Origin of the sequence: Citromicrobium bathyomarinum, from assembly GCF_038594605.1 — a bacterium.
In the GTDB taxonomy this organism is placed as follows: Bacteria; Pseudomonadota; Alphaproteobacteria; order Sphingomonadales; family Sphingomonadaceae; genus Alteriqipengyuania; species Alteriqipengyuania bathyomarina_B.
The window spans coordinates 1-57,083 of the sequence record NZ_JBCFZM010000003.1 but is presented as its reverse complement, the minus strand read 5'-3'; the positions used below and the strand labels follow the sequence as shown (position 1 = coordinate 57,083).

50 protein-coding genes and 1 pseudogene (1 of these 51 running past the window's edge) are annotated in these 57,083 nt (G+C 61.8%); 31 read left to right on the top strand and 20 right to left on the bottom strand.

Features of this window, described 5'->3' with window-relative positions:
* A protein-coding gene (locus tag AAG612_RS11690) for a helix-turn-helix transcriptional regulator (protein WP_006834205.1) crosses the window boundary here: on the bottom strand, window positions 1–186 show its 5' portion. Its footprint begins 30 nt before the window's first position; the window shows 186 of its 216 coding nt (coding positions 1–186); its start codon is at window positions 184–186; its stop codon lies off the left edge, out of view.
* Window positions 179–670 (bottom strand): hypothetical protein, encoded by a 492-nt coding sequence (locus AAG612_RS11685; protein WP_006834206.1) that lies wholly within the window; start codon window positions 668–670, stop codon window positions 179–181. Before AAG612_RS11685 ends, AAG612_RS11690 begins: the two co-directional genes overlap by 8 nt.
* Before the next feature lie 364 nt (window positions 671–1,034).
* Between AAG612_RS11685 and AAG612_RS11680 the strand changes: the two genes are divergently transcribed.
* The 18 genes and pseudogenes from AAG612_RS11680 to AAG612_RS11595 all read left to right on the top strand — a co-directional run bounded on the left by AAG612_RS11680 (window position 1,035) and on the right by AAG612_RS11595 (window position 18,777).
* Window positions 1,035–1,367: a hypothetical protein gene (locus AAG612_RS11680; RefSeq protein WP_006834207.1), complete on the top strand. Its 333-nt coding sequence runs from the start codon at window positions 1,035–1,037 to the stop codon at window positions 1,365–1,367.
* Between the two features lie 31 nt (window positions 1,368–1,398).
* Window positions 1,399–1,686 carry a type IV conjugative transfer system protein TraL gene (gene traL, locus AAG612_RS11675; RefSeq protein ID WP_006834208.1) on the top strand — a complete coding sequence of 96 codons (288 nt, stop codon included), beginning with the start codon at window positions 1,399–1,401 and terminating at the stop codon, window positions 1,684–1,686.
* 12 nt (window positions 1,687–1,698) lie between these two features.
* Window positions 1,699–2,268 carry a type IV conjugative transfer system protein TraE gene (locus AAG612_RS11670; RefSeq protein WP_006834209.1) on the top strand — a complete coding sequence of 190 codons (570 nt, stop codon included), beginning with the start codon at window positions 1,699–1,701 and terminating at the stop codon, window positions 2,266–2,268.
* Window positions 2,265–3,080 (top strand): type-F conjugative transfer system secretin TraK, encoded by an 816-nt coding sequence (locus tag AAG612_RS11665; protein ID WP_006834210.1) that lies wholly within the window; start codon window positions 2,265–2,267, stop codon window positions 3,078–3,080. Before AAG612_RS11670 ends, AAG612_RS11665 begins: the two co-directional genes overlap by 4 nt.
* Window positions 3,080–4,409: pseudogene (locus tag AAG612_RS11660) on the top strand (TraB/VirB10 family protein). The gene AAG612_RS11665 and the pseudogene AAG612_RS11660 overlap by 1 nt, the downstream one beginning before the upstream one ends.
* Entirely contained in the window at window positions 4,406–5,278 is an 873-nt protein-coding gene (locus AAG612_RS11655) for a DsbC family protein (protein WP_050599561.1), read from the top strand. The pseudogene AAG612_RS11660 and the gene AAG612_RS11655 overlap by 4 nt, the downstream one beginning before the upstream one ends.
* Window positions 5,275–5,862 (top strand): hypothetical protein, encoded by a 588-nt coding sequence (locus AAG612_RS11650; RefSeq protein WP_050599560.1) that lies wholly within the window; start codon window positions 5,275–5,277, stop codon window positions 5,860–5,862. The genes AAG612_RS11655 and AAG612_RS11650 overlap by 4 nt, the downstream gene beginning before the upstream one ends.
* A complete protein-coding gene (traC, locus tag AAG612_RS11645) occupies window positions 5,859–8,402 on the top strand; it encodes a type IV secretion system protein TraC (RefSeq protein WP_066284723.1) in 2,544 nt (847 codons plus the stop codon). Before AAG612_RS11650 ends, traC begins: the two co-directional genes overlap by 4 nt.
* Window positions 8,399–8,779 carry a hypothetical protein gene (locus AAG612_RS11640; RefSeq protein WP_050599558.1) on the top strand — a complete coding sequence of 127 codons (381 nt, stop codon included), beginning with the start codon at window positions 8,399–8,401 and terminating at the stop codon, window positions 8,777–8,779. The genes traC and AAG612_RS11640 overlap by 4 nt, the downstream gene beginning before the upstream one ends.
* The gene (locus AAG612_RS11635) at window positions 8,772–9,158 is read left to right on the top strand and encodes a type-F conjugative transfer system protein TrbI (protein ID WP_228135197.1); all 387 of its coding nucleotides are present in this window, start codon (window positions 8,772–8,774) and stop codon (window positions 9,156–9,158) included. The genes AAG612_RS11640 and AAG612_RS11635 overlap by 8 nt, the downstream gene beginning before the upstream one ends.
* The gene (locus AAG612_RS11630) at window positions 9,155–9,676 is read left to right on the top strand and encodes a S26 family signal peptidase (RefSeq protein WP_050599556.1); all 522 of its coding nucleotides are present in this window, start codon (window positions 9,155–9,157) and stop codon (window positions 9,674–9,676) included. The genes AAG612_RS11635 and AAG612_RS11630 overlap by 4 nt, the downstream gene beginning before the upstream one ends.
* The gene (gene traW, locus AAG612_RS11625; RefSeq protein WP_082835680.1) at window positions 9,673–10,311 is read left to right on the top strand and encodes a type-F conjugative transfer system protein TraW; all 639 of its coding nucleotides are present in this window, start codon (window positions 9,673–9,675) and stop codon (window positions 10,309–10,311) included. Before AAG612_RS11630 ends, traW begins: the two co-directional genes overlap by 4 nt.
* A complete protein-coding gene (gene traU, locus AAG612_RS11620) occupies window positions 10,308–11,321 on the top strand; it encodes a conjugal transfer pilus assembly protein TraU (protein ID WP_050599555.1) in 1,014 nt (337 codons plus the stop codon). Before traW ends, traU begins: the two co-directional genes overlap by 4 nt.
* The gene (gene trbC / locus AAG612_RS11615) at window positions 11,318–12,070 is read left to right on the top strand and encodes a type-F conjugative transfer system pilin assembly protein TrbC (RefSeq protein ID WP_050599554.1); all 753 of its coding nucleotides are present in this window, start codon (window positions 11,318–11,320) and stop codon (window positions 12,068–12,070) included. The genes traU and trbC overlap by 4 nt, the downstream gene beginning before the upstream one ends.
* Window positions 12,067–13,800: a conjugal transfer protein TraN gene (locus AAG612_RS11610; RefSeq protein ID WP_067695815.1), complete on the top strand. Its 1,734-nt coding sequence runs from the start codon at window positions 12,067–12,069 to the stop codon at window positions 13,798–13,800. Before trbC ends, AAG612_RS11610 begins: the two co-directional genes overlap by 4 nt.
* On the top strand, window positions 13,797–14,627 hold the full coding sequence (locus AAG612_RS11605; RefSeq protein ID WP_230833605.1) for a conjugal transfer protein TraF: 831 nt from the start codon (window positions 13,797–13,799) through the stop codon (window positions 14,625–14,627). The genes AAG612_RS11610 and AAG612_RS11605 overlap by 4 nt, the downstream gene beginning before the upstream one ends.
* On the top strand, window positions 14,617–16,053 hold the full coding sequence (locus AAG612_RS11600) for a conjugal transfer protein TraH (protein WP_160726843.1): 1,437 nt from the start codon (window positions 14,617–14,619) through the stop codon (window positions 16,051–16,053). Before AAG612_RS11605 ends, AAG612_RS11600 begins: the two co-directional genes overlap by 11 nt.
* 12 nt (window positions 16,054–16,065) lie before the next feature.
* On the top strand, window positions 16,066–18,777 hold the full coding sequence (locus tag AAG612_RS11595) for a conjugal transfer protein TraG N-terminal domain-containing protein (RefSeq protein WP_342510353.1): 2,712 nt from the start codon (window positions 16,066–16,068) through the stop codon (window positions 18,775–18,777).
* On the opposite strand, the gene AAG612_RS11590 is transcribed toward AAG612_RS11595, so the two are convergent.
* On the bottom strand, window positions 18,778–18,981 hold the full coding sequence (locus AAG612_RS11590) for a hypothetical protein (RefSeq protein ID WP_320181559.1): 204 nt from the start codon (window positions 18,979–18,981) through the stop codon (window positions 18,778–18,780).
* 149 nt (window positions 18,982–19,130) lie between these two features.
* Here AAG612_RS11590 and AAG612_RS11585 point away from each other — a divergent pair, with 149 nt between their 5' ends.
* The 4 genes from AAG612_RS11585 (at window position 19,131) to AAG612_RS11570 (ending at window position 22,574) form a co-directional block, all read left to right on the top strand.
* A complete protein-coding gene (locus AAG612_RS11585) occupies window positions 19,131–19,490 on the top strand; it encodes a helix-turn-helix domain-containing protein (protein ID WP_067695826.1) in 360 nt (119 codons plus the stop codon).
* The gene (locus tag AAG612_RS11580) at window positions 19,487–20,785 is read left to right on the top strand and encodes a type II toxin-antitoxin system HipA family toxin (RefSeq protein WP_221601624.1); all 1,299 of its coding nucleotides are present in this window, start codon (window positions 19,487–19,489) and stop codon (window positions 20,783–20,785) included. Before AAG612_RS11585 ends, AAG612_RS11580 begins: the two co-directional genes overlap by 4 nt.
* Window positions 20,786–20,899: 114 nt before the next feature.
* Window positions 20,900–22,132, top strand: a complete 1,233-nt coding sequence (gene dcm / locus AAG612_RS11575; RefSeq protein WP_221601626.1) for a DNA (cytosine-5-)-methyltransferase — start codon at window positions 20,900–20,902, stop codon at window positions 22,130–22,132.
* Window positions 22,104–22,574 (top strand): very short patch repair endonuclease, encoded by a 471-nt coding sequence (locus AAG612_RS11570; RefSeq protein WP_335733110.1) that lies wholly within the window; start codon window positions 22,104–22,106, stop codon window positions 22,572–22,574. The genes dcm and AAG612_RS11570 overlap by 29 nt, the downstream gene beginning before the upstream one ends.
* A gap of 24 nt (window positions 22,575–22,598) precedes the next feature.
* On the opposite strand, the gene AAG612_RS11565 is transcribed toward AAG612_RS11570, so the two are convergent.
* Genes AAG612_RS11565 through AAG612_RS11545 form a run of 5 tightly spaced genes read right to left on the bottom strand, consistent with a single transcriptional unit; the run spans window position 22,599 to window position 28,942 of the window.
* Window positions 22,599–24,236: a hypothetical protein gene (locus AAG612_RS11565; RefSeq protein ID WP_322295781.1), complete on the bottom strand. Its 1,638-nt coding sequence runs from the start codon at window positions 24,234–24,236 to the stop codon at window positions 22,599–22,601.
* Window positions 24,226–24,660: an EcoRII N-terminal effector-binding domain-containing protein gene (locus AAG612_RS11560; RefSeq protein WP_221601630.1), complete on the bottom strand. Its 435-nt coding sequence runs from the start codon at window positions 24,658–24,660 to the stop codon at window positions 24,226–24,228. The genes AAG612_RS11565 and AAG612_RS11560 overlap by 11 nt, the downstream gene beginning before the upstream one ends.
* Window positions 24,660–26,486, bottom strand: coding sequence for a DEAD/DEAH box helicase (locus AAG612_RS11555; RefSeq protein WP_342510352.1), 1,827 nt, complete (start codon window positions 26,484–26,486; stop codon window positions 24,660–24,662). The genes AAG612_RS11560 and AAG612_RS11555 overlap by 1 nt, the downstream gene beginning before the upstream one ends.
* Complete coding sequence (locus AAG612_RS11550; protein ID WP_221601632.1) at window positions 26,479–27,303, bottom strand: HNH endonuclease; 825 nt, start codon at window positions 27,301–27,303, stop codon at window positions 26,479–26,481. Before AAG612_RS11550 ends, AAG612_RS11555 begins: the two co-directional genes overlap by 8 nt.
* Window position 27,304: 1 nt before the next feature.
* Window positions 27,305–28,942 carry an ATP-binding protein gene (locus AAG612_RS11545; RefSeq protein ID WP_221601634.1) on the bottom strand — a complete coding sequence of 546 codons (1,638 nt, stop codon included), beginning with the start codon at window positions 28,940–28,942 and terminating at the stop codon, window positions 27,305–27,307.
* Between the two features lie 425 nt (window positions 28,943–29,367).
* On the opposite strand from AAG612_RS11545, the gene AAG612_RS11540 reads away from it, so the two are divergent.
* A complete protein-coding gene (locus AAG612_RS11540) occupies window positions 29,368–30,003 on the top strand; it encodes a S24 family peptidase (protein WP_221601636.1) in 636 nt (211 codons plus the stop codon).
* A 14-nt stretch (window positions 30,004–30,017) separates the two neighbouring features.
* Here the strand turns inward: AAG612_RS11540 and mobF are convergent, their stop codons facing one another.
* From mobF to AAG612_RS11520, 4 genes are all read right to left on the bottom strand, one after another.
* Window positions 30,018–32,942 (bottom strand): MobF family relaxase, encoded by a 2,925-nt coding sequence (gene mobF, locus AAG612_RS11535; protein WP_253521899.1) that lies wholly within the window; start codon window positions 32,940–32,942, stop codon window positions 30,018–30,020.
* Window positions 32,943–33,001: 59 nt separating this feature from the next.
* On the bottom strand, window positions 33,002–35,314 hold the full coding sequence (locus tag AAG612_RS11530; protein ID WP_342510351.1) for a type IV secretion system DNA-binding domain-containing protein: 2,313 nt from the start codon (window positions 35,312–35,314) through the stop codon (window positions 33,002–33,004).
* Complete coding sequence (locus AAG612_RS11525; RefSeq protein WP_253521897.1) at window positions 35,304–35,636, bottom strand: hypothetical protein; 333 nt, start codon at window positions 35,634–35,636, stop codon at window positions 35,304–35,306. The genes AAG612_RS11530 and AAG612_RS11525 overlap by 11 nt, the downstream gene beginning before the upstream one ends.
* 730 nt (window positions 35,637–36,366) lie before the next feature.
* Window positions 36,367–36,588: a hypothetical protein gene (locus AAG612_RS11520; protein WP_050599527.1), complete on the bottom strand. Its 222-nt coding sequence runs from the start codon at window positions 36,586–36,588 to the stop codon at window positions 36,367–36,369.
* Between the two features lie 344 nt (window positions 36,589–36,932).
* Between AAG612_RS11520 and AAG612_RS11515 the strand changes: the two genes are divergently transcribed.
* Window positions 36,933–37,199, top strand: coding sequence for a DUF6437 family protein (locus AAG612_RS11515; RefSeq protein ID WP_253521894.1), 267 nt, complete (start codon window positions 36,933–36,935; stop codon window positions 37,197–37,199).
* Window positions 37,200–37,265: 66 nt separating this feature from the next.
* On the opposite strand, the gene AAG612_RS11510 is transcribed toward AAG612_RS11515, so the two are convergent.
* From AAG612_RS11510 to AAG612_RS11490, 5 genes are all read right to left on the bottom strand, one after another.
* Window positions 37,266–37,664, bottom strand: a complete 399-nt coding sequence (locus AAG612_RS11510) for a single-stranded DNA-binding protein (RefSeq protein ID WP_253521892.1) — start codon at window positions 37,662–37,664, stop codon at window positions 37,266–37,268.
* A gap of 368 nt (window positions 37,665–38,032) precedes the next feature.
* The gene (locus AAG612_RS11505) at window positions 38,033–38,302 is read right to left on the bottom strand and encodes a hypothetical protein (RefSeq protein ID WP_253521890.1); all 270 of its coding nucleotides are present in this window, start codon (window positions 38,300–38,302) and stop codon (window positions 38,033–38,035) included.
* 70 nt (window positions 38,303–38,372) lie between these two features.
* On the bottom strand, window positions 38,373–39,308 hold the full coding sequence (locus AAG612_RS11500; protein WP_253521887.1) for a DUF2493 domain-containing protein: 936 nt from the start codon (window positions 39,306–39,308) through the stop codon (window positions 38,373–38,375).
* Between the two features lie 218 nt (window positions 39,309–39,526).
* Window positions 39,527–39,967 carry a hypothetical protein gene (locus tag AAG612_RS11495; protein WP_253521885.1) on the bottom strand — a complete coding sequence of 147 codons (441 nt, stop codon included), beginning with the start codon at window positions 39,965–39,967 and terminating at the stop codon, window positions 39,527–39,529.
* An 11-nt stretch (window positions 39,968–39,978) separates the two neighbouring features.
* The gene (locus AAG612_RS11490; protein WP_253521883.1) at window positions 39,979–40,908 is read right to left on the bottom strand and encodes an ArdC family protein; all 930 of its coding nucleotides are present in this window, start codon (window positions 40,906–40,908) and stop codon (window positions 39,979–39,981) included.
* A gap of 396 nt (window positions 40,909–41,304) precedes the next feature.
* Here AAG612_RS11490 and AAG612_RS11485 point away from each other — a divergent pair, with 396 nt between their 5' ends.
* A complete protein-coding gene (locus AAG612_RS11485; RefSeq protein ID WP_253521881.1) occupies window positions 41,305–41,808 on the top strand; it encodes a Pycsar system effector family protein in 504 nt (167 codons plus the stop codon).
* Window positions 41,809–41,812: 4 nt separating this feature from the next.
* Entirely contained in the window at window positions 41,813–42,520 is a 708-nt protein-coding gene (locus AAG612_RS11480) for an adenylate/guanylate cyclase domain-containing protein (RefSeq protein WP_253521879.1), read from the top strand.
* A gap of 57 nt (window positions 42,521–42,577) precedes the next feature.
* On the opposite strand, the gene AAG612_RS11475 is transcribed toward AAG612_RS11480, so the two are convergent.
* Window positions 42,578–45,679, bottom strand: coding sequence for a tetratricopeptide repeat protein (locus AAG612_RS11475; protein ID WP_253521877.1), 3,102 nt, complete (start codon window positions 45,677–45,679; stop codon window positions 42,578–42,580).
* 125 nt (window positions 45,680–45,804) lie between these two features.
* Between AAG612_RS11475 and AAG612_RS11470 the strand changes: the two genes are divergently transcribed.
* The 5 genes from AAG612_RS11470 to AAG612_RS11450 all read left to right on the top strand — a co-directional run bounded on the left by AAG612_RS11470 (window position 45,805) and on the right by AAG612_RS11450 (window position 51,769).
* Window positions 45,805–47,406: an adenylate/guanylate cyclase domain-containing protein gene (locus AAG612_RS11470; RefSeq protein ID WP_253521875.1), complete on the top strand. Its 1,602-nt coding sequence runs from the start codon at window positions 45,805–45,807 to the stop codon at window positions 47,404–47,406.
* Complete coding sequence (locus AAG612_RS11465; protein ID WP_322295778.1) at window positions 47,406–49,109, top strand: ThiF family adenylyltransferase; 1,704 nt, start codon at window positions 47,406–47,408, stop codon at window positions 49,107–49,109. The genes AAG612_RS11470 and AAG612_RS11465 overlap by 1 nt, the downstream gene beginning before the upstream one ends.
* Complete coding sequence (locus AAG612_RS11460) at window positions 49,087–49,650, top strand: Mov34/MPN/PAD-1 family protein (RefSeq protein WP_253521870.1); 564 nt, start codon at window positions 49,087–49,089, stop codon at window positions 49,648–49,650. The genes AAG612_RS11465 and AAG612_RS11460 overlap by 23 nt, the downstream gene beginning before the upstream one ends.
* Window positions 49,647–50,576, top strand: a complete 930-nt coding sequence (locus AAG612_RS11455) for a TIR domain-containing protein (RefSeq protein ID WP_253521868.1) — start codon at window positions 49,647–49,649, stop codon at window positions 50,574–50,576. Before AAG612_RS11460 ends, AAG612_RS11455 begins: the two co-directional genes overlap by 4 nt.
* Window positions 50,577–50,779: 203 nt before the next feature.
* Window positions 50,780–51,769: a DUF4238 domain-containing protein gene (locus tag AAG612_RS11450; protein WP_253521864.1), complete on the top strand. Its 990-nt coding sequence runs from the start codon at window positions 50,780–50,782 to the stop codon at window positions 51,767–51,769.
* A 395-nt stretch (window positions 51,770–52,164) separates the two neighbouring features.
* Here AAG612_RS11450 and AAG612_RS11445 read toward each other — a convergent pair whose 3' ends face one another.
* Together AAG612_RS11445 and AAG612_RS11440 are read right to left on the bottom strand one after the other, a co-directional pair.
* Window positions 52,165–54,138, bottom strand: coding sequence for a ParB/RepB/Spo0J family partition protein (locus tag AAG612_RS11445; protein WP_253521862.1), 1,974 nt, complete (start codon window positions 54,136–54,138; stop codon window positions 52,165–52,167).
* Between the two features lie 104 nt (window positions 54,139–54,242).
* Window positions 54,243–57,083: strawberry notch family protein (locus AAG612_RS11440; RefSeq protein ID WP_342510350.1), on the bottom strand; the 2,841-nt coding region annotated here is incomplete at its 5' end.

Genomic DNA, 57,083 nt, shown 5'->3' with positions numbered 1-57,083 from the left:
CACTTCGTCTTCTGCCCATGCGACCGCATATCCACCCAGCTGCACGGGCTTCGGAAACTTGCCCTCGGCCATCCAGCGATAGATTGTCGAACGGCCAAGCCCGACGCGATGCTGAACTTCGGGCAGGCGAATGAGCCGCGTCACCCGCCGGGTTTCGGTCGCTCCTTTGTCTATCTCTTCACCCACGATGGCCTCCCTCGGCACCGGCAAAGACATCGCCAAGCAGCGCATCCTTGCGTTCGAGCTCGTCGATGTGGTCGGAGAGCAAGCGGGCGACGCGGTGCGCGGTCCCCTTGGCCCAGCGCGGCTTCACATCGTGAACCTGGTTGCCCAAGACACGCTCGAGCGCTGAAGGCAGTTCGCCGGAAAAGTCCTCGAAGAATTGCGCGAGGTCCGATTGCAGCCACGCAATCGCGTGATCGCCGCCGCTGACGAGGAACAGGAGCAGGTGTGCGTGCGGCGCGACGCCGCTCGCGGCAAGAATGCGCAAGGCTTCGCCGAGGCTGGCCGAGCGTTCGCCCGCAAGAACACGGCGCAGGGCATCCTTATGGATCTGCGCGTCGCGAGCGATGTCGCAGCGGGCACGGCCGCTGGCTTCGACGGCGGCCAAAAGCAGCCGGGCGAGGTCGGCGCGAACCTGTTGTTCGGCAAAGAGCGCCATGTTGGTCATCGACGAATCCTTATCTCCAGAGTGATCGACTCTCCGGCTAACCGCGAAGGAAGCCTGTAGGAAAACAAAAAGAACATTTAGAGAACATAGAGGAAGGAACGATCAGCTTCCTCCGACGATTCGCGCGAATTTCGGTCGCCTGCGCGCATATCGCGGCTCTCTTCGCTCAGATGCCGGCACAGTCAGCGCTGTTGCGCGATCAGCCTGCGCGAATCCCGTGCATCGCACCTCCCGATGTCGCTTTTTGCTTGGTCGAAAGCCCCAAAATCCAATTCCCGATTTCCTACAGCCCGGCTCCGGGGAGAGGAAAGAACATACAGCGAACGCATCGCTGGCTGATGTTCAATCCTCGGAGTTTCCATCCATGACCACCAAGACTGCCCTTCCGGTCCAGCAGCGCTCGCCCAACGGGGCTCGCGGCCGCGACTACATTCTTCCCGCCTGCGTGGCGCTGGCCTGCGCCGGTGCCGCCTTTGCCGGGGCCGATACCACCTTCGATCCCGCGTTGACCAAGTTCACCGACTTCCTCGAAGGTTCGGGCGGCAAGATCATCACTGTGCTCAGCCTTGCGGGCGGCCTGATCGGTCTCGCCTCCGGGCGTTTCTCGCTCGGCCAGGTCGCGGTGCCGGTCGGCGTCGGCATCGGTGTCGGCACCGGCGTTCCGATCGTCACCTCGGTCGTGACCGCGGTCATCTGATCAGCGGATCCGGTCACGACAGGAGGGCGGCATGGCCGACAGGTACCTCGTTCCACGGCGGCTCGACGACCCGGAGCTCATCGGCTTCTGGACCATCGACGAGTTTGCAGGGATCCTTATTCCCTTCGCCTGGGGCATTCTCTCGCAGCATATCTTCATCGGTATCGGCCTGGCCGCCGGGGCCTGGCTTGCCTTGCGGAAGGCAAAGGCACGCGGCGCCGGTTCGGCACTGGTGCATGCTGCGTACTGGTACCTACCCGGGAGCTTTCTCGGGTTGAAGGCCACGCCGCCCTCCCACTGCCGCCTGTTGGCGGGCTGAGGGAGGCGAACCATGCGAGCAGAATTCGCGCACGAACAGGCGCAGACCTACCTGCGGCAACGCAACCGCTTTGCCGTGCTGGCAGGTGTCCTGGGCCTGACCACGCTGGTCAGCCTCGGCGCCGCGGTCACCCGCGACGAGCAGGTTGTGTTGGTGCCGATCACCTCAGAGCGGATCACCGTCTCGAGCGGCGGGATCGACGCGCCCTATCTCGAACTTGTCACCCGCGACACGGCACTGATGCTCCTCAACCGGGCGCCCGAAAGCCTCGATTACTGGATGACGAACATCCTGAAGCTCGCCGATCCCGCCGCGCACGGCCGCCTCAAGGCCGAGCTCGTCCAAATCGTCGAGGAACAGCGCGGCTCGGACATCAGCCAGGCCTTCGTGATCGCGGAAATGCACGTCGACCCCAAGGCCCTGACCTCGACCGTCACCGGCACGCTCAAGACCTTTGTCGGCACGCAGGTGATCGCGAGCCAGCGCCGCTCCTTCCGTTTCCGCTGGTCGAAGCGTGGCCTCAGCCTTGCGCTCGCCGGCTTTGAGCAACTTCCCACCGACAAGGAGGAACCCGGCCAATGAGCCTTCTCCCATCTCCCCTCGCTGCTGCGCTTGCCGGAACCGGCCTTGCCTGTTTCGCGATCGGCGCGACAAGGCGCCCCGATCCCGGGCTCAAGCTGACCGGCCTCGCCGTGCTTGCCTTCGCGCTCGCGCCGGTCCCGGCGTATGCCGACCAATTCGTCGAAGCGGCCGACAACGCGACCATCGACTGCGAGCTCGCTCGCGGCGAACTCACCCGGATCGCGCTTATCGATGACGGCTTTGCCAATGTCTCGAAGATCGCGAGCGGTTTTCCCTACAATGATTTCCAGGTGACGCACGAGCCAGTGCGCGGAGACATCTATATCTCCGTGCCCCCGCAATTTGCCGCTGCCCGGGTCAGCTTCTTTGCGACCAGCAAGGCGGGCTACGTCTACAAGTTCGCCTGCCGTCTCGGCGGCGAGGAAGCGACCCAGCTCTTCATCACCAATCCCGCGCTCGCTAAAGCCGCGGCCACCGAATGGGAGACCGAGACCGGTCCCGAGGACGCCGCGATCCGCCTGATCGAGGCGATGGCGAGCGATGCCGTCCTGCCCGGATTCACTGCCCGCGCCGAACTGTCGGCTCCGCGCCGTACCGGCGGGATCGAGGTCCAGCTGGTCGCCGAATACCAGGGCGATGAACTTACCGGACAGCGCTTCCTCGTGCGCAACCTCGGCCAGGAAAGCCTTGCGCTTGGCTCCGAGCGCGAAGGTGCCGCAGGCGCGCTCGCTTTTGCCTATGGCCGCGATGCACTCGCTCCCGGTGAAGCGACCAGTGCCTTCCTAGTCTTTGCCAAGGGAGGACTCGACTGATGGCCGAGGCACCACAGAAGGACGCCGGAAAGAGGCCTCTGCCGGGCTCGCCGGAAGCGCGAGAAAGCGGACGGCGCAACCTCAATTCGCAGATCGCACAGCGCCAGAAGATGCTGCTCGCCGGGATCGGGGCCATCGCGCTCATCGGCGGCGGCATGTTCATTTTCGGCGGCGACGGCGACGAGGCTGGCACCGATGCCAATGGTGCGGCGACAATCGACACCGGCGGCCTCGTCAATCGTAACCTCTCGCAGCGCGAGTTCGTCGCGAGCTACGGTAACCGGCTCGATGCACAGGGCCGCGCGATCAAGGATCTCCAGCAGGCCCAGCTGCCGCGCCCCGAGATCGAACAGGAGCTCGAAGCCCTGCGCAGCGAGAACGCGCAGATGCGCTCCGACGGCCAGGCGGCGATCGACGCGATCTCGGCCGAGAATGCCAATCTGCGATCACAGCTGAGCGAAGCTGCGAAGGCACCTGCCGCCGCGCCGCCACTGCCACCGCCACCTGCCTATGGACCCGGCGTCGGCACCGGCGGAGCTGTCCAGCCACCGCAAGGAGCGCCGGAAACGCAAGGCGGACAGCTCAGCCTGATGAGCTTCAGCGCGGAGACGGGCAAGGACGGCAAGCCGCGTGCGGCAGAGACTGCGCCAGCCTTGTTGCTCGAAGCGAGCCGCGATTACCTTCCGCCCAACAGCTACGCACCGGCAACGGTCATCGTGGGTGTCGATGCCTCGACCGGCGTTGCCAGCCAGAGCGATCCGCTTCCCGTGGTGCTCCGGATCACCGGTCCGGCCCGCTCGGTGATGCGCGGCAACAAACTGCTCACCACCGATATCACCGGCTGCCTCGTCAATGGCGCGGCGCGCGGCGATCTCTCGGCGGAGAAGGTCTACGTCAAGCTGGTGCGCATGACCTGCGCGCAACCCGGTGGGCGCTTCGCGGTGAGCGAGGTCAAGGGGTTCATCTCCTTCGCCGGAAAGTCGGGCGTGCGCGGCCGCGTGGTCAGCCGCGAAGGCAGCCTTGTCAGCCAGGCGCTGCTCGCCGGGATTGTGGGCGGCTTCGGCCGCGGATTTTCCGCCAACGCCAACGGCATTTTTACCGGCCAGGTCGGCGCCAACGGTCAGCGCGAGGCGCTGTCGCCGACCGACATCCTCGCCGGTGGCTTTGGCCAGGGTGCCGGCGAAGCCGCCGACACCGTCAGCCGATACCGTCAGCCGATACCTCATCGAACGCGCCGAACAATACCAACCCGTCGTCGAGATGCCGACCGGCATCGAGGTCGAGATCGTCTTTCTCGACGGCGTCCACGTCAGGAGCCCCTCCAAATGAACTACAATGACTCGCCGCCAAGCCTGAAGGCGCGCGCCGCCCACCTTGCCCTTGCCCTCTCGAGCGCCGCCGCCGTGCTGACGCTCGGCGTCTCTGCCGTCACTGCGATGCCTGCGAGCGCCGCGGGCATGGCGAGCGATGTCGCGCAGGCGCTGAAACTGCGGCTGCCCAAGACCCCGATCGATGCGATCAGCTGCGACACGCTCGGGCCCTGGTGCGAAGTCGTCTCGGGTGACACGCTGTTCTACATCGACGAGACCGCCCGCTACCTGTTCGTAGGCCGTCTCTACGACATGGAAGAACGGCGCGACGTCACTGCCGCCCGCCTGCTCGAACTCAATCCCGATCTGCTCGCGGCCGGTGCGGCGCGCGTAGCCAGTGACGCGCCGGCGGGACGCGACGAAACGCCTGTCCAGGCGGCCGCCAACCATGTCGACCTCTCGTCGCTTCCGGCTGCCGGCGCGATCCACTGGGGCAACCTCAAGGGCGAACGCCTGGTCGTCTTCTCGGATTTCCAGTGCGGGTATTGCCAGCGCCTGACCGCCGAACTCGCCAAGGCCAAGGTTCATGTCGAAGAGCGACCGATCTCGATCTTCGGCGCGGCAAGCCGCAAGATTTCCGAGGCGGTGCTGTGCGCTAAGGATCCGGCAAAGGCACTCCATGCGGCCTATTCCGGCCAGGCTCTGGCGACTGATAAGACCTGCAAGGAGGCCAAGGCACTCGATGCCAACGAAGCCTTCGCGAAGGCCAACGGGTTTGCCGGAACTCCGGTCATCGTGCGCGCCCGCGATGGGGCGGTGCTTCATGGCTACCGCGATGCCGCGGCGATCCGCCGCTTCGTCGCCGAAGGCAAGGGAGTGGCGCAATGAGCCGGCTTCCAATCCTTCGCGCCATGGTGCTCGCTGCGCCGCTCCTCCTGGCCAGTGGCTGCGCCAGCCTCGGCGGCAACGTCAAAGGCAGCTTTGCCTGCCGGGCTCCGGAAGGGACCTGCGCGCCGACTTCCGCGATCGATGCCGGGGCGACCGGCATTGAAAAGGCTGACACGGTTGACGCGCATCGGACGGTGACCCCGACCGGCGAAGCGGTTCGTCGCCTGCTGGTCGTGCTGACAGGCTACCGTGACGCGGCGGGCCGCGACCATGAGGCGCGCGTCGTTCACCTGACGCTGCCCGAACAGGCAGGGACAGGCTGGCGCACGCCGCAGGGCCGCCGCGAAGTCCTGCGCTCGCTGGCATCGACTATTGCCGCGACGCGCGAGAGCAACCCCGCAACCGATTTCCAACCGCCAAAAATCCAAGAGGCAGACACATTGCCGGAACAGCTGTTCATCCCCTCGCAGCCCGTTCCGGCGATGCCCGGCGCTGACGCGCCGGAACCCGGGGGACCTGGCTCGTTTTCCCCTCCCCGCGAGCCGGTCCCCCAACCTGACATGACCGAAGGAGAGAGCCAGTGACGCTATCCCTTGCTGCCGCGCGCGACGCACTCTCGCGGGGCCTGTTTGCCGACACGGCTCGGCCCGAAAAGCCGCGGGCGCATTTCGGGCTCGATATGCTCTCGGACTGGCTGCCCTACCGGGTCTATGACGAGGGGGCGAAGCTCTACCGCAACGCCCGCTCCAAAGGCTTCGTGCTCGAAGTCACCCCGCTGATCGGGGCCGACGAACGGACCGGCGAGATCCTCGGTCAGTTCTTCTCCGAAGGCCTGCCGCAGGGCGCCTGCCTCCAGGTCCTGAACTTCGCATCTCCGCGGATCGGCAGCGTGGTCGGCCCCTGGTTCGCTCCGCGCTACGAGCAGGGCGGGATCTACGAGGCCATCGCCAGAGCGCGCACCAGGCGCCTTTACGATCTCGTCTGGAGCTCGGGCTCGGCGCATGCGCCGTTCCATGCTCGCAACGTCCGGCTGATCGTCTCGCTCGGCGTGCCGGTGCCCGGAAGCGTGACCGACGCGGAACTTTCGGAATGCCGCGAAGGGCTGATGGGCATGCTCCACTCGCTCGGACTGCACGCGCAGGAGCTGCGTCCGGGCGGCCTCTTGGCGCTGATCGACGAGCTCACCTCGCCGACTACCGCGCACGAGACCGATATCCATGCGTGGAACCCGCACGATACGCTTCAGTCCCAAGCGATCCGCCGCGACATCGAGCTCGAGGTCGGCGACGATCGCCTGATCCTCAGGACCGAGCGCTTTCGCGAGACGGGCCGCGACGAGGAGGGCAATCCTGAAGTCGGCGAATGCTATCCCGACCATTTCGATGTGCGGCACTATGCCGTGCGCTCTACCCCTGAGCGCTGGGCACCTTGGGAATGCGCGCGGCTCATCGGCGACATGTTCACCGACAAGCTGCGTTTCCCCTGTCCGACGGCAACCATGCTGTGCCTGGTCTACCCCGACCAGGAAGCTGCTTCGGCGCGCGCGGGCTTCAAGTTCATGCGCACGACCAGTCTCAGCCAGACCAAGAGCGCGCGTTTCTTGCCCAAGCTTGCCGAACAGTCGGCCGAGTGGCGCCACGTCCAGGCCGAACTCCAGGCTGGCAAGAAGCTCGTGAAGCTGTTCTACGGGCTCACCAGCATCTCGCCGCTCGGCCAGGGCGACGCGCATGAACGCATCATCAAGGCGATCTACAAGGCGGCGGGCTGGGACCTTGCCGACGAGCGCTTCCTCCAGCTCCAAGGCCTCGTCGCTGCCTTTCCCCTGTGCCTCGCCGATGGCCTCGCCGACGACATGGCGCGGTTGAAGCGTCTCAAGACCATGCTCTCGACGACAGCGGCACATATCGCGCCGATGCAGGGCGAATATCTCGGCGGCGTAATCCCGCACCTCCTGCTCGTTGGCCGCCGCGGCCAGCCCTTCTGGTGGTCGCCATTCGAGAACGGTGCCGGCAACCACAATATCGCGATCTGCGGCAAGTCGGGTTCGGGCAAGTCGGTGCTGCTGCAGGAACTCTGCGCCGCCCTGCGCGGCGCCGGTGCCAAGGTCGTGGTGATCGACGACGGCCGCAGCTTCGAGCATTCGGTCAAACTGCAGGGCGGACGCTTCGTTGAGTTCACGCTCGCCTCGGGCTTTTCCCTGAACCCCTTCTCGATGGTCGACGATGCCCGCGCACACGAAGACGAGGACTACCGCCTCGACTGCTTCGCCATGATCAAGGCAATCATTGGCCAGATGGCGCGTCCCGGCACCGCGCCGAGCGATACCGAGCGCGGGCTCATCGATCGGGCCGTGACCGCGACCTGGGAGGCACTCGGCAGCGGCGCATCGGTCGACGATGTCGCGCATGCGCTCCATGGATCGGAAAGCGAGGCGGGCCGCGATCTCGCCACCGCGATCGCGCCCTTCTGCCGCGGCGGCAGCTACGGCGGGTTCTTTGCAGGCAAGGCGAGCTTCGCGCTCGACGATGATTTTACCGTCTTCGAGATGAGCGATCTCGCAAGCCGCGAGGAACTGCGCAGCGTCGTCCTTTCGGCGATCATGTTCATGACCAGCCAGGCGATGACCCGCTCGTCGCGAGCAACCAAGAAGCTGCTGCTGATCGACGAGGCCTGGGCCATGCTCAAGGGCGGGTCGATGGGCGAGTTCGTCGAAACCTATGCCCGCACTGCCCGCAAGTACGGCGGCGCGCTCGCCACCGCGACCCAGTCCCTCAATGATTATTACAAGTCCGACGGCGCGCGCGCCGCGCTCGAGAATAGCGACTGGATGCTGGTACTTCAGCAGAAGGCCGAGACGATCGCCGATTTCAGGGCGAACGCGCGGCTCGACATGGACGACCGCACCGAGACGCTGATCCGCAGCCTCAAGCGTTCGGGGACCGAGTACAGCGAGGTCTTCATCAAAGGCCCCGAGACCGAGGCGGTCGGTCGGCTCGTGCTCGATCCCTTCTCGGCGACGATCTACTCCTCCGATCCCGACACCTATGCGGCGATCCAGGACTGCGAGCGGCGCGGGCACAGCCTCGCCGATGCCATCCGGATCGTGGCGGGAGGCGGACAATGATGGTCTCGCATCTCGTCGACCGGACCCCTCCGGCCAATCTCCGCAGCCTGCTGCCGTTCCTGCAAGGGAGCTGTTTCGTCCTCATCGAGACCGCGCGCTTTGCCGCGACTTCACTGCTGATCGTGCTGGGATTGCCGCTCGCGCTGTTCCTGTTCGTTGCGGGCTGGGACCTTGGCGGCCTCTTCACCCAGCTCGCCAATCTGTCGGACCGATATCTCGAAGCCGACGGGCTGCGCCGCAGCCTGTTCAGCCAGGACCTCAAGGGCTGCTTCCTCGCCCTCGCTGGCGCTGTGACGCTGTTTCGCATGCCCCGCTTCCTGAGGCGGCTTGCGGCCGATCTCGACAACCATCCGGCCCGGGAGGCTAAACGTGACTGAGACGCGCAGACTACCATCCTTCAATCGCCCGCTGTTGCTGAGAATTCTCGGCGTGCTCGCGCTCGTGGTCGCATTACTCTGGGCAGCCTGGGTCAGCCGCGAACTGTCCGAGCCGCGCCAGCAGATCGTCACCGTCCGGCTTGCCGAGACCATCGCCGCATTCGTCGATGCCGAAGCGCGCGCAGAGCAGGATCCCGAAGCCAGCCAGGCGCGCGTGCTCGCCTTCCTTCAGGCGTCCGAGCGCGCTGTTGCGGAAATGGGGGCCGATGGCCGCGTGGTGCTGGTCGGCGAAGCAGTGCTCGCGGGCGATGCCCCCGATGCTACCGATGAACTGCGCGTGCGGATCGCTCGCCAGCTTGGGCAGGGAGGCGGCCAGTGACGCGCTTTGCCTCTCGTTTTGTCCGCACGCTCAAACGACCGCTCGTCCTGACCGGTCTGGTGCTGCTGCCACTTGGATGGGGCGCGGTCGACGCCTTCGCGAAAGACCATGCCTTCCTCATCAATGCCAGCCCGAGCCTGCCCAACTGGGCCTTCTGGCTCGACAAGCATGCGCGGATCGAGCGCGGCAGCCTGATCTTCTTCGAGCCGCCGGCGAGCAGACTCGTCGAAGCGCATTTCGGAGAAGGCGCGCAGCTCTTCGGCAAGCGGGTGTTGGGCGTGCCGGGCGATGTCGTGAGCCACCGTGGCCACGAGGTCTTCATCAACGGCCGCAAGATCGCCGCGCGGCTCGATGAGACCCGTCTCGGCATTGCGCTTCACAAGGGCCCCGAAGGCCCGATCCCCGACGGCTGCTTCTACACCGGGACCAGCCATCAGCGCGGCCTCGACAGCCGCTACGCCGAGATCGGCTTCGTCTGCCGCGGCCAGATCCTGGGCAGCGGGAGGGCGATCCTGTGAGCAAGCTCATCCTCCCTGCGGCCCTACTTGCAGTCCTGCTCTGCCCTGCCGAGGTGCTGGCGCGCGACTATGGCCAGCGCGGCACGGTGTTTCCCGTGATCGAGCGCGACCTCCTCGAGCAGATTCATTCGCGCCTGACGCAGATGGAACGTTCGGGGGAGACCGCGCGGCTCAATGAAGACCTGAAGCGCCGCACGATCGCGCGCGTGAACCGGCCCGACCCCGTCGCCGGAATCGTCCGGGCCAGCGAAGCCCGTCGCTGGCAATTTGATCCGACGATCACGCTCGCTGCCGATATCCGCGGGGCAAAAGGCGAGCTGATCCATGCCGCTGGCACGAGGGTCAATCCGCTCGACAGCGTGCAGCTACGCGCCGAACTTCTCTTCCTCGACGGCGACGATCCCGACCAGCTCGCCTGGGCGCTCAAGCAGGCCGCCAATGCCAAGCTGATCCTGGTGAAGGGTGCGCCGCTCGAGCTGATGAAGGCCCGCCAGCGCCGCTTCTATTTCGACCAGGGCGGCAAGCTCACGGAGAGGTTCGGGATCAGATCGGTGCCCGCACGCGTGCGCCAGCAGGGCCGCCTGCTCGAGATCAGCGAAATCGCGCTGCCACCGAAAAGGAGGACGGCCCAATGACGCACTTAAGAAAGCTGGCGCTCATGCTGGCCGCCATTCTTGGTCTCGCCACTGCAACGCCCGCGATGGCCGATGCCGGTCCGGGACGCTGCACCGGAAGCTTTGTCAACCCGATCACCGACATCTGCTGGTCGTGCCTGTTCCCGATCTCGATCGGCGGGCTGGACATCTGGCCCTCGAGCCGGCCCGATCCCGATAACCCCGACCTGCCGGTGTGCCTGTGCGGTCTGAGGCCCGGAATTGCGATGGGCTTCTGGGAGCCCGTGCGGCTTGCCGATGTCAGCATGAAGCCGTGGTGCTTCGTGAACCTCGGCGGCATGAAGCTCGATCCCGGCTTCGATATCGGCTTCCGCTCGATCTCGGGTCCATCAGCAGTGGGCGGCGCGAGCCAGTATTATTCGAGCTGGCACGTCCACTGGTATGCCTATCCGCTGATCTACTGGATGGAGATCGTCGCCGATTTTCTGTGCCTGGAATCGGGCTCGATCGACATCCTCTACATCTCCGAGATCGATCCGCTGTGGCAGGATTCCGAGCTCACCGCGATCATCAACCCCGAGGCCGTGCTCTTCGCCAACCCGCTGGCGCTCGCTGCCTGTGCGGCCGACTGCGTCGCCTCGACCGCGAAGCTGCCGATCGACGAGATGTTCTGGTGCGCGGGCTGCCAGGGGTCGATGTACCCGATGAACGGCAATGTCTCGGCCAGCATAGGCCACGTCCAGGCCTCGCGCCTCGTGCTTTCGCGCTTTGCCTACAAGCTCCACCGCGAACTCGTCTCGTGGGGGACGATGGGGTCCAAGGGCCTGTGCGGCAAATATTTGATGCCGGTGATGCGCAAGCAACAATACCGCTTCCAGGCCACCAACCCCAACCCGGCGACTTCGGGCCGTTACGCCTGCCCGCCCATCGGCGCCTCCACCACCTTTCAATCGGCCGGACAGGTCATTCCCGCCATCGGCGAAGACATGGGATACCTCGTCTGGCGCAAGCGGAACTGCTGCGCGCTATGAACAAGCACCTCCTCCTTTTGCCCGTCGGCCTTGCCGTCACTCTCGGTGGCCTCGCTCTCGCCCAGAGCGCGCCCGAAGGCATCGACCTTGAAGCGATCCGCGAGCGTGCGGCCGAACACGCCGACGATGCGCAGGCGCTCAGCACCAATGTCCGCCAACGCGCCGAGGCGCTGACCGAGGACGCACAGGCTATCCAGGCGCAAGCGCAGGCCAATCGCGCAGCCTATGCGGACAGCATCAAGGCAACCGAGACCGACGCCGTCCTCGACTTCGACGCCATGATCGCAGGGCAAGCCGCCGCAGAGAAGGCATCGCTCGGGGGAACCCCGCGCTTCATTGCCTTTGCCAGCCTGTCGATGCCGCCCGAAGCGCTGAAAGCACTGGTCCACGACATGACCAGGGCGGGAGGCGTCACCGTGCTGCGCGGCTTCCCGCAAGGTAACAGCGAGGCATTCAAGAAGCGGCTCGCCGCCATCTGGAGCACCCGAGACGCGGCCGGTTCGCTCGGCATCGATCCAAGGCTGTTCCGCGCCTTCAACATCGAAGCTGCACCGAGCTTCATTATGCTGAGCACCGAGTTCAGTCCCTGCGACGGGTTCGATTGCACCAGCGAGGTGCCGCCGCACGACCGCATCGCCGGCAACATTAGCGTGGGCGAAGTCCTCGAGACCTTTGCCTCGGGCAAGGGTCCGGGCGCCGAACTTGCCCGCCTCCATCTGCGCCAGCTCTCCAGGGAGGAACGGCCATGACCGCCAAAACCCTCGCCCATCTCCTTGTGGCACTCGTCACCCTCACAAGCGCGGCTTCCATTCAGGCTCAGACCCGCGATGCGGCAAGGGCTGACGGGAAGTACTTTGCCACCGAGCTGCTGGGCGAAGCGCGCGAGGCAGCAACGACCAATCCCGACGCAGCACGCGTTCCCAATTTCGATCCGCAAGCGACGCGCGATCTGCAGGATCTTGCGCGCGATCCCGACCAGATCGAGACCCGCGCCCGCAGCGCCGCTACGACCAGCACGCCGATGCGGACGATCCGCGACAGCATGGCCAATCGCGCACGGTTCGAGCCGAACGAGATCGAGGACGTGATCGCGCGCAGCCTCGCCATCAACGAGACGCCGCTCGACTACACCAGCGGCATGGCAATTTCGGGCAGCCAGGGATCCTGCGTTCCGCTGCCGCCCGGTTCGGGCGCGGCGGGCACATATACCGCGACCTGCAATACGGGCACACGGATCGATCAGTCGGTTGGCCAATGCGCGGTACCACTCGTCGTCAGGGTCAGCCAGCAACCGCAGTATCATTACCTTTGCAGCCCATTGGGCAGCTTCAACCTATCAGGTGAGCCGGACTGCGAAGAGTTTTCGGGCGCTCTTTGCCGGGTGACCGGGCACCGCGATGGTCCTTGCTTGCAGTGGGGTTGGTCCGGTGGTCGCAAGTGGTGCACCGAGCCGGGCGATCCGCTTACCGAGCTGACCTGCGACGAACAGGTCGCAGGTCAGACGCCCTACCGCATTGCCAACGCTACCACCGTTACCACGACCCCGGACGAAAGCCAGTGCACAGGTTTTGCGGACAATAGCGATTGCACGCTGGACGCAGAGATCTGCACCGATACCGATCCGCAGACCCGCGTGGTCGATGGCGTCTCTGTCACAAAGCCCTGCTGGGAATGGCAGAGGAGCTACACCTGCATCGCGCGCGAAGCGGCGACCGATTGCTCCGACATCGAAAGCCAGGGCAGCTGTCGCTTTGTTCGCGAGGAATGCCTCACCGACGAAGACCCCTGCGAGACCTGGGAGCGCATCTACGAGTGCCCGCTTCCCGGGACCGACAGCTCCACCCAGTATGTCTGCGACGGCGATGTCTATTGCATCGACGGCAGCTGCGAGACGATCCAGCGCACCGCGAACGACGAGTTCAAGGATGCCGTCACCGCGCTCCATGCGATGGACGAGGCCCGCGGGCAGTTCGATCCCGAGACGCTGACGCTGTTCCGCGGCACGCGCAACACCTGCTCGTCCAAGGTCTTCGGCGTGCTCAACTGCTGCAAGGGCAAGGGTTTCCCGCTCATCCCCGGCATCAGCCTGCTGGTCGCGCTCGGCTGCAACCGCGAGGAAGTTCTGCTCCACGAACGCGATGCGCAGGGGCTGTGCGCCTACGTGGGGACCTATTGTTCGGACAAGTTCCTCGGCGTCTGCCTGACCAAGAAGAAGGTCTACTGCTGCTTCGAGAGCAAGCTCTCGCGGATCCTGCAGGAACAGGGTCGCCGCCAGCTGCGCAAGCCCTGGGACAAGCCCAAGGAAGAGCAGTGCGAGGGGTTCACGCTCGACGAGTTCGCCCGGCTCGACCTCAGCCAGATGGATTTCAGCGAAGTCTATGCCGAGTTCACCGAGGCTGCACGGCTCCCCGACGAGCTCGAGACCAGCATCCTCATCCAGCAGAAAATCGAAGATTATTACGCAAGGAGTGGCCAATGACGCGCCGCCAATCACTGCCGATGCTGGCCCTCCCAGCACTGGCCATGATTCTCGCTGCACTGCTCCCCGTTCGGGCAGCCGCCCAGGAAGCGCGCCAGGCAAAGCCAGCTGCTTCGGCAGACAGCCTCTACTGCGAGCAGCGCAGGCTCGGCTACTGGTTCTATTGCGTAAAGCCGGTGCCGGCAGACGAGCCGCAGATGGCGCAGCCACCAGCCCAGGTGACCGCCACGCAGGAGCTGGACGCGGTCACGGGGGAACTGCGCGAACTCAAGGCGCGCGCGATCCTCTATCCGACGCCGGAAAACGTCACCGCCTATATCCGCTTCCAGCGTGCCCAGCTCGACCGGGCTTCGCTGTTCTCCGATGTCTGGCAACGCGCGATTTGGCAGGATCCCGAGCTCGACTACACGCTCGAACGACCGGTCGGCGCACTCGCCAAGAAGCAATGGCAGGACGCGCGCGCTGCCGACCGCGACGCGGTGATGGCCAGGCTCTCCGAACGCTATGGACTGTTCTACTTCTTCGCCCAGACCTGCGGCGCCTGCGAAGTGATGAGCCCGATCGTGCGCTCGGTGGCGGACCGCTGGCATATCACGGTCCGGGCGATCTCGACCGATGGCGGGCCGTCCAGGCACTTCCCCGACTACAAGGTCGAAAGCGGCCAGCGGCCCCGCATGGGGCTCGAACCCGGCATCACCCCGGCGCTCGTGCTTTGGGACAGCGTGGCCAGGCGCCCGATCCCGATCGGATACGGCGTGCTCTCGGCCGACGAGCTGCAGGACCGCATCTACCTCCTCACCTCGAAGGAAGCCGGACATGATTACTAGCATCCGCAATGCGGCGCTCACCATAGCTGCCGCCAGCATGGTCGCGTCCCCCGTCGCCGCAAACGTCGGCGACAGCATGGACCGCTTCATGGACGACATGGGCGCTGCGGCCAATGTCACCGGGCCGAGCGCATTCGAAGGACAGTCGGCGGGCTATTACAGCCTCGGCAATGTCTGGACGCGCTTCCCGCAGAAGACGACCAGCATCGCCAACCTCCAGCTGCCGCGTGCCCGCGCAGGTTGCGGCGGCATCGATATCTTCGCCGGGTCCTTCTCCTTCATCAACGCGAGCGAGATGGTCGCGCTGTTGAAGGCCGTCGCGAACAATGCGGTGGGGTTCGCCTTCAGCCTCGCGATCGATACCGTCTGCCCCGAGTGCTCAAAGATCATGCAGGAGTTCAGCCAGAAGGCGCAGCTCATGAACAATCTCTCGATCAACTCCTGCGAGATGGCGCAGGGGCTGGTCGGCGGCGTCTGGCCCAAGGGCGATCTCGCCGACAAGGCGATCTGCGAAGCGATCGGCAATTCCGAAGGTATCTTCACCGACTATGCTGCCGCCAAACACGGTTGCGGCACCAGGGGTCAGCGCGCCTCGACCAATGAGAGCGCCGGCGCCGACTATGCCGACGTCAATCCCGGTGTACCGCGCAATTACACCTGGCATGTCCTCAAGCAGAGCGCCTTCTTCAACCCTGGTGGCACCTTCGACCGCGACCTCGCCGAGTATGCGATGACGCTCATCGGCACGGTGATCTACGTGCCGCCCCGCGATGACGAACCAGGCAAGTTCGTGCCTTTCGCAGGCGATGCCTCCTCGACGCTGGTGACCGCGCTGCTCGACGGGACGCAAGGCCAGTCGGTGCGGGTGTTCCAGTGTGACGAGCCCGACCAGTGCCTCAACCCCACTTTCCAGCAGATGAGCCTCACGAGCGCGAAGGCCATCCGGCCCCGCGTTGCCCAGCTCATCGGCAGCATGGTCGAGGCCATCCGCAGCGACACAGCGATCGGCGACGAGGAGAAGGAGCTGCTCCAGGTGGCATCGGTGCCGCTCTACAAGATCCTCACCGTGCAGGCGGCCTATGGACGCGGGATGGCAACCGACGACCGCGACACGCTGGCCGAGATCGCCAGCATCGATCTTCTCTATGCCATCCTCGAACGCATCACAGCCGAGGCCGGACGCTCGATGGCGAGCTTCATTGCGGCCGATGAAGCGAAACTCGCGATCTGGCGCGCTCAGGTCGCGGAAGTCCGGTCAAGCCTCGCCCAGAGGCAAGCGACCGGACAGGCGCGGGTCTCCGCGATCATGCAGATCATCGAGAAGACCGCGATGATCGAGAACATGCTCGCCGCCTCGATGTCGCCATCGATGGCCGCCGCGCTCGACTGGTCGCGCGGGATGCAGTCCCGCTCCATCGTTCCATAAGGGTGAGGCAGCATGGTCGAGATTTTCACGGTCGGCGGCGGCGAGTATATCGTCAATGTCCTCAATGCCGTTGCCGCCTGGACCGGAGCGGGCGGCTACAAGAGCCTGATTCAGGTCGCGCTGGTGATGGGCATGGTGCTCGCGGTCATCGTGGTCGCGTTCAACCAGGACTGGCGCGCATGGCTCAACTGGTTCCTCGGTGCGACGCTCATCTACATGTGTCTGATGGTGCCGCGCATGGACGTCCATGTGACAGACCGGGTCAATCCAAGCCTTGCACCGGCAACGGTGGCCAATGTTCCGCTCGGGCTCGCCCTGATGGCAAGTTTCACCAGCCAGGCGGGGGACTATCTGACCCGCTCGGCCGAGCTCGTCTTCGGCTTGCCGGACGACCTCAACTACTCGAAGAACGGCATGATCTATGGCGCGCGGCTGCTTGAATCGACGCGGAGCTTGCGCATTTCCGATCCGGAGTTTGCTGCGAACTTCGACGAGCATGTCAGGCAATGCGTGTTCTACGATCTGCTGCTCGGCCGCTACTCGATGAAGGAGCTGTCCGAGAGCGATGATATCTGGGCGACGATCGCACCCGGCAGCGCGGCGCGCGCGCAGAAATTCCTGACCCGGCAGGCCGACGACAGCGTGACGGCCTCGATCATCACCTGCCGCGAAGCCTACACCGCGCTTTCGGGGCGATGGGCGAGCCTCATTGACGAGATGACGCTTGTCGCGGGACGCCAACTCTATCCGCGCCAGACCGAAGCGCTCGCCAAGGCCAAGCTCATGGCCGACCTCCCGATTGCCTATCAGTATCTTACCGGCATCTCGCGCAGCGCGAGCGACATTTTCCGCCAGGTGTTGACGATCAATGCCATGAACCAGGCCATGCACGGCTTTGCAGGGGCGAGCGGCACCGGCAGTATTGACGTCTTCGCGCAGACCCGGGCCGATATTCAGACCGAGCGGACCTATTCTTCGATCGCGCACAACGCGATGAAATGGGTCCCAATCCTCAATGTCGTACTGACGGTGGTGTTCTACGCGCTGTTCCCTGTCCTGTTTCCGCTGTTCCTGATGCCGCGGACCGGACCCATTGCATTGAGAGGTTACGTCACCGGCTTCTTCTATCTTGCGGCGTGGGGACCGCTCTTCGTCATCCTGCACATGATCCTGATGTTCAAAGGCGCGGGCGATGTCGCCGCCGCTGGCGGCAGCACGGGCCTCAGCCTCGCGACCTTTGCTGGCATGAGCGACGTCAACAGCGATATCGGCATCTTGGCAGGCTATCTTGTCGCCTCGATCCCGTTCCTTGCCGGCGGCGTGGCGCGTGGTGCGCTGGCGATTTCGGGCCAGGCAACGAGCTATCTCAACCCGAGCCAGAATGCAGCCGAGGAAGCCTCGCGCGAAGCGAGCACCGGCAACGTCTCACTCGGCAACTCGAGCATCGACAATTCGACAGTGTTTTCCCGCCAGTTTGCGCAGGGCAATCTTGCCCCCAACATTGCCTATGGCGCGGCACAGACGCGGGGATTCAGCGACAGCGGCACGCAGACGACCAGCTTCCCCGATGGCGAGTTCGCTGCAGTCCCGAATTCAAGCTATCCGTTCACGCCGACGCTCGGGCAGGACTTCACGGGCCGCCTAGGAACGATGGCGAGCCAGAGCCGGACGCAGAGCGAGACCTATGCCAACCTCGCCCAGCAATCGACGAGCTCTGCGCTCACCCGGTTCAGCGAGATCCGCAACGCCTACAGCCAGGGTCAGAGCTCCGATACTGTCAGCGGCGTTGGTACGAACGACAGCATCGGCACGGCATTCAGCGAAGTCGACAATGCCTCGAGGACGCTCCAGCAGCAGTTCGGCCTGTCCCGGCGCGCGTCAGACGACATTACTATTTCTTGGTTCCTCAACGGCGAAGCAGGAGCCGGAGCAAAGGCCGAAGGTGGAGTACTAAACGCGCAGGCGGGCGTCCGCGGTGGCCGAAATCAGTCGTGGACCGACAGCGATATCGGGATCGCCTCGGAAGATCGCGGCAGGATAATGGGTACGCTGCGGCAGCTTTCGGATAGCCGCAACTGGTCGAACACGCGTGAAGGCTTCCTGCGCGAGACGAGTTCGAGTTCGGTATCGCAGGTGTCAACCAGCTCGTCGGGTCTCAGCCGATCGCTGACCGAAGCCGAAAGCTACACACGAGAGGCGCGTCGGGCCGAAGAGGTGGCCAGCCGCCTCGAGAACCAGGCCAGTTGGTACGAGGCCAATAGTGCCGCAGGCACGCTAAACCTGAGCCAGGCTTATCGCGAATGGGGCATGGCCGAGATCGAAGCCAATCGCGACTATTACGGGCCGGTGCGCTTCGACGACATCGAGTTCCAGATGAGCGCGCGCGGCCAACAACTGCAATCGCGGTTTGTCGAGAGCTATGCTGATCGCCTACAAGACGACATCGAAGCCGACCTTTCGCTGCCGGACTTCGCTCCTGTCAGCCGCCCCGGGATCGGAAGTGCTGGGCAGGTACGCGCAAGAGGAGCCGTGGGCTCTGCGGGTGGTCCCTCAATGCCCGATGCTCCTGATCGGTCTGACATCACGGATGGGGTCGAGCGGGTGCGCCGACAGGGTCGTGGCAGGATCGGAACCGTGCGAACTTATCTTGATCGCCAAACGGAAGGCGCCACGGGCGCGAGTGAGGAAGCTGCAGACGACGTCAAAGAATGGGGCAATAGATAGCTACAGCACGAAATCCTGCAGGATGACGAACACCGCAAATGCGACGACGACCAGCCCAAGTAGCCAGAGTCCGCGTCGTTCCCAAGGATCTGCTAGAGCCTTCTTCCAGCTGTATTCCATGCGCCGATTTTCGGAGATGGCACGGTCGATCTCTCGCAGGCCCTTCCAGTCCGTCTGGTCGTTTTGCTCCTTCTCGTCATCCATTTCCATCACTCCGACCTAAATAAAGTAGCAAATTTGATGCATTATCGGGCATAAGCCAATTTACGTCTCGATATTGACACATTAAATATCATCACGTAAAGACGCAAAATCGCTACACAAAGCTCCATAACGGAGATAATGTCTCGATAATGCCACATTATGATTCACCAGATCTGCGTCCGCTCTCGGTGCTGCTATCCGACCTCGGGAAGCAGATCGAAGCATATCGCATATCACGCAATCTCAAGCAGGCCGAGCTTGCGGAAATGGCAGGTATCTCGCGTTCAACGCTCGCCCGCCTGGAAGCCGGTAATGGCGGGACCATCGATAGCCTCGCCAGGATAATGCGTGCGCTCGACATTGAAGACCGCCTGCTGGATGTCATGCCGGACGCCAAGCTGAGACCGCTCGATCCCCGGTCCGACACCGGCAAGGCGCGGCAAAGGGTGCGCAAGTCTTCTGAAGGTGAGGCTGGCGAGGAATGGAGCTGGGGTGACGAGGCCCCATGACGCGTGCGGTAGTCAATCTCTGGGGTCGTCAGATCGGCGCCGTCCTGTGGGATGAAGATCGCGATGTCGGGGTTTTCGAATACACTCCGGAATTCAGTCGCAGCGGCATCGAAGTCGCTCCGCTCACAATGCCATTACGAAGCGGCGTCTACGATTTTCCCGCGCTGAATTACGAGACCTTTAAAGGGCTACCGGGCATGCTGGCAGACAGCCTGCCCGACAAGTTTGGTAACGCGCTGATCAATCGCTGGCTTGCCGAGCAAGGCCGCACAGCCGACAGCTTCGATCCGGTCGAGCGCCTTTGTTATACCGGTCGCCGAGGCATGGGTGCGCTCGAATTCGAGCCCGCTACCGGTGAGCGCCGTGAACAGGGCCGGCCGGTCGATATCGCCCCGCTGGTCGAGCTCGCCAACAGAGTCATTGCCGCGCGTGAAGAACTGGCCGGTGTGCTCAAGGGAGAGGATGATCACCGCGCACTCCAAGAGATCCTACGCGTCGGAACCTCCGCCGGTGGCGCCCGGGCCAAGGCCGTCCTCGCCTGGAACGAGGCGACCGGAGAGTTCCATTCAGGGCAGCTGACTGCAGGGCCCGGCTACACGCAATGGCTGGTCAAGTTCGACGGCGTGTCGGGCAATGCCGACAAGGAACTTGCCGACCCAATGGGCTTCGGCCGGCTTGAATACGCTTGCTATCTGCTAGCCCGAGAGGCTGCCATCGACATGGCTCGCTCACGACTGCACGAGGAAGGCGGGAGGGCGCATTTCATGACCCAGCGCTTTGATCGCACGCCTGACGGCAAGAAGCTCCACATGCAGTCGCTTTGCGCGATGCGCCATTTCGATTTCAACCTCGCCCGGGCCTATAGCTACGAGCAGGCAATCGAGACCATCCGCATGCTCGGTCTCGGACGCGAAGCGATCAAGGAGCAGGTGCGCCGCGCGCTGCTCAATGTCTTTATCCGTAACCAAGACGACCACACCAAGAACATCGCCTTCCTGATGGATAGCTCGGGTCGCTGGAGCCTCTCGCCCGCATACGATGTCGTCTACGCCTACAATCCCAAGGGGGATTGGACCAACGAGCACCAGATGTCGCTGGCTGGCAAGACCGACGACTTTGAACTCGACGATCTGCTGGAATTCGGACGGTTTGCTGACCTGAAACCTACTGAGACCAAGTCGATCATCGAAACGATCCGGGCCGCAGTCGGTAACTGGGACAGGCACTGCAATACCGCCGGAGTGGAAGCCGACATGGCACGGAAGGCTAGGCGCGGATTCCGTGATATCGGCTGAGAAGCCGGCAGACCGGGCGATCGCCTACAGCGGTTTGTTGAAACTAAAATCTCTGCCCTTGCCCGTGGGGAATTTTCATGACATCCCGTCGCTACAACTACCCGAGGCAGACATATGCAATCTGAGTTCCGAATTCTACGCTGCCGTGCCGGACTCTCGACCGAGGAACTCGCAGAAAAACTTGGCTACTCCGAACGGGAGATTTTCCGCTGGGAGTCCGGAAAGATCAGACCTCGCAAAGTTGTGCTCGACTGGCTGCGTGAGCGCGCTGATACAGTCCCGACACACACAAATGCGAAGGGGTTCACATTCATTGACCTCTTTGCCGGCATAGGAGGACTACGCCGGGCTTTTGACGGCATAGGCGGCCGCTGCGTATTCACGTCTGAATGGGACAAATATGCACAGCTTACTTATCACACCAACTATCCGGACAACCGCCCGATCGCCGGCGATATTACCAAAGTCCCCGTCGATGAGATTCCTGAGCATGATGTTCTGCTCGCAGGCTTTCCTTGTCAGCCATTCTCAATCGCCGGGGTGTCAAAAAAGAATGCGCTGGGCCGGAAACATGGGTTCCTTGACGAAGCTCAGGGAACGCTGTTCTTCGATGTTGCACGGATCCTGAAGGCTCACAGACCAAGCGCATTCCTGCTCGAGAACGTGAAGAATCTGAAAAGCCACGACAAAGGCCGGACCTTCGAGGTCATCCGCAAAATTTTGGAGAAAGACCTCGGATACGAGCTCCATGTTCGCGTTCTAAACGCACGTCATTTTCTTCCCCAGAACCGTGAACGGATCGTGCTCGTTGGCTTCCGCGAAAAAAGTGGATTCGACTGGGCGGACTTGAAGCTTCCGGTTGAAGGCGAAGCGCGGATGCGATCGGTACTGCATCCCGAGAACGGCGGCGAAACTGCAGAATCGCACTATACAGAGGGAGAACTTGCGAGGGTCAATGCCAAGTATACCCTGAGCAATCACCTCTGGAAATATCTCCGAGATTACTCAGCCAAGCATCGTGCAGCAGGCAATGGCTTTGGCTATGGCCTGGTAGGCCCGGACGACACCTGCAGAACGCTCTCAGCGCGCTATTACAAGGATGGGTCTGAAATTCTTGTACAGCAAAAGGGACGCAAGAATCCCCGACGGCTTACCCCGAGGGAATGCGCAAGGCTGATGGGTTTTCCCGACACATTCCGGATCCCTGTTTCCGATACGCAGGCGTATAAGCAGTTCGGTAACTCGGTGGCAGTGCCGGTGTTTAGCGAGGTCGCAAGGATCATGCGTCCGCATATAACCCGGGAAGCAGCCCCGAACGATGAGGTGGCTGTCCGGGAGTATGCCTGACGTCCATGATCCCACGACAAGAAGCCGTAACATGGCGGCTATAAGGGGAAGGGACACGAAGCCTGAACTTCAGATTCGAAGTGGCCTTCACCGGCTAGGTTATCGCTTCAGGGTCAACCGGAAGGATCTGCCCGGCAAGCCCGACATCGTACTCAGCCGGTTTCATGCGGTTATCTTTGTGCACGGCTGCTTCTGGCATGGTCATGACTGCCATTTGTTCCGGCTTCCAGAGACACGCACCGAATTCTGGGCGGCGAAGATCGGCGCCAATCAAGAGCGGGACAAGGTTGTCAGATCAGCGCTGCTTTCGGAAGGATGGCGCATTGCCACCGTCTGGGAATGCGCGCTCAAGGGAAAGAATAGGACTGAACCGACAGCACTTCTGACGCGGCTGACATCTTGGCTCAGGGGTGATGAGCTATCGCTCGAAATCAGAGGCTAGGATGTAGAATCCATGTGCGCCTCGTCAATGCACCCGCCGGAAGCCACGGAGCCGGATCCTTCCGGCAGGTAACTGAGGGTCCGGATAAATGATCGGGCTCACGACGGGAGCTTTGCTGATGGATCTTTTCGAGCGCCTGTCGGTCGGATAGCCGCTCAGCACTGCCCAGATCGTTGGTGCTGCTTTGCCGATGTCGCGCACCGTCAGTCGCCATTTCCAGGCAAGATTCTCCGAGAATTCTCCGTAGTTGTCCCGGGCACTTTCGTAGCTGGCCCGGGCTTCGTCCCAGTATTCCAGCCAGAGGTCATCCAGCCATACAGGCAGCTTGCTGAAATCGTGACCGATCAGCACTCCATTCAGAAAACTCAGAAACACCGTTTCTTCGCGTTTGACCGTGGGCAGATGGGTATCGAGGGCGTCGGCGACAGCCTGCAGTGTCATCTGGCTCCCAAGAGTGCGGCTCGTCCTGAGACGGTAAATTTCGGACGCCCGCTTCGTAACGCGGCACACAGATAGCAAGTCACAGACGGTGTCACGAAGTGTGGCGACGAACTCAGCGGCATTGACCGTTGGCGAGGCTGGCAGACAGCTCAGTGCGTTGGCTGTCCGGTATGACCGCCAATCGATCAGACCATCATCACGGAGGCAGGAGGCCAGCTGATTTGCATGCATCGCAGCCACCTCGGCCGCCTTTCCTCCCCTTGCCCCTAGGCTGCCGGCGCGCAACCTCGCGACGATATCCCCTACAGTTTCCGATCCGGCTTCAGCCAGACGCTCAACGTATCTGCCCAGTCTGAGTCGGTTCAGTGGGAGTCCGAGCACTTCCCGCCTCAGATCGCCGAAGAGCCGGGGATCGACGCGGCTTGCTGCCCGGAATTCCCCGGACATCTGCGGTTCGCCGGTGACTATCGCAAGGATGATGGGGAGCTGTGCTATGACCGCGTGATTGGGAACCTCCCATTCAGCGGAGAGGGCTTCTACGAAATCTGTGAACTCGATTTCCTCAAGGTGGGAAAGACGGTCAGCAGCCCGTTTCCACCAGACCGAAAACTCCGGACGGAAATGTATTCCCAGCGTTCCATATGTCTCGTTGAGTAGCCCGCCTGTCAGCTGCCCCAGCAGCTTCTTCTCCTTCTGCCGGATCCTTTCGCGGGTGACCGGAGGGCTGGTTGTCGCAGCTATTTCATCGAGCGTCTTCTGCCGTTCCGGCGGCTGACAGATGCGTTCGCGAAGAATTGCTGAAAAGGTTTCGTCTGCGAGATTGTCGGCGACCTCTGCGAGAAAGTCCGGAAGCGAAGCCAGAAAGTCTTTGCCCGAACGCGGCCGGCCCTCATGCGGCAGGAGAGGGATACGCGTCGTTTCGCAATACCTGTCCCAATCAGTGCCCGTCTCAGCATCCGAAGCATCAATCAGCGCTTGCCGGTTTTCACTGAGCAGATCGGCGGTGCGCCAGCCAACTGTGGGAATCCGGATGATCTGCTCCCGGCTTACGCTGGCGAGATCACCGACGGTGCGAAAACCAGCCCTCTCCAGCGTTGCAGTCTTCACACCAAGGTGAAGCACGCCGATAGGGAGATCATCCACCAGTTCAGGTTGCCGGATGCTACCCCGGTGACGCGCGCCCGGCGGATCTATCGGCTCTCCGGTTTCTCTAATGTACACGGCGCCAGCCTTTCAGGCGGACCCTCACCGGTGCACCTGCCTCCTCGCCCTGAGGCGACTCATCCTTCCGGACCGACACAGAATAGGTTAGACTTCCCGGGGATCCGGTAAGCACGAGTACATCGCCTTCTGTCGCCCCGACAGCGCGGAAGAACTTGGTCATATGAGTGATGCGGTACTCGTCCCTTGTCCCGCCTTCATCATGAAGCCTGTTGTTGTAGTAAATATAGCGGAAGCGCCAGGTCACCCCCGTTTCGTCCGTCATCTCCAGCCACGCATCGGGGTTCTTCTGCGCTGGATCGAGAAACGGAAGCAGCGCAATCAGATCAGTCTGTGATTTCGGTATGTGTATGCCGGCCTGATGACCTCCGGTTTCTCCGGTGTCGTTTGCCGTCAGCGGCTTCTCATAAGTCTGACTGCTCATCAATTTTCTCCGCCGGGCCGGATGGAAAGAGCCCGCCTCAGATCATCGGCATCACGTGTTGATACCGGGACTGCTTCGTTGCCAAGCTCGCGGCGCCACTGGGATCGGTCAATCATCACCCGTTCGACAGTGTCCTCGTAAAACAGCCGGTAGATATAAACCGGCTCGGTCTGCCCGCGCCGGTGCGCGCGGGCACTTGCCTGGGATTCAAGTGCAGGGTTCCATGCTTGGGTGAAATGAATGACTATAGTTGCAGCGGTTATATTGAGTCCCGCTCCTGCCGCCTTTGGATTGAGTACAAGGCAGCCCGGCCCATCGTGGCCAGAGAATGCGTCAACGATTGCCTGCCGCTCTTCCTGCGGCGTGGACCCATTGATCGCCCCCCAGTATGCATCCGGCAGCCGACCCTGTGCTGCCTCACGGATAATCTCGCCACAGCGATTAAAAATTGCGAAGAGCAGAACCTTTCGTCCGCTCCTGAACGCCTCTTCGAGAATGGCGATTGCGCGCTCCACCTTCGGTGTGACGAGCGGCATTCCGGCTGACGGATCGATCCCCGCGTCCTGATCCCTGTCGGGATCGCCTGATCCCTGCAGCCAGGGATGGGCACAGAAGAGCTGCAACTGACCTGTCGCGACCAGATTACCTGCCACAGGGTACTTCTCAAGCGTCTCGGCGAGCACTTCATCATAACGCCGGGAAAGCTCGTCACCGAGTTCGAGTGGCAGATCGATATCGATGCGCTCCGGAAGATCGCCGGCGACGTCCCTCACTTTTCGGCAGAGAACGACAGGATCGGTCAGGCGAGCCAGATTCTTTGCCGATTCCTCGGAGTCAGGATGATCGGCTTCAAAGTCCTCCCGGCTTCCCAGCAATCCAGGTATCGCGAGATCAGCAAGCGACCAGAGATCCAGGAGCGACGTCTCGACCGGCGTCCCCGTCATCGGAATGGTACGCTGCCTGGGAATCCTCCCGACTGCCTGCCTGCGCCCGGAATCGGGGTTTTTCAAAGCCTGCGCTTCATCACAAATCAGCCATGACCAGGGCATTCCTGCAAAAATGGATATGTCGTTGACCACAGTGTCGTAGGTTGAAAGCACGACCTGCGCCCGCTGCAGACCCGCGGTGATGCCGGTTCTGTTGTGTCCGCGGTGGATGAGAACAGAAAGCTCGGGCGCAAACTTCATTATCTCTTTCCGCCAGTTGGCGATCAGGCTCGTCGGGCAGATAATGAGGGCTGGTCGTGAGGTTTCCGGTTTTTCGCAGAGCAGCAGGGCAATGATCTGGATGGTCTTTCCGAGCCCCATCTCGTCAGCGAGAATGAGGCCGCCGGTATGCCGTATGGTCTGGTCCATCCATGCTACGCCCTGAGCCTGATACGGGAACAGAGTCGCATGCAGACCCGGAATGTCCTGATCCGGGCGCAGGTCGGCAGCAGCCGATTGCGCTGAGTGGAAGACGCTCTCTTCAGCTATGACAGGTATGTCGGGATTACCCAGCCGGACAAGACGCACCACATCGGGAAAGCTGAGCGTTTTCGGCAGCTGCCCGCCCAGCATCTGCCGGACTATGGCCGGCGTATTGTGAGGAAGTGGGCGGATCACATTTCCGTCGGCGACCCAGTTGTAGTCCGGGCCGGGCGCGTCCCAGACTTTCTTTTCCCCCCGCACAGTTTTGGTGCCAGCAACGTGGAGCGCAAAACCAGCACCCTCTTTCCGGATCCGGATTTCCGGCTGCACAACTCTTGACGACAACTCCCAGCCCTTGGGAGGTGCCGCTGTAATCTGCCTGAAATCGGCAGGAAGTGATGCTGATCCGTCAGTCATTGCCCAGCTTGGCCCTGAGTTCTGCGGGCGTCCAAGGGACCGGGCGTCTTGTATGTACCGCGCGATGGCAGTTCGGGCAAAGTGGTATCAGGTCAGTTGCCGGATCGTATGGTCTGGGCTCGCCGGCAAGCGAAAGCGGCTGCAGGTGATGAACTTCAATAATACCGCCAGCATCGCCATAAAGATCGCCAGGAATAAGACTGCATACCATGCAGGCTGCCCCGTGGATACGCAGGCAGAGCAGACGATTGCGTGGATTTCGTTCGCGTCGGCGTACGACGGTCAGTTTGACAGCGCCTTCAGTCAGCGCTTCCTGCTCGGTCGGTGTACTTTCCTCGATCGGATCGTATCCATAAAGCTCTGCCATTGCGGCAAGAACCGGAATGACGAGCTCCCGGCAGGTCGCTGCAACGGAGTCATCGTCAAACCGGCTCTCGATACCGCGCTTCTCTGCGATGATCGTGAAACTGCCATTGTCGATCATCCAGTCATCGGTAGTCTGATTGTTACCGATTTTTAGATCCGCGCTCGACGCTACTGAAGCGACGAGTGCCCTTGCAAGCTGGACTTCTTCTGCGCTTGCCTGCCGCATCTGCCGGATCGTATCGGCTGCGAAATTGCCGAATGCCAACTTCGCTTCGAAGCGGCGCAGACCGGTCGGCCGAAGAGTGACCATCGGGCTGTGAGAGCGCTCAAGGTCTGCAAACCAGAGCCTGATTGCTGTCTGCACTCCGGACCTGTCTTCCTCCAGACAGATTGCAGCGCCGGTTCCCTCCTCAACTTCCCGGCGGATCAGGGCCTGCTTCTCGGCAAGCATTTCAGTCCCCTTCTTCGTCCCCGGTCTCTGTCAGCTCTTCGTCGTCGGGCAGAGGCACTTCACGCAGCAGCTTCTTGAGATTGGTCGAAATCTCGTTGCGAATGTCCTCAAATATCGGCTCAAGGTCATCGTTGGTGTTGTTCTGCTCAGCCACAGCAAAAGCCCACAGCAGCAGATCCATACCCTCGACTGCATAGCCACTGGCGGCAGCTCTCTGATAGATTTTCAGATAGAAGTCGTGATGCTTGTTAATGCGGACGCCTGCTACGAAGCCTGACTCGGCATCGCTGCGCATAGCCGGCTCCCAGAGATCGCCGGACGTAATGGTTTCGACAGCTTCAACGTGAATACGATCCGGGTTTACGTGCGTATCCACGGGTACCCGAAGCTTGATGCCTGAACCGCGATTGTTGTTGAGTGTAGCGGTTTTCTGACCCGCGTCGGCAGACTGGACGTCCGGCTTTTTGGTCGAAGGCGTATTGCCGATGACTTTATTCGCGCTGCCGTGATCGACGCCGCGCTCCACCGCCGCTGCTTTCTCCTTGCGCCGGTAGCGGTTTCCTGCCTCGCGATAAGTCGGCTGAAGTAGGGTCTTGAGGGCTTCCTCAAGAGCCGGGTCGAAGAGAATTTTCGATTTCTTGACGTCGACCTTGAAGGCCTCGTCAAGCTTATGTGTGAAATCGAATTCGACGCGCAGCAACGACGTGTGCGGCTCAACAGAACCAAATACGCCAAGCCAGCCGCCCTGCTGGATCACTCGTCCTTCGCGATGAATGTAGAAGCCCTGGCCGCGGTTGGTGATATTCGCGATTTTTTGTTCGTCTCTGGTCAGATCCCGTCGGTTCGGGAGAATCCACGCCCTGATGTGCGCTGTTTCAACCGACCCGTCCTCCAGTTCGATCTCGAGTTTCTGCTGTTCAGGTGAAAGCACCTGATCGGCCTTCTCAGGATAGAACGGGTTCCACGGTCTGACCTGTTCCCCATTAACAGATATTGAGACATGCCTCTCACGATCGTCCCCTTTGTCGAGGAAGCGATAATAGATGAGAGCGACATGGTCGATCAGCCGCTCACCCAGCCGTCTGATTGCAGCCTGTTCCCTCGCGCCACCCGGATCGTCGTATTCTTTCGATAGCAGACGGTCGCATTTGGACCAGACCACAAGCGTGCCCTTGTCGCCGCAAAGCTCTTCGAAGAGCTCGTAGTCATCTGCTGTCATCTCTTCGCGGAGCATTTCCCACTGGTTCTGCTCTTCGACATGCTCGAGGTCCCATGCGAGCTTGGCGAAGTCAGCCTTATCAGACTGACGGGAAATGACCGTAAACCTAAGGCAGACCGAACTGGATGCCGTCTTGAGACCAAGGCCAAACTTGCCGAGACTGGCAAGATTAGCTCTGGCAGGTGCCCCGTAACGCATAGCGTCGAACAGCATCTCGCTGTCCATGCCATCACCATTATCACCGAAGCACACGAATTTTCGACCGTCTTCGGCCAACTCTATTCGTACATTGACCTCGGTCGCATTGGCCGCGATTGAATTGTCGATGATATCAGCGGCGGCGGTATTGAAACTGTAGCCTGTGTCCCGAAGCCCGTAAATGAGCCGTGGCGCATCGGGTTGATTAATCAGATCATTCACTTAGCCGCCCCCTTAAAAGAGGGCACCTTTGCTGAAATCCAGCCCGCTACCCCCCGCGTCGAACGGTATCGAACTTAGCGGGATGATCGTTAAATGAAAGCTGACAAACGACTTGCGTTCAAAGACCGTCTCCGTTTCGCACCTCTGCATGCCTGAGATAGACCTCAACTTTTTCCAAGGTCCGTCGCCGCGGCCGCCTTCCCTGTCTTAAGTCCAAGACAAAGCGTGGATCGCCAACCGCGCGACGACCAAACCGTGTCGCCGACATGTGCGATTCCTTCAGGTGTCGCTCAATGCGATCCAGCAATTTCATGGCCTTCCTCGACTCACTCAGCACTTGTGTTCCTGTTTTGTTCTTAGTAGGAAGGTTCCATCGAGTCTAGGAGATTTCCTTCTCTCCTCAGACCGTCAGAAGGAACGACACGATGGAACATGTCAGAGAGGAGCTCGATCGCCTGATCCAGCAGCGACGGCTCGGATATTCCTCGATCTCGCGGATGATCGGACGAAACTCGTCCTACATTCAGCAGTTCATCAAGCGCGGCTCGCCGCGCAAGTTGGACGATGATGACCGGCGCACGCTTGCCAGCTTCTTCGGGGTCGACGAGCAAGTTTTGGGCGGCCCGGCCGCGCCAATGCGTGACGGACTGATCGAAATACCCGTACTCAATGTCGATGCATCAGCGGGCTTTGGAGCGATTGCCGAAAGCGAGACCGCCCATACACGCTTCGGCTTCGACGAACGCTGGCTTGCCCGGCTGACCCGGGCAAAGAGCGCCAGTCTCTCGATCATCCATGTCCTAGGCGACTCCATGGAGCCGACACTCAGCGATGGCGACGAAGTACTGGTCGATGCGTCGGACCAAGGTTCGCGGCTACGTGACGGCATCTATGTCCTGCGCGCCGATGATGCGCTGGTGGTCAAGCGCGTGACGCTCAAGCCAGGTGGCCGCAAGATCACCATCAGCAGCGATAATTCGGCCTATCCCAGCTGGGATGATGTCGATCGGTCCGAAATCCAGGTGGTCGGGCGTGTCATCTGGTTCGGACGCGCGGTTTAGGAGCTCCCGTTGGCTTAGATCCCGATTTCGAAAGGCTTTACCCTTTCCTTGGTGAGTTCGGGCTTGTCACTTGCCTGCGAAGCGCTGCCAACATCCTTGTCTTGCGAAAGCCCCTTGGCAGCTGCCGCTTTGAGCCTTTGCGTTACTTCGACGGCCGACGCTTTATCGCCGCTGTTGGACTTGATGGCCCGGCCGAGTTTCTCGGCATTATCTGCAATCAGCGTAAGGCCGTCGCGAAGCCGGGTGACCGTGACCAAGAAGGTCTTCCGATTGGCGAGATTACGTTCGCGACTGTCCATCACTGCGATTCCGCGATCAGAGGTCAGTCCCTGCGCCATGTGCGCATTGAGGGCATAGGCGAGGTCCATGCGTTTGAGCATGGGGTCGCCGCGGCTCAGGCGGAGCTCCTTCCCCGCTGATGTCTCCACCAAGACGCCCTTTGTGTCGATGGCCACGATCCTCGCACGGTCGGCGTTGAACAGCCCACGCTTGTGGTCGTTGTCGGTCCAACGGATCTTGTCACCCTCGATGATTGACAGCGGCTTGCGTTCGAAGAGCGACAGGCGGCTATCGTCTGCGCCCGGCCGTAAACGCGCAGGATTGAACTTGCGAAGCTGCCCCTTCCTGTCCTCAAGCACGAGCTGCCTGCGCGCCTCGTCAATGGTCTTGACTGTGTAGTCACCCTTGGAAAGTTTCTGGGTGCTGTCGCGCGAGCGGAAGTTGAGAACCATGCCCGGCTGGTAGGTGCGAAGATAGCGAAGCTCCTCGTGTGTCACATTCACCCGCGAATGGACGGTCAGGCGCCCGGATCGCGGCCCGAGCTCGCCATTGGCCTTGAGTCCGCGCTGGACAGCATCGTTGACCGCAGAACGTAAGGCCCGTCCCGACGCGTAGATCGACGTCCGATCCCGATCCGCCGGGCTGAGCGAAAGCCACTTTTCGGCAGCAACAATCGCACTGTCCCCGCGAGCCTCGATGGTTGAAGGAGCAAGCGCCCGGAGCGCATCGTCGATGCGTCCCTCCTGCGCGGCGGCCTGGGCTCGCCGCAGGGCGGGATCGCGGCCGCGCAAATTTACATCCATGTTGGCGCGCGCGATCCCGGCCTGCTGTACGAGGTCGAAGGGCTTACCGGCATTGACGGCGCCTAGCTGTCGCGTGTCGCCGACGAGAACAAGGCGGTAGACTTCGGCAAGGTTCGCCAGCCGTACCAGCTTGGCCTTGTCCTCATTCGACACCATCGACGCCTCGTCGAGCACCAGGACATGGTCTCCGAGCGCGCTCCGAGCCTCACTCAGAAGGGAGGCATTTCCCGGCTCGGGCAGAAGCCTGCCCCATTGGGCGAGAAAGCGGGCGATGGTCATCGAACGGATGCCAGTGTCGCGCTCGAGCATCTGGACGAGCGTGTTCTGCACGGCGAGCCCCAGCACTTGCTTGCCTTCCTCGCGGAGCAGCTGGGCAACCGGCTTCATCACGCTGCTCTTGCCCGCCCCGGCAATGCCCTGGATCGCTACGATCCTGTCGCGCGACGAAAGGACAAGGCCCGCAGCATCCTCCTGCCCTTCATTGAGTGAAATTCCGTGATTGAGCGCAGCAACATCCTGAACCCGCTGCGCGGCGTCCGGCCGATCCAAGATGGGCGACACCGCACCTCGTCCCTCGTCGACATTCGCGAGAATGGTGCTTTCAAGGTCCAGCGCCTCGCGGCTCGCCAGCCAGCCTTTGTGTTCGCCTTTGCCGGGCTCGAGTGCGCCGCTTCTGACCAATGCGTTCACACGGGTTTCGACGTGATCCACCGTCGTCGGCAGCCCAAAATCAAGCGCCGCTTTCAGCAATCCCTCACGCGGGAACGCTGCCTCGCGCTGCGAGAGATGACGCACCGCGGAAGCAACGGCCTGCGCTGCCGCAATGATCGGTGCATCTTGCTTGAGGACATGGGCTGGGATCAGCGGATCAGCCGGATCGCCCTTGATCCGCTGGGCGAACTCTCTCAGCTTCGCAATTCCACGCTGAAGAAGGCTCCCTTCTTTGGAGCTGGGAATGTCCTTCGTTGCAGCCCGCATCTGCGACGCATCGATCAAACCGACAAAGTCAATCCCGACTTCTTGGGCTTTCTGCCGCCATGCATCGAGAAGGCCTTCCCGGTCCCTGACGGGCGCCTTGCTTTTCCTCGTATTGAGCACAGCAATGTCGCGGGTTTTCGGGGTGTTCTCACCGAGCTGGCGTACCGCCTCGAGGACTTCTTCGCGCCGCGTTGAAAAGGCCACGACCTGCCCGCGAGCAATGGCCGCTGCTTCGAAATTGCCGTGCTTTCCAACCGGCCCTGCTTCGTAGCCCATTTTGTCGACCGCCAGACGAAAGCGCGCCATGGTCATCGAGTTGAGCAGGGTGTTGAACGACCAAAGCTTGTCATTGCGAAGCGCGCGCCACTTCCCGTCGCTGCCTTGCGTGACATTTGCCACGACCGCATGAAAATGCAGGTTCGGCTCCTGGTTGCGGTTGGTGTCGTGCTGGAAAAGACCAATCGTCAGATTATCTGTCGCGACCTTCCCGTAACCAGCCTTGCTACTCATCCGGGTCTGCGCCGCGTTCTTTTCTGCCCAGCGCAAGGTCTCGATGACGGCCTCGCGATAGGCATCGATAATCCGCTGGTCGCCGCCCACCAGCGCAAGCAGCGACCAGCTTTTCGGCAGTGAGAATGTGAGGTCGGTTCCCGGCCTGTGGGCCTGTCCCGCATTGCCGACCTGGATACCGCCGGGAAGTTCTCCCCGCAGCAAGGCATCGAACTGCTCGGCGCTGACGCGGCCCTCGAGACCAAGTCGTTCCGCTCCCTTCCCGACCCAGGTTCCGGAACGATCGGCATCGGCGCCGGTGTAGTAATTGTCTGCCGCGAAATAGCTCGCGGCAGCCGAAGGGGAGCGCACATTGGCGACGGAAAGCATACTGTCTGGTCCTTGTCACGGCTTCCCCCGCGGCCAGGTAATCCCTGCCCATTTGCCTTTCACATGTCGGGTTCGAACTCGCCGAAATCCTTCTCCGGCGGATCTGCGACCGCACCTTCACGCAGGTCTTTTTCGACCGGCTTGAGCGACTGACGCCCGTTTTCCGCCGCACGGCCTCGTGGCGTCGAACCGCCTTTTCCAGCTGCAGCATCGCCGGCGGTTTCTGGTTCGGACGGGTGCTGTTCCGCGCCCATTGCTGGTGCATCTTCACCGGTTTGCACTGCGGCGAGAGGTAGCGTTGGACCTGCATCCAGATGTGTATCGGACCGGGATTCGGCATCGAGATCACCAATAGCGCGCCCTGCATTTAGGTTTTCAAGCGGCACAGGCTCCTGCCGATCTTGCGGCTCATCGGCGACACGGCGCTGCCCTTCGAGGTCGAATTTGAGCTGCTTTGAATCGACAGGCTTACCGGCACCGTCATCATTCGAAGCGGGATGCTCGTCATTCGGTTTCGAACCCAGGTTCGCTTGGGGCGTCGCTGCCGCAGGACCCTGGCCAGGCTTTATGAGCGGTTTCTCGCGGGCGATGAAACCTTCGGCAATACGACCACGCGTGCGCGGAATGAGCGAGACCGGCGCAGCGGGGAATCCGTCGGGAAACTTGATGTAGGCCGACAGCCGCGGAAGGTTCATGAACTGGTCGGGCAGGAGCAACGGCTCGATCTGCCGCCTGGGCGTCAGGCTGACTGCATCGCGCGCATTGTTGTACCCGTAGCTGTAGCCCTCTTCCATGTCGCGCACCTGCCGGTGACCGATGAAATCGGAGCACCAGGTCGCTGTCTCTCGATCTGCCGTCGCCAGGATAAGCTTGGTGCGCGCAAGCGAGGACAACGTCATGGCCATGTTCTCGCCATAGACTTCCTTGAGCTTGGCAAACGCATGCACCCCGGTGACGATCGCTCCGCCGAAGTTGCGCGCCGTTTGCAGCCCCTTTTCAAGCGCCGGTAGTCGATGAAGGGCACCGAGCTCGTCGATCAGGAACCACATCCGCAGGTCCTGCGTGCGCTCGAGCGTCATCAGCGTATTCATCGCCATGTCGAGCCATAGCGTGAGCAATTGCGAGGAGATGCTCATGTCGACATAGCGGGCAGAGAGGAACAGAATCGAGCCCGCCTGGCAGTCGCCTTTGACCCAGTCGCGGACCGAAAAGCGCTGTCCGGATGAGGGCAAGAGCTTGAGCACTTTCGCATTCGCATTGAACACCGCGCGGATCGATTCCGCCATGCGGGCCGCCTCCGGAGCGGTCAGCGGGTCGGCCATCGTTCCTCGCATCAGCTTATGCACTTCGGACAGGTCAGCGGTCATCAGCCGCCGTGCCAAGGCCTCGTTGGTCGCTGTGTTGGTGCGGGCAAGATGGAGACACATCTCGACGAACAGCATGCGCGCCGCGAGCACCCAGAATTGTTCTGAACCACCCCCGTCATGGGGCACGAGCGCTTCGGCCGCGGCGTGAAACTCAGCTTCCGTCGTGCAGTCGTTGAACACGCTCCATAGCGGACACCGAACATCGACAGGATTGAGAATGATGTCGCGCGCGGGATCGTAGAAGGCCTCAATGAAAGCCCCTGTGAGGTCGAAAATGACCGCGCGCTGGCCGCGTTCACGTGCTTCGGCAACAAGTTCGGTGAGCGCCACGGTCTTGCCGGTTCCGGTCGTGCCAATGAGCATGGCGTGACTCTGCTCGAGCCGCCAGGGCCAGCTTACACCGGCGAGATGTGCGGGTTGGTAGTGGCCCGCTTCGGCGAGCGCCGACGAGCTGGCAAGCCGCCACTTCCAGCCGAACTTGCGTCCCAGTTCTTCGGCCCTGAATGCCTTGTTGTGACGCTCGATTTCTTCTTCGAGTTCGTCGAGCGAAACAAGCATTGCACCGCGCTCGTGCTTGCGCTCCTTCGACCGCCCGCCAAAGCGCTCGGCGAACCACCAGAAGAACACGAATGCCGGGATCAACAGGACCGCCGCGACGAGCAATCCCTGCTTCACTGCCGATCGAAACGCCTCGACCGCCTCGCGCATCGACGGGAACTCGCGAACGATGCCAAACTGGAGGCCGACCCTTTCGCCGTCAAGCAATTCAAGGTTGACCAGTTTGGCCGGATCGAACTCCATGAAGGCGTAGAGACTGGCGTAGATGTGCATCCAGACCAGGTAGATCTGGTGATCACTCAGAGCCGACCGCACTTCCCAATAGCACGTGCCGACAGCAACAAGGCCGGTGACTATCAACGGACCCTTCAGGCCGGCTGCAAACATGAACCCAAAGTGGCCGAGCAGCTGGCTCCCGCGGGTGAAGTTCAGGAGATTATGCTTCATGGGAATGGCCTCCCATGCTCGCGTTGACGGGGAGGCCAAGACGCTCCAGGCGTCGCCGGTACGCCTCGTGGGTACGGTCGCGCAAACTCGCATCAGGATGGCTGGCTAGAAGCGCATCGAGCGCCACCGAAATGAAGATAGCCTGGCGCGCGGGATCGAGCCCTGCGGGGCGGTCCTTCGCCTCGTTATCGCGCTGCCACGCTGCGACAATGAGGTCACGGATAAAGACGCTGACACTTACGCCATGGTCCGCGGCACACTGGCGAACCCAGTTACCTACGGAGAGAGATACGAATGTCTGAAGCCGATCTTGTCGGGTCATGAAACAGGTTCCTTGTCGGGCCGACGGAACCTGGCTCACCTTGCGGAAGGTGCTGATGAGAATAAATCGTGAACAACTCGCAGTCAATCGAAAGATTAAGACAATATTTCAGTGTGATAGAGAGATGTGAGTTGTCTGCGGATCAGTGCAAAGCCGCTCAACTCGCAGACGGGTTGATTTCGCCCATAACCACATTCTTTAGCAATAACAGAGAGATAAATCCCGAAATCGCGGGGTAGGGTGTGCTCCCTTGTTCCCAAGTGCGCGAGGTGGTCCAGTCAGCAACGGGGATTGATCAAGGACGACCATTCCCGACCTCCACGATGGAGCGCGAGCAACCAGGCCTGGCACCTCTTCGGATGCAGATCGAGAGCATTTCGACGCTTCCAGCCAAAGACAGCACCTGCGAAAAAGGCAGCGGCCAAGGGCGCGTGGGAAGCAAGGCAAACGGGGCATGTCGCGTGCCCAGCTTCCCGCCGCCCGACCCGGTGCCGGTTCGCAAGTGCGCGCGGGGCCCAAGAACAGATCACGCCGCACCCTCAGGAGCGCATCGCAAGATGCGCGGGACAGAGTGCGTCCACAGCCCCGCTCCATTTATCGGGCGCCGCCGCATTGCGGTGGGCGACCGTCAGAGCAACCGACCGAACCTGATTCTTGTGCCTGATTGGACTATCCGGCGAACAAGAAAAAAGGGCAGGAACCGTTCCCGGTTCCCGCCCTGTCGGTCGTCTCAGAACTCGTCGAGCATGCCGCCGTGGACCGTGTGGACCACCCGCGCTGCGAGATGCGCTGGCAAGATGTTGTAGTCACCTTCGTCGAGGGCAAAGTACCCGAGTTCATCATCCTCGATAACGTGCTGATCGAAGAAGCTGTGCAGCGCTCTCTTCTCGGCTGTTTCGAGAGCCTCGAAATAGCTCCGTGACGGAAGGGCGCAATGCATCGAATAAGCCATGATAATCCTCCTGATTTCTGTCGTGAGACGACAGGAGGTGCGCGCGATGGTCTTGTGCATCCCGGGTCAGGGATCGCCCGAATGGGCGACCGCAATAGCGGCGGTGGGGGTAACGATTTTGTTCGCTGCCGGATGCAATCCGGTGGCGGGCAAAATGGTGGGGCCCCGCCGTCCTTGAGGCGGGAGGCGCAAGGCCATCATGCTGGGAGAACCGTGAGCAAGAACCCACCACCTCCACCCGGATCAAACATCTGCTGGGTGCGAATTGCCTTTCCTACACCCCGATGTCGCGGGCATAGAAGCAATTGGGGAGCAGATCCGAGGGGGACAAAAGGACAAGTAACATGCCCCGGAACAGGAGCGCGATTGTAGCCCTGCAAAAGCTCGAAGCAGACCGCGAGGCGCTCGACGCCAGACAACGCGAGCTCGAAGTACAAGCAGCCAGGGAACTCGGCGAAATCATCTTGGGAAGCGGCCTCGAAAGCTTCTCGAAGAAGGGCCTGAGGCAGGTTGCCGAAGAACTCGGGAAACTCGGCGAGAATGCCGCGATCGAGAAACTGACGGGGCGTGGTGCAACCCGTGCTTCGAATGCAGCGGCAAGAACCCAGTAACCACAGAAGAAGAGGCCCTGCCGCTTGCGGCAGAGCCTCTTCGTAAGGGGACGATCGGGATCGATGTCAGTCGATATCGGGAGCGTCGGTGTTGTCGTTGTCGTCGCTCGAACCACTACCGTGGGAGAGGAAGTCGACCTTGTCAGCAAGGATCTCGGTACCGTAGCGCGTGACCCCGTCCTTGTCTTCCCACTGGGTGTAGTGGATGCGCCCCTGGACCGATACCAGCTGGCCCTTGGAGCAGTACTGGCCGACGGTCTTGGCGAGGCCGTTGAAGCAGGTCACCCGGTGGAACTCGCTTTCCTTGGCGGTGTAGCCGCTCTCGTCCTTGTAGGTCTTGCCGTCCTTGTCGCGTGCAGGGCGATCGGTGACGACGGTGATCCCGGTGACATTGGTGCCGCCCTTGGTCTCGCGGGTATCGGGCTCGCGAGCGATGCGGCCAGTGAGGATTGCGATATTGGTCATGATAGTAGTCCTTCAGTTCCTCAAACCGGAGACCATCTCCGGCTTGCGAACATTCAGAAGAAGCAGGACATGGGAGGACTGCACCGCTGGAGCGAAGCTCCAAGGGAAACCCGTTCATGACGGGTGGTGCGGGCAGGCGCGCGAAGCGCGACCACACGGCCGGAAAGGAACGGGTTGCTGTCCGCTGGAGCGAAGCTCCAAGGGAAACCCGTTCATGACGGGTGGTGCGGGCAGGCGCGCGAAGCGGGACCACACGGCCGGAAAGGAACGGGTTGCTGTCCTCAGCTGACCTGATTCAGGACTGTTCGCGAAGAAAGCCGGATGGGTATCGGGTGCGGGTCTGAAGGTGCCGTGACCGGCACTTCCAATCAGGCTTCGCCTTCGCCTTCCGATGCCGCCAGCAGATCCATGAAGTTGCGGGCAGCTTCCCGGTCTTCTTCGTTCTCGAACGCCACGTCGAGTTCGGGGGCGGACCCGAACATGTGCAGGAACGACCACAGTGCAAAGCGCTTGCCCCGGTCCTCCTCAAGGCCGAGATCAACCCGGCAATGCTCGATGCCGGCTGACAACGTCTCGGGAGCAACCCCGGAGAGGTCGGTGGTGGCAAAGTAGCGCTGCAGCAGATCGTCAAGTTGCATGACCGGTCCATAGTCGGGTCTGCGCCGAATGCACATCCGGGCAATGCAGTTGCAGATTGTAAAGGCCCCCTCAGGACCCGGGAGAGGTGCCCAAGGGGCCGCGACGATCGACCACGGTGATCCGGCGCGTCTTGGCATCGATCACCAGCCGTTCGGTCACGCCATTGCCCGGAAAGGCGACGACGTAACGCGGATTGAGCGAGAGCATCTGCTCGTTGCGCTTGAACCCGGCGCGGGCACCAAGCCGACGGTCGAGCGAATAGGTCAACTGCTGGACCTCGCGGCGCTCGGCCCAGCTCGCGGCGAGGCGATCGGCACCCTTGCCGTCGCCGCCATGGACCAGGAAGAGATCGGGAACCGCATCGCGAACCTTGTCCAGCGTCGCCCAGATATTGTCGGCGTAGGCGCGCGCGTCCTCGGAGCTCTCGAAGCTCTGGCGACCGCCGGCGAAGACGACCGGAGTGCCTTCCGGGATCAGGGCGTGACGCCTGTTCTCAGCGCGTGCGCGGAGGAAGTCGCGGGCATCGATCACAGCCGAGGTAAGGTGGCGCGAATGGCTCGTGCGCGAGCCCGAAACAGGCTTCCACGAGGACCCGGTCTCGTCGCGATAGAGTGCTGCCGCAGCCTCGCGCATCTGCTCGAAGGCCAGCATGCTGGCTTCTGCAGCCTGCGCGCGCTCGACCTGCTCTTCAAGATTGCTCGAATGCACTTCGGAGCCATCGGCTGATGCGAGGAGGACCCGGATCTCGTCGCTGGCCCGATCAAGCTGAGCGGACTTCCGGCTGGCGGCACGGTGAAAGAGATTGACCACGCCCCAGGCAATATCCTCGGCATCGGCCTCAAGGGCCGTGTCGGAAAACATCGCGAAAAGGTCGGACCATACGGCGCCAAGCGTCTGGTCGATCGCATCCTGGCAAGGAAAGTCGGTTGCGTTGAATGGGGCGGGCCTGATGCTGAGGCCTGACAAGTCAAGGCCGCTCAATTGATCAATGAAGCTGTCGTACATGGGGTGTCTCCTGATCGGGGGACAAGGAGAGGAGGCACCATTGCCTCGGACCTGTCCGCCGGAGCCCGATCAGGGCCGGGGAAAGGGGCGCGACGCACCGCGTAGCGGGGAACCTGCGGCCCTAGGCTGGCGCGGGCAACACGGGCCGACGGGCCGCAGGTTGCGGCGCGCCCCAACCGGCCCAAGGGCCTCTCCCGGCGGACAGGGATGAGGCAGTATCAGGATCCGGTGTTGCAGATGGATCGGGAGTGCTCGAAGATCGCTTCGCCATTTGAGAACCGACCGACCAGGCGCAACTCACCAAACAGGTCGATGAACCTACCCGAGACTTGGCCAAGCCAGTGCCGTGCTCTCGCCGTTCGTGGGTTGTAGAAATCGGCCTCCCAGTACCGGGCATCGTCGCGCTCGGCGAGCCAGATCGCCGCGATCCCACAATAGGTCGATATGCCGCAATCGGCGAAGGCGTTGCGCAGGAGGATACGGTCCTCGCGGCCGCGCCATCCATCGAAGTCCTCGAAGGATGGGAAGGCTGCCTTTGTGGTATCGATGATCTCGTCGATGAGGCACTCGTAGGCCCAGTCGACATCGTCGTCTTCGCCGTCATCTAGCAGGCGAAAGGCCACCACGGAGCCGGTCGGATAGCTGACGGAACGTCCCATCTCACGGCTCCTCAGGCTGCATCAGCGAGATCGATGTCGGTCTCGCTTTCGTTGGATTGGCATCCACCCAGTTCGAGCAGCATGTTGGCCGCTTCCTCGGCTTTGGCAGCCGCGGTCAGGATCGCACGTTCGTCCGATTTGAGGATCTTGAGCCAGGACGCGATGTAGCTGGCGTGATGGTCGAGGTGGGTGACCGGAAGACCAAGTTCGGCCCCAAGAATGGCTGAAGACAGTTCGGCGATCAGTTCTTCGGCAGCATAGGCGTCGCTGCCGAACCGGTTCTTTAGATCGCGATCGAGCCGCGAAGAATGCCCCGTCCAGTGTGACAGCTCGTGCGCGAGCGTCGCATAGTAGTGGTCGTAGGCATCAAAGAGTTCGGCTCGCGGCATAGTGACCCGGTCGCGAAGCGGCTCGTAATAGGCCTGCGCGCCATGATGGCGCAGGTCTGCGCCCACTTGACCGAAGAAGGCATCAAGTCGGTCTTCGCGCCCTTCGGGCTCCAGCGCGGCAACCAGCGGCTTGGGATGATAGAACTCGGGGAGGCCATCGCACTGGTCGGCGTTGAACACGGCATAGGCCTTGAGCACGCGCCGGTTTTCGGTGTCGGCCTCGCCTTCGGCGTTCTCGACCTCCTTGGTGTAGCTCCTGTAGAAGATCGCGATGGTCGATTTCTCACCCTTGCGGACCTGCCCTCCGATCGCCTGGCACTGGCGATAGGTCATCCAGTAGGGCGAGGCGTAGCCACAGCCGTCGGCTACCATCCACAGCCAGAAGGTGTTCATACCGCGATATGGTGTCCCGCAGGAACGTAACGGCCGCGAGACGGGCACACCGCGCCACGGCTTGACCCAAGGTTTGGTGCCTTGCTCGAGCTTTTCGATAATGGCGGCGGTGATGCGCGCGGCAGGCGATGTCGAAGCTGTGCGGCGGGACGTGGTCATGGAAGGTCTCCTGATCGCCGGAACGAACTTGTCCCGGTTCAGAAGAGCAAAGCTCCCTCCCCTCTCGTTTAAGGAGAACGGCTATGCGCTATCGCGTCAGTCATTAAAGAGTTGCCGACGATCGCCTCAAAGCGGTCATAGGATCAGTCGGCTCGATCTGTCCGCAATGTTCGACAGTCCGGAAAGCCTCCTTTCGGGAGCGCGATTGGACTAGCGGACACTCCCGGTAGCGAAACGGCGCGTTGGCTTTGGCGTCCATCCCGGGAGCTCATGGCCAATTGCGATCCTCCCGAAAGCAGTCGTTTGTTCATCCGCGCTCGTCGTCCAAGCGTCGCGCAGACAACATGCTTTGCTACGCCGACGGAACTTGATACCGTCTCCTATCGGAGGGGTAGCATGAAAGATCTGACCGTCATTGAAGCACAGTTGACGCGCGTCTTGAACTTTTTCCCCCGCGTCGACACCAAGGTCGCTGGGCTCTTCACCGTCAATTCTGCTGTACTGACGGTCAGTGCGCTCAATGTACAAGCTGGCGATCTCAAACAATGGTACATCGCCATTCCCGCTGTTTTTCTGGTCCTTGGCTTAGTTGGGTCATACACATTTCTCTATCGGTGCAACTTTCCTGATCTTGAGGGCGGTCAGGGCAGCCTGATCTATTTCGCCGCAATCCAAGACCGCACGGAAACCAAATTCAAGGACGAGTTCGAAGCGGTTAGCGAGGCGGACTATCGCGCTGACATGCTTGGCCAAGTCTGGCGCAATTCCCACATTCTGTGCGAGAAATACCGGGCCATTGCTGTCGCAATCCGTATTACGCTGGCGACCTTCCTGCCTTTTGCGATCTTTCTGGTGATGACGGCAATCGAACATAGCCGGATACCCATGATTCGCGGGTAATCACATGGCATTGAAAGACGATCTCACGGATGCTGCCGACGGCATCCTTGGAACGGCGTTCGAGGAACGCGAGGGCAAGAAAATACCGACATCGGACGACATCGCCCTGTCGAACGGAGCCGTGAAGCTGGATGCCGCGTTCCTCTATGCCGATCTCGCGGGATCGGGCGTCATCGCAAAGGTTTGTCCATGGGACACAACGGCGAAAATCATCCGCGCCTATCTGGACTGCTCGGTACGCATCATCAGAGCGCAAGGAGGTGAGATACGAAGCTTCGATGGCGATCGCGTGATGGGTGTGTTTATCGGCGATAGGAAGCGAACGGACGCAGTGAAGGCCGCCCTGAAAATTCAGTGGGCTACTGAAAATCTGATTCAGAAAAAGGCGACAGCCCGGTTCAACTCGGTAAAGAATAATGACGTGAAGATCCGGCAAGCGTGCGGCATCGATGTCGGAATCTCCAGAGCGGTTCGCGCGGGCATCCGCAATAACAACGATCTCATTTGGATTGGCCGCCCGCCAAGCTTTGCGGCGAAGCTCTCCGATAATCGGGAATATCCCTACTGCACCTTCATCTCGGCCGCGGTGTATGACGCAATGTTGGACGAAGCGAAGCTGAGCAAAGGGGTGAATATGTGGGAAAAGCGAAGCATGAAGTTCGCTGGCGTTGACGAAGACGTCTACCGCTCAAATTACGAGTGGACGCCGTAACCGCGTTCAACGCACCCTATTTCGACCAGACGATTACCCTCTCAGCGAAGGTGCCGGCTATCGTTCGTTGGCGTGAAGCTGATCCAGAATATCAAGCGCAACCTCCCGAATTTCCTTGGCAACAGCTGGCGATTCTCCTCGGTCCAGCTTCAACGCTATCGAGAGCGGCTCCACTGTCCGGCCTTCTTCGGAGTCGAGCAGTGCGCTCAACTCATTACTAAGGCCAACACGGGCAAGCTCCAGGCTTGTGTCGACAAAGCTCGGGATGAGCTCACGGCGCGTCTCCAATTCCGGCAGTGCGGCACCGAGATGGGCGATCGCCGCCTGGATATCGCCACGCTTGGCTTCGAGCGGCGCGAGAAATAGCCGTGCCTCGGTCAGATCCGGGTCGCGTTTGAGCGCTTCGGAGCCGTCCTCGATCCGGAACTGCAGTTCGCGATCGGTCAACTGTGCACGCGCCAAAAGGCATTTGGGATTGTCGGGGTCAGCCTCCATCGCCCGGCCAATCAATGCCTGCGCTTCGGAAGGCGCAGAGATACGAGCGAGTCCCGTCAGCGCCGATACGCCAATGTCATTCAGGGCTAGGGCGGCTTCGAAATGTTCGCGCGCACCATCCTCGTTATGCCGACGGGCCGCGATGTCCCCCTGAAGTACAAGGCTGCAATAGCAGTCTTCATTTGCGGCAAGTGCCTCGTTCAGCAATTCGAGCGCGTCGTCATCGTCGCCATGATGGACGAGTAGCTCGGCAACTTCGCGCATCGGACCGCATGCACCGCTTTCAAGAACTGCCTCGACGGCCTTCCGCAGTGCCGACTCCGCCTCGGCATCCGAAGCGGATTTCTCCATCAGCAGGCGCGCCAGCCTGACCCAGGCCGGCTCGCCCTCCTCGAGTGTCGTGGCGTGGCGATAGGCCTTCTCGGCGCGATCTCGCTGACGGCTCGCGCTATAAATATCTCCGGCCGCAATCCATGCCCAGGCATCGTCGGCATGCTTTTCCAGCATGGCGTCGACTAACTTGGCAATCGCTTCGAAAGGTTCGCCCAAATTGCGCATGGCAGTGGCCAGCATCCGGTAGATCACAGGGCTATCGGCGCCGGTCGCAATGCTCCGATCTAGTGCAGCGCGGGCCTCGGCAAATTCTCCCTCGGCTGAGAGAAAGGCGCCGAGATCGGCCCAGGCCATCCAATCGTCGCCGTGCTCGGCCACATCCCGGAGCAGCATTATCGCCTCTGGCGCACGACCGGTTCCGCTCAGCAAGCTGGCCAAGAGGTGCCTGGCTTCGGAACGATCAGAATGATCCTCGAGCGCCTGACGAAGCGCTGCCTCGGCTTCATCCTCCTTGTCCTGACGCATCAGGATTCTGGCAAAGTGCGCGGTCGCGTCATCTGTCAACTCGCCGAGCGCAGCCGCCCTGCGATACAAATAGAGCGCACCATCTTCATCATCATTCCGATCGCGCAAACGCGCCAGATGAAGGATCGCCGGCGCGCAGCCGGGGTCGATTTCCAACGCGCGATTGAATGCCGCCTCGGCTTTCTCGGTCTGGTCGGCGAACGACAGCATCAGCCCGTACATCGAATGTGTGCCGGGATTGTCCGGTTCTTGCTCCACGGCGCGCTCGGCCGCCAGAACGGATTCCTCATGTTCGTGGAGTTGAAGATGCGTGAACGCCAACTGTATGAATGGCATCGGGTTTGATGGGGAGATAGCGGCGGCATCAGCGAGCAAAGCCTTCGCCCGGTCGGTATCGTCGCTCTCGAGCGCATCGTGTGCCTCGCGAAGAAGTCTGTCGACAGCGGCATCGCCGTCGCTTTCGTCGAATTCCGCTTCGATCAAGCTTGGCGCGACTTCCGCCGGCAAACCGTCCTGACGCAGCGACTGGAGGAAATCAGCGGGCGTTTGCGCGAGGATACGTGCGCGGACCGTTTCGGGCTGCCCCATCAAAATGGCGTCGAAGGCCCAATGATAGTCGGCACGCTTGGTGGGCTCAAATCGGCAGGCTTCATCGACGAGTTTGGCTGTTGTCGCGACCAGTTCGTCACGATCGTAATATTCGGTCATGAAAGCGACAAGTGCGCGGACCCGGCTCGAAGGATGGCTGCGTCGCCTCATCAGGTAGTAGATATTGAACAGCCGCTCAGCGGCGTAATATAGCGCCGATCGTCCGCGACCTTGCTCCTTGATCACCGAACCGCGGTCGCTCAACCGGCCAAGCATAGCGGAGGCCGTGTTGACATTGACCCGCGCTGCCGCCGCGATCTGCTTTGCGGTGCTCGGATCCCATGCGTCGAGCAGCGCGGCGAACACCTTCCGCTCGACTGCTGGAAGCATGTCGAGCTGGCTTTTGAAATATTCGGTGTTCTGATCGATCAGCTGGTTAAGGTTTTCCATGAGATCGCCAAGCGAAGGCATGCGCATAAAATCCGCAAGAATATGAATTAGTCGCGGGCTGCCGCCGGTCAGAATCTGCAACGGTCGGATGCGGGCACGCGGCACGTCGTGCGTGGTGAGGGAGGCCCATAGCGCATGGCATTCCTCAAGCGTCAGTGGCCGGAGCGGCAGGATGCGATAGCCGTCGAGGGGGCGCCCCGAACACTCGTCGGTCGATTGCGCCACGGAAGTTGCGAGTACGCCGAAGAGCGAATCGTCGGCCAAGGCGGTCAGAAGGATTGAGCGGTCGCTGCCGATCTGATCGTTCAGCAGCATGTGGAAGTTCTCGACGACCACAAGAAGCCGCTTGCCAGCGGCTGCCGCCACTTCGCGCAAGATCTCCAGGCAGCGCTGCAGCAGGATTGTTTCGTCGGCGATCGTCACCGCTTCGCGGTGCCGGGCCTTGAGGTTCGCATCGCCGGCATCATCGGCGAGATAGAACAGACATTCGAGGAAAAATTCCCCTGGCGTGGTGACCGTATAGCTTTCTTCGCCAAGGAAAATCGGCTGCCACAATGCGTGCAGCGTTTCATCGGTCCTGATTTCAGCCAGCACGCGCCGACACAAGGTGGTTTTCCCAGCACCTCGCGGTGCGACCAGAATGACCCGCGGCGCCGCCGTCTCCCCGCGCAGGATCGTGAGCGTCTCTGCAAGCTCGGGTTGTCGAACGATGAAATTCGATACGGCCTCATCATCGGACTGAAAGGCCGGATTGAATTTATACGCCATCGTCAGCGTCGCTCCATGACCTGCACCAGTGAGCACCCCTAGCTGCCATCAATTCTGTTGGCAAACGGAAAAACATGGTTTATGGCTTGCCAACAAATCTGCTGGCAAATCGCCCTAAGCGGAAAATGAACAGGGATTTCAATATCATGGCAAAGAAGGTGTGGAAGAGCGAGACAACCGACAAACGGGTGGCAACCCGCTTGAAGGAGGTCGAGACGGTCGAGATCAAGGACTATGTGCGCGATACCGACCTGCATGGGCTCGCGCGGAACAAGGCGTATCGCGTTGACGGCGTCCATGTTTATGCGGACATTCTCAACTTGGGCGAGATGCTGCAGTCGACCGAGGTCGAGGGCGAGACGTGCCACAAGCGGACCCTTCGCTTTCTCAACCTTCATTATCGCGCCGTCTACCGGATCATCGCCGGGGTGGATGCGATTCAGGTCGATTTTCACAATCAACGGCTGCATCTGGTGGTCGCCAAGCCGTATGGCGACGAAGCCGCGCGCGTGCACAAGGCGGTGGCGATCGGCCAGCTGATTATGGATGTCCTGGCAAAGACCGGCGAGGATGGTGACGACAAAATTCCATCGGCAAAGGTCAGGGTCGGCATTGACACAGGCCTGGCCCTGGCGGTTCGGAACGGCCGGCGTGGCAGTTCCGAGCCGCTCTTCCTGGGCGTACCGGCAAACCATGCCGCCAAGCGCGCCGGGGGCGGAACCAACACCGGCATCTATCTGTCCAACGAAGCGCGCGGCGCCATCGACTTGGATGCGGTGGATGACGAAGATATCAGCGCGCTGACCCCAGCCGAGGTGGGCGATAGCCAGGAAGAAGCGGCGCTCGCCGTGACCGCGGATGGTATCGTCCGGGATTGGAAAAAGGACCTCGAAGCCAATCCGATCGGCAAGTTTTCGTTTAGCGGGCATACCCCGCCGTTCGCCGATCTCGATCTGGAGGTGCTGACGCCTGGCAATTCGCGCCGCAACGACGCGATCTCGGTTTATGCGGACATCGACGGCTTCACCGCTTATGTTGCCAACCATATCGACGACGACGATGATGCAATGGACGTCGTGCGAGCACTGCATGTGCTGCGCGCTGAACTCGACGCCGTGCTCACCGAAGATTTCGGCGGGCGGAAAATCCGGTTTATCGGCGACTGTGTCCACGGCGTCATCGGTGAAGGCACCGCGCAGACTGCCGACACCGAAGCAAGCGCGAGCACCGCAATCCTGTGCGCGGGCGGACTGCGCAGCGGCTTCGTCCGCGCTTTGGAGTTGCTTGAGGACGAGGGCGTCGACGTTGCCGGTCTCGGGATCGCAATCGGATTTGATGCCGGCCCCGTCGCACTGACGCGCCTGGGCATGAAGGGGTCGATGATCCGCTGCGCGACGGGGCGAGCCATCCTGGCTTCGGAGCACGAACAGCGTCGATGCGCCGGGGATGAGACCGCGGTCGGGGCGGTCGCGTATGGATGGTGTTCCAACGCTGGACAGAAGATTTTCGGATCCAGCCGGAAGCGCTCAGGCCTGACCTATGACGTGGCGCTTGAGGAACTCGCCGACGAAGGGGATACGACGGCTGCGGCCGCCAAGGTCGCGAAGGCCGCGATGGCGATGACGCTTCTGGAGCCGATCATTGCCGCGCCGGCCGCTGCAGCGCCGAGCGCATTCCGCTTTCCGAATCGCGATGCCACGCCGACCAAGCCAGCAGGCTTCGCCTGATGTGGTATATGCGTGATCTGGGCCGCCTGGCATCCGAACAGGCAGCCCTTGCCGACCTTGAGAGGCGTGAGGCTTGGTTCACCGTCGCCAGCATCTATTTCGACGATCAGGTCCGGCTCTGCTTCGATGCCGAGATCGAGATCGGCCCGAAGCGCTATCCGATCCGGCTGACATATCCGCAGACATTTCCTTACACCCCGATCTCGGTTCTTCCCCAATCTCCCGAACGATGGTCGGAGCACCAATGGGGACGCGGCGAACTATGTCTCGAATGGGGCCCGGACAATTGGACGCCCGACATCACGGGTGCCCAGATGGTCGAGAGCGCTTACCGGCTTTTGCACGGTGAAACGCCGAATGATGTCGAAGCGCATCCGGTCCTGCCATCGCGCCACGTCGAAAGCCTGGGTCAGCAACTGCGCGCCTCGGCCGTGGGCTTTGTCCTGACCCGGGCGCTTGCGAGCAAGCTCGATGCAACGCCAGGCCCGCAACTGCTGCCGATGGACTTCTTCATGCGCTCGACGACGCACGTAGTGATCCCGCTGACAGTCGGCGATGAGGACCCTGTTTGGCGTGACCCGACGGTCCCGGAAGCCCTGAAGGCATCTAGCCTGACCCTGAAGGGGCATGTCGCCATTCTACCAGCCGGAATGCCGATTCCTGCGCTGGGAACTGCTTCTGGGTTAAAGAAGGCTCTTGCCGAAGCGGGCTGCAGCTATCCCGAGGGCTATGTCTCCGACGTGCTGGATATGTGCCTGGTGCACGCAGATGGCGTCGCCCGTCTGTTCTGGGTGAAGGACGGGGCCGACACCGTCACAGAATTTAAATGCCTTCCCGAGGGCGGCGGCGTTCGCATGGAGCCATCTCGCGCGGCCCTTGGGACCATGACCGTGGGTCTTGTCGGGTGCGGCTCGGCTGGCGGCAAGATCGCGACCAGCCTGGCCCGCAGCGGCGTCGGCAATTTCCTGTTTGTCGATGACGATGTGATGCTTCCCGAAAATCTTGTTCGGCACGATCTCGACTGGGACGCGGTCGGCGATCACAAGGCTGAGGGGCTGAAGCGCCGGATCGAGATGATCGTGCCGGCCGCCAAGTGCACCGTGCGCCGTCAGCAGCTCGCCGGACAGGAGAGCAGCGGCAGTATCGACGGCGTGCTGGCGCTTTTGCAGACCTGTGACCTGATCATCGACGCGACCGCCAATGCGCGCGTGTTTAACTTGCTCGGGTCGGTTGTCGCCGCAGCCCGGAAGCCGCTCCTGTGGCTGGAGATTTATGGTGGCGGGTTCGGCGGAATGATCGCCCGGTCGCGGCCCGGTCTCGATCCTGCGCCGCAGATCGCGCGAGCGCGGATCGAAGCGGTGTGCTTGGAGAAGAACGTCGTCGCGCCGCGTGCAACCGCGGGGTACGGGATCGACGCTTTGAGTGGCCCGATGATCGCCGATGATGCCGACGTTGCCGTGATCGCAGCGCACGCCACGCGATTCGCTATCGACACACTCCTGTCGCCTGGCGAGTCGGCTTTTCCCGTCTCTGCCTATCTACTCGGGCTGAAGGCGGAATGGCTCTTCTTACAGCCGTTCCACACCTTTCCGGTAGACCTCGGCCAACCGGAGCCGGAAGTCACGCCGGCAATGGATCCAAACGGCTTGGCCACCGTGCAGCGCCTGATCAAGGAACGTCATGATCGTAACGCTGCCGCCTGATCTCATCGCGAAGTTCGAAAAAGCGCTGTCGCGCGCCGGCACCCGTGAAATTGGCGGTGTGCTTGTGGGCGAGCACGTCGCAGACGAAGAATTCCGCGTGGTCGATCTGTCGGTTCAGCGTTCGGGCGGAACCGAGAGCTGCTTCGTTCGCCATCCCAAGAAACATCGTCGCTTCATGCGGAGCTTCTTCCGCCGAACCGGCGCCGACTATGCGCGCTTCAACTATCTGGGCGAGTGGCATTCCCATCCCCTATACCTGCCGGTTCCGAGCACCACCGATCTGGCGCAGATGCAGCTGATCGTAGAAGACGGCTCCGACGCGCCGTTGTTCGCGGTCCTGCTCATCATCCGCCTCGACGGCGGCGAGCGTATCGAACTTGGCGCAACGGCCTTCACGCCAGGATCGGCGCCGACGCGGGTCGAGATCCGCGTTGAGCCGAGGCCGGCCGATGATCCGACCCTTTCCGGCAAGCCCACCCTATGGTCTTGGAAGCGGTCAGGCTGGTGGCGCAGGAAAGACATCAACAGGAGGAACGATTGAGCTTGAAGAAACGATATGAGGATCGCGCGGTGTTGATCGACGCGCTGCTCGGCCAGAAGATTATTCGCGGCAACGAGACGATCGCTGCGGCCTTTGCCGATGCCGGCGATTTGGTCGAATTCGCCGCGGGCAAGAATATCATCGAGCAAGGTGACAGCGATCGGTCGGTACATTTTCTGCTGTCCGGCCGAGGCCTAATCATCATCAACGGGGTGCGCCTCTATCACCGCGAGCCACCCTGCACCATCGGCGAGATGTCGGCCATAAATCCCAGCATCGGCCGATCCGCGTCCATCGAAGCGGTCGAGGACGTGGTCACGTTGAAAGTTGGCTATGAGAAGTTTGCCGAGGTCGGCGAAGCGCATCCCGAGATGTGGCGCCTCGTCGCCCGGGACCTTGCTGGGCGGCTCGAACAGAGGAATCGCTTCGTAAACCGTGCCAATATACGCCCCCGGGTGTTCATGATCTGCTCTGCGGAGGCGCTACCGATCGCAAAGTCCATTCGCGTCGGGCTTTCCCACGATGCGGACATTGAGATCTGGAGCGACGATATGATCTTTCCGGCCGGCGGGTATCCGATCGAAGCCCTAGAGGAGCAGGTCAACATTGCAGACTTCGGCGTTGCGCTCTGCGAGCCCGATGATCTCGTCACAGCTCGCGGCAAGACATCGGCGGTCCCGCGCGACAACGTCATCTTCGAGCTCGGCTTTTTCATGTCCCGCCTTGGCCGCCATCGCACTCTGTTGCTGGTGCCGCAACGCACCGATGTGACACTGCCGTCCGACTTCAAGGGTCTGACGCCGCTTCCCTATGCAACTGCTGACAAAGCCAGTGCTCGGGCTGTGGCGCTCGGCCCCGTGATCGATCGGATCAGTGCCATCATCGAGGAAATGGGTGTTCGCGCTTCGCTAATCGAGAAAAATTAGAACAGCCAGGTCAATCGCCGGTCATTGGGCTGCGCCAGCCCGGTTACCATTTGAAGGACGTCGATAACTAAATGCATTTTCCTCGAGGATCGATGTTTCGTTGGAATTGGGGGCTAGTCCCTACCGATGGCGACGTTGTTCCATTCAGCCGACTCAAGGCCGGTAGCGGTGGGGCGGGGAGAAAGCTTCGCAAACATCACTATTTGTCGATCACCTATATGGCGGGTTTCACAGGCCCGGACGGCCGAGTCTGGGCTTACTTTGACGACAAACCTGATGACCCGCAGCCATCACAGCCTGGCTCGATCGCGTATCGCAAACTATATTATTCGCTCCCATCCAAGGATGGCGGACGTGATGACACGTCTTGGGAAGATCATTGGAATCGTGTGGAGACTGTGTGGCCTATCACTGTCGCCGCCGCGCGTGCGAAGCGCCTTTCGCCGGCTATTTCCTTCAATCTACTTGGGATGGTTGCGATCCTAATGGCGCGTGTGCCGGCGGCGCGTGAACGACATGAATATCTGCTGGCACAAAAGATGCGCGCGGAGATCCAGACTTTAGAAGCGGTCGGGGCGCTGCCCGCGGATCTGGCGGAATATGCTGGGAAGCTCGACCACGTCCCCGTTGGCATCAATCCCGAGCAGAGCCTAGCCAATATGCCCCAGGACATTATGGGTAGCGGCGATTTGGCCTTCCGGATGGGCTTTGAGGTCCTCCACAACAAGACCGACTTGCCGTTCCTGACTACCGACAATCCAGTTTGCTTCTACGATCCCGACCAACCAGTTCATGCTCGCATACCCTACCCCGAGGATGGAGAGATCGAGCTCATTTTCCCAATCGATGCAGGTATGGTGCTACGCGGATCGACGCGCCTTCGTCCGGTAAACAGCGTTATGCGGCACCGTGTGCTGAGCGACAAGGCGAAGGTTCGCAAGATCAACAGGACGGTCGCTCAGTTCGGCTATCGGCTCTATATTGCTCGGGACCGCTCTTGCGACGACCTGGTGCGGCATTACGCCGCGACCGTGCCCACGGTGCATGTCGATGTAGAGTTCGAGCCTGGTCATCTGCGAATGATTTGGCGGCATCTATTTGGGAAACGGCCCATTCTGTCGCCCTATGTTGATACCCCAGAGAAGGCTGCGCGATTGACAGAGACTATGGAGCAAGATGGATTCTTTAATTAGCTCCCTCCCTTGTGCGCCCGTAGTCGATACTTGCCACCCGGAACTTGTTCACCCGCTTTCGGTCCTTTCTGAGCCGTATGCCGAGCATCTCGTTTACACCGAGAGGGCCAGTGTCTCGGATGTCTGCTTCCTTGTTTCTCGAGCTGAAAGCTGCCTTGCAGCTACCGACCCAGTTGCCACAATTTCTGGCGGTTGAATGAACGGCAGCTACCGACGGACGATTTCGGGGCTGCGAACGGCGGCTCTGGCGGCGGCTGCAGATACGCTGCCTCAGCACTAAGAATGTCAGGATTCAGGAGTATTGGGACGAACGCCGCACTAGGAGAATACGAAAAGGCGGTCCGTCCCGATTGGGACGGACCGCCCGCCGAGTGACCTGGACCTGTCAGGAGGGGTCAGGCAGCCTGCTCGGCTATCTCATCAGCTGTAACATTGCTGACCGGCTCATCCGCTTCGGCGTCAACCGGTTCGACCTCTTCGGCACCGGCGAAACGCATGATCGAAGGCACCCAGGCCTGCGCCCGTTCCTTGATATGTTCCTCGCCGATGAAGTTGCCCGAGAAGATGCGTTCGGCAGCGCTTGCCAATTCGGACTTCTTGGAGGCGGCATAGCGACTGACCAGTTCGGGACCGCCGGCGGCATCGAGCGCTTCAAGCGTGCGGGCCTTGGCCACACGATCGAAGTAATTCGTCGCCGTGGGACGCCACCAATGCGCGGTCTCGATTTCGAGAAGTGAGCCGAGCGCCTCGTGCAGCGGCACCGAGCGTTCGCCTTCGCAGGCGAGACTGGCGACAAGCGTGCGCGAGACGACATGACCAAGCCAAGCCGAGCGCGCCTCGTCGGAGAGCGCCCGGAACCTCGCAAACCGTTCGACGTCGGTCTCGCCGACACGCCAGCTTTCATCGAGCGACCCGGCGAACTCGGCAAGGGCAGCACTTGCCGGTGCGTCCTTGGCTTCGAACCCGGTGACGGGGCCGGACGCGACAGAGCCGACCAGCGTCGATGCCTTCTTGGCCCGCCAGTCATGTCCATCAGCATCAGCGAGCGTGAAGACCATGAAGTCGAGCGCCAGTGCCGGATCGTTGGCGAGATGGATCGCCAAGATGTCGCGGCGCTGCATTGCAAGCTCGTCGAGCAGGCGCTGTGAGAGCGCGCTCCCCTTGGGCTTCGCCGTTCCACCTTCCTCGATGGCCTCGACCACACCTTCGTCAGCGATGACTTCGGTCTCGGTATAGAACTGCGGGACCAGTGTCGGTTCGCCATTGCGCGAGAGGACGAGGAAAGCACCAGCCTCGGATTTTAGTTCGTCGGCAAGCACAGGGGGACGATCATTGAGCGCGCGCATGGCCCGGTCGACAACGACGAGTTCCTGCTCGGCTTTGGCGATCTCCTCCTCGTCGCTGTCCTCGTCTTCGAGCACGGCAGCGACGCGGTCGTAGTCGGCCTCGAGCTCGCCGAGCTCCTGCGCTTCCTGCTCGGTCATCGGCGCAGGCTCGCAGGGCAAGCGACCGAGACCTTCTACAAGGTCATGGCTGACATAGGTGCCAAGGGTCGGGCGCACCCAGGCAAGGCCATATTCGAGTGCGGTCTTTTGTGCCGCCTCTTCCATGGCCTTGTGCGCGAGGTCTTCGAGCAGCGCGACATCGATCCAGCTTTCGCTGGCATCATCGTCGAACAGTTCGCGCTCGATCCGGCCGCCTGCGGCGAGGTAGGCATCGCGTCCGACGAGCACGGCACGCGGATCGGAACCGCGCACCGTGGCATCAAGCACCATGCGGCGGATGGTGTCAGGGGTGACCTGGTACCAGGCGTCCTGCAGCTCGGCATAAACATGCGCCTGGCGCTCGATGTCGGAGATCGCGCCGTAGGCCTTGGCCATGTCGAGCGTGATCGTACCCTCAGCGAGTGCTTCGAAGACGCAGGGTGCCAGACTTGCCAAACGCAGGCGCCCTTCGACGAAACGGACGGTGAGGCCGAAGCGGCGCGCCACGTCTTCGGTGGTAGCGCCCGCCTCGATGATCGCCGCGAAGGCCTGCGCCTCGTCGGCGGGGTTCATCGCGAGACGCTGGAAGTTCTCGGCAAGGCTGGCCTCACGCACTTCGCTTTCCTCGCCTTCGATGACGAGGCAGGTGACCTCGTGGTTGTCGGGCAAGGTGCCATCTTCGGCCAGCGCCTGCAGCGCGGCGAGACGGCGACCACCGGCCTCGACCTCGAATTTGCCGCGCTTTCCTTTGCGCACGACGAGGTTCTGCAGCAGGCCGCGCGCAGCAATGTCTGCCCGCAGCTGGAGGTCGGCCAGCACGTCGCTCGATTTGCGAACGTTGCGCGGGCTCGGAACAAGCTTCTTCAAGGGGATCGACTGGATCATGGGTGTTCTCCTGATGGAATGAAGGCGCAGGTGAGGATCACGAGGCCCACAAGCCCAAAGGGCTCCCTCCACTCTCATTCTTAGATTGGGGTTTGCCCGAGGGATCAGGCGGCAAGCGCGGGGAGGACCGACGAAGCTCTCGAAACCGGGACAAACAGCCGCGTGCGGTAGCGGATGATCTCGGTGAAGCAGCCCTTGCCCTTGTACCAGTCGAGGCGATCCGGCGAGAATCCGGTCAGTTCAAGGCGCTGTTCGCCGCCGACCAGCGATCGCTTGACGGTCAAGGCATCGTGGCTTGCGAGGACCAGCGGCTTTCCGCTTGAGAGGACCAGGTCGCCGATCTGCTCTGCAGCTGGCCCGGTAACTCCGCAAAGGCCAAAGGTATCGGCAATTGCCGCGAGATCGACATCGAGCACTTCGCGCCCGATGATCGACTGGCCGTCCTCGGCAACGAGCCGGGTGACGCGGACATGATCGCCGGGAAGGCGCTTCCAAACCGGAAGCAGAAGTCCGGTGGCGAGATGGACGCGCTCGGTGACCGATGATTTGGCCGCCTCTTCTTCCTCGGTCCGCCAGGTGCTGGTGAATGCGGTGACGCCAATTTCTTCCCAGTGGCTCTCGGCGAGTGCCTCAAGGGTCCGGTTCGCGGACTTGAGCGGGCGCAGCAGGCGCCGGCGTTCGATCACGGCCCCGTCGTCGGCGATGAGGCGACGGGCTGGAACCGACAGCGCGACCTTGCCTGACCGCATATTGCGCATCGGGATCGCGTGCCGACTGCCGATCTCGTGCATCCGCACCAGGCGCTGCAATCGCAGAGGCCGAAGGTGCCTCGTCACTTCGAGCGAGACGAGGCGGGTCTCGGCTCCGGTCACGGGATCGGTGCGCAGGAGTTCATCGGCGAGGACCGTGAAGCGATCGACCCTCACGGTCTCCAGTCCCTGGTCGAGCGTTCCGGCCTCGCGCGCAGCTTCAATCCGCGCTTCGACGAGGCCGAGATATTCGTCGAAGATCGCGTTCTGGAGTGCGATCGGTAGCGCGAGGATGCGGTTGAGCCAACGCTGGATCGTCGGGAGATTGTCGGTCAGTCCGCCATCGGGGTTTTCAAGGCGGAGGCCGGTACGTTCGACGAAGTTGCCGAAGGTGGTGGCTTCGAGCTTGCCGTCATAGAGCAGCTGGAACCAGCGGCTGAGCGCGTCGCGCGCATAGTCGCTTTCGAGATTGTCTGCCGGGTCGAACAGGTTCTGCCCGCCGGTCTGGCGCTGGCCGCGCGTCAGCGCACCCAAGGCATCGAGCCTGCGCGCAATGGTCGAGATGAACCGGCGTTCGCCCTTCACGTCGGTGGTCACCGGTCGGAACAGCGGGGCCGAGGCCTGGTTGGTGCGGTTGGTGCGGCCGAGCCCCTGGATAGCGTTGTCGGCCCGCCAGCCCGGCTCGAGCAGGAAATGGACTCGGCGCTGCTGGTTCTTCGCATGAAGGTCGGCATGGTAGGATCGTCCCGTCCCGCCCGCATCCGAGAAGACGAGGATGCGTTTGGTCCCGTCCATGAAGCTTTGCGCTTCGGCGACATTGGCGCTGGGGCTTCGCCGTTCGAGCCTCTGCTGACCATCGCGCCCCAGGACCAGCCTGCGGGTCCGACCCGTGACTTCGGCCACGGCTTCGGCTCCAAAGTGTTCAATGATCGCATCGAGCGCAGTGGCGATGGGCGGCAGCGCGCAGAGCTGCTCGATCAGCGCATCGCGCGCGGCCATGGCGCGCGGGCAGAAAACGGGATTGCCCAGCTCATCGCTCATCGCCTCGGAGCGAATATTGCCGTCCTCGTCGGCGAAGACCTGCATCAGGCGCACCGGAAAGCTCTTGGTAAGGTAATCGATAACGTATTCGCGCGGGGACAGATCGATATCGAGCGCTTCACGCTCCTCGTCGGAGAGGTCGGCAAGGCGCCGGTCGAGCATCGCCTCGGCGGTCGAGACCAGCTGCACGACTACCGAATGGTCTTCGCCAAGCGCCGCTTCCATCGCCGGAATCAGGCTGGGCAGCTTCATCGAGAGCAGGAGCTGGGCAAAAAATCGCTGCTTGGTGCCTTCGAAGATCGAAAGCGCTGCCGCCTTGGCATTCCGGTTGAGCGTATCGCCGCTGTCCTCATCGACCACACGGGTCGCCTCGAGCGCGGCTTCGAGATTGCGGTGAATGATCGCCCAGGCATCAGCATAGGCGTCGTAGATCCGCACCTGCGCTTCGGTCAGGCAGTGCTCTAAGATCTCGTACTCGACCCCGGCGAAGGACAGCGCACGGGCAAGATAGAGCCCCTGGGCCTTGAGATCACGGGCGACGAGCTCCATCGCCGCGACGCCGCCAGCGCGGATCTCGGTCATGAATGCCTCGTGGGTCGGAAAAGCGGTCTCGGGTCCCCAAAGGCCGAGGCGGGAAGTGTAACCGAGGTTGGCGATATCCGAAGCGCCAGTGGCAGACGCGTAGAGCACGCGGGCGCGCGGGAGATGGTTCTGCAGCCTGAGGCCCGCCATCCCTTGTTCGGAGCCCTTGACCTTGCCGCGGATTGAAGAGCCCCCGAGCGCATTAGCCATCGCATGGGCTTCGTCGAAAGCGATCACGCCGTCGAAATCCTCGCCCGCCCAGGCAAGGATCTGGTCGAGCCGCGTATCCTCGGCGCGGCCCGAGCGCAGCGTCGGATAGGTGACGAAGAGGATGCCTTCGGACATCTTTACGGGCTGGCCGAGTTTCCAGCGCGAGAGCGGCTGGAGATCGAGCGGCAGCCCGCCAAGGGCTTCCCAGTCGCGGCGTGCATCTTCGAGCAGCGCCTCGTTCTTGGTGATCCAGACATGTCGGCGCTCGCCTGCGAGCCAGCGATCCATGATGACCGCGGCGATCTGCCGTCCTTTGCCCGCTCCGGTTCCGTCGCCGAGGAAGAAGCCTTGGCGGTAGGAGTC

What these genes read in the sequence shown, in the direction of transcription:
- AAG612_RS11610 (WP_067695815.1), top strand. Translation starts at nt 12,067, where the DNA reads ATGACCGCCAAAACCCTCGCCCATCTCCTTGTGGCACTCGTCACCCTC.
- traL (WP_006834208.1), top strand. Translation starts at nt 1,399, where the DNA reads ATGGCCGACAGGTACCTCGTTCCACGGCGGCTCGACGACCCGGAGCTC.
- AAG612_RS11480 (WP_253521879.1), top strand. Translation starts at nt 41,813, where the DNA reads ATGGCATTGAAAGACGATCTCACGGATGCTGCCGACGGCATCCTTGGA.
- trbC (WP_050599554.1), top strand. Translation starts at nt 11,318, where the DNA reads ATGAACAAGCACCTCCTCCTTTTGCCCGTCGGCCTTGCCGTCACTCTC.
- AAG612_RS11600 (WP_160726843.1), top strand. Translation starts at nt 14,617, where the DNA reads ATGATTACTAGCATCCGCAATGCGGCGCTCACCATAGCTGCCGCCAGC.
- AAG612_RS11560 (WP_221601630.1), bottom strand. Translation starts at nt 24,660, where the DNA reads ATGAGCAGTCAGACTTATGAGAAGCCGCTGACGGCAAACGACACCGGA.
- AAG612_RS11445 (WP_253521862.1), bottom strand. Translation starts at nt 54,138, where the DNA reads ATGATCCAGTCGATCCCCTTGAAGAAGCTTGTTCCGAGCCCGCGCAAC.
- AAG612_RS11460 (WP_253521870.1), top strand. Translation starts at nt 49,087, where the DNA reads ATGATCGTAACGCTGCCGCCTGATCTCATCGCGAAGTTCGAAAAAGCG.
- AAG612_RS11570 (WP_335733110.1), top strand. Translation starts at nt 22,104, where the DNA reads ATGAGGTGGCTGTCCGGGAGTATGCCTGACGTCCATGATCCCACGACA.
- AAG612_RS11585 (WP_067695826.1), top strand. Translation starts at nt 19,131, where the DNA reads ATGCCACATTATGATTCACCAGATCTGCGTCCGCTCTCGGTGCTGCTA.
- AAG612_RS11530 (WP_342510351.1), bottom strand. Translation starts at nt 35,314, where the DNA reads ATGAAGCATAATCTCCTGAACTTCACCCGCGGGAGCCAGCTGCTCGGC.
- AAG612_RS11525 (WP_253521897.1), bottom strand. Translation starts at nt 35,636, where the DNA reads ATGACCCGACAAGATCGGCTTCAGACATTCGTATCTCTCTCCGTAGGT.
- AAG612_RS11510 (WP_253521892.1), bottom strand. Translation starts at nt 37,664, where the DNA reads ATGACCAATATCGCAATCCTCACTGGCCGCATCGCTCGCGAGCCCGAT.
- AAG612_RS11500 (WP_253521887.1), bottom strand. Translation starts at nt 39,308, where the DNA reads ATGTACGACAGCTTCATTGATCAATTGAGCGGCCTTGACTTGTCAGGC.
- AAG612_RS11590 (WP_320181559.1), bottom strand. Translation starts at nt 18,981, where the DNA reads ATGGATGACGAGAAGGAGCAAAACGACCAGACGGACTGGAAGGGCCTG.
- AAG612_RS11505 (WP_253521890.1), bottom strand. Translation starts at nt 38,302, where the DNA reads ATGCAACTTGACGATCTGCTGCAGCGCTACTTTGCCACCACCGACCTC.
- AAG612_RS11685 (WP_006834206.1), bottom strand. Translation starts at nt 670, where the DNA reads ATGACCAACATGGCGCTCTTTGCCGAACAACAGGTTCGCGCCGACCTC.
- AAG612_RS11540 (WP_221601636.1), top strand. Translation starts at nt 29,368, where the DNA reads ATGGAACATGTCAGAGAGGAGCTCGATCGCCTGATCCAGCAGCGACGG.
- AAG612_RS11465 (WP_322295778.1), top strand. Translation starts at nt 47,406, where the DNA reads ATGTGGTATATGCGTGATCTGGGCCGCCTGGCATCCGAACAGGCAGCC.
- AAG612_RS11580 (WP_221601624.1), top strand. Translation starts at nt 19,487, where the DNA reads ATGACGCGTGCGGTAGTCAATCTCTGGGGTCGTCAGATCGGCGCCGTC.
- AAG612_RS11515 (WP_253521894.1), top strand. Translation starts at nt 36,933, where the DNA reads ATGCCCCGGAACAGGAGCGCGATTGTAGCCCTGCAAAAGCTCGAAGCA.
- AAG612_RS11550 (WP_221601632.1), bottom strand. Translation starts at nt 27,303, where the DNA reads ATGCTTGCCGAGAAGCAGGCCCTGATCCGCCGGGAAGTTGAGGAGGGA.
- AAG612_RS11555 (WP_342510352.1), bottom strand. Translation starts at nt 26,486, where the DNA reads ATGACTGACGGATCAGCATCACTTCCTGCCGATTTCAGGCAGATTACA.
- AAG612_RS11605 (WP_230833605.1), top strand. Translation starts at nt 13,797, where the DNA reads ATGACGCGCCGCCAATCACTGCCGATGCTGGCCCTCCCAGCACTGGCC.
- AAG612_RS11520 (WP_050599527.1), bottom strand. Translation starts at nt 36,588, where the DNA reads ATGGCTTATTCGATGCATTGCGCCCTTCCGTCACGGAGCTATTTCGAG.
- mobF (WP_253521899.1), bottom strand. Translation starts at nt 32,942, where the DNA reads ATGCTTTCCGTCGCCAATGTGCGCTCCCCTTCGGCTGCCGCGAGCTAT.
- AAG612_RS11475 (WP_253521877.1), bottom strand. Translation starts at nt 45,679, where the DNA reads ATGGCGTATAAATTCAATCCGGCCTTTCAGTCCGATGATGAGGCCGTA.
- AAG612_RS11640 (WP_050599558.1), top strand. Translation starts at nt 8,399, where the DNA reads ATGATGGTCTCGCATCTCGTCGACCGGACCCCTCCGGCCAATCTCCGC.
- AAG612_RS11485 (WP_253521881.1), top strand. Translation starts at nt 41,305, where the DNA reads ATGAAAGATCTGACCGTCATTGAAGCACAGTTGACGCGCGTCTTGAAC.
- AAG612_RS11650 (WP_050599560.1), top strand. Translation starts at nt 5,275, where the DNA reads ATGAGCCGGCTTCCAATCCTTCGCGCCATGGTGCTCGCTGCGCCGCTC.
- AAG612_RS11680 (WP_006834207.1), top strand. Translation starts at nt 1,035, where the DNA reads ATGACCACCAAGACTGCCCTTCCGGTCCAGCAGCGCTCGCCCAACGGG.
- AAG612_RS11470 (WP_253521875.1), top strand. Translation starts at nt 45,805, where the DNA reads ATGAACAGGGATTTCAATATCATGGCAAAGAAGGTGTGGAAGAGCGAG.
- AAG612_RS11665 (WP_006834210.1), top strand. Translation starts at nt 2,265, where the DNA reads ATGAGCCTTCTCCCATCTCCCCTCGCTGCTGCGCTTGCCGGAACCGGC.
- AAG612_RS11490 (WP_253521883.1), bottom strand. Translation starts at nt 40,908, where the DNA reads ATGACCACGTCCCGCCGCACAGCTTCGACATCGCCTGCCGCGCGCATC.
- AAG612_RS11655 (WP_050599561.1), top strand. Translation starts at nt 4,406, where the DNA reads ATGAACTACAATGACTCGCCGCCAAGCCTGAAGGCGCGCGCCGCCCAC.
- dcm (WP_221601626.1), top strand. Translation starts at nt 20,900, where the DNA reads ATGCAATCTGAGTTCCGAATTCTACGCTGCCGTGCCGGACTCTCGACC.
- AAG612_RS11495 (WP_253521885.1), bottom strand. Translation starts at nt 39,967, where the DNA reads ATGGGACGTTCCGTCAGCTATCCGACCGGCTCCGTGGTGGCCTTTCGC.
- traU (WP_050599555.1), top strand. Translation starts at nt 10,308, where the DNA reads ATGACGCACTTAAGAAAGCTGGCGCTCATGCTGGCCGCCATTCTTGGT.
- AAG612_RS11595 (WP_342510353.1), top strand. Translation starts at nt 16,066, where the DNA reads ATGGTCGAGATTTTCACGGTCGGCGGCGGCGAGTATATCGTCAATGTC.
- AAG612_RS11670 (WP_006834209.1), top strand. Translation starts at nt 1,699, where the DNA reads ATGCGAGCAGAATTCGCGCACGAACAGGCGCAGACCTACCTGCGGCAA.